Source organism: Kitasatospora sp. NPDC056076 (assembly GCF_042266305.1).
Lineage (GTDB): Bacteria > Actinomycetota > Actinomycetes > Streptomycetales > Streptomycetaceae > Kitasatospora.
This window is the reverse complement of the sequence record NZ_JBHJWG010000016.1, coordinates 94895-150056: the sequence shown is the minus strand read 5'-3', so window position 1 is coordinate 150056 and position 55162 is coordinate 94895. Positions and strand designations below refer to the sequence as shown.

57 protein-coding genes (2 of these 57 cut by a window edge) are annotated in these 55162 nt (G+C 73.0%); 38 read left to right on the top strand and 19 right to left on the bottom strand.

Annotated elements, in window-relative coordinates:
* Positions 1–398: the 3' portion of a metal-sensitive transcriptional regulator gene (locus tag ACFC1T_RS16235; protein ID WP_375888820.1), read on the top strand. Its footprint begins 4 nt before the window's first position; 398 of the gene's 402 nt are visible here — the last part of the coding sequence; its start codon lies beyond the left edge, outside the window; its stop codon occupies positions 396–398.
* Between the two features lie 14 nt (positions 399–412).
* Here ACFC1T_RS16235 and ACFC1T_RS16230 read toward each other — a convergent pair whose 3' ends face one another.
* Both ACFC1T_RS16230 and ACFC1T_RS16225 read right to left on the bottom strand, forming a co-directional pair.
* Positions 413–601 (bottom strand): hypothetical protein, encoded by a 189-nt coding sequence (locus ACFC1T_RS16230; protein ID WP_375888817.1) that lies wholly within the window; start codon positions 599–601, stop codon positions 413–415.
* Between the two features lie 183 nt (positions 602–784).
* Positions 785–1684 (bottom strand): hypothetical protein, encoded by a 900-nt coding sequence (locus ACFC1T_RS16225; protein ID WP_375888814.1) that lies wholly within the window; start codon positions 1682–1684, stop codon positions 785–787.
* Positions 1685–1861: 177 nt separating this feature from the next.
* On the opposite strand from ACFC1T_RS16225, the gene ACFC1T_RS16220 reads away from it, so the two are divergent.
* The gene (locus ACFC1T_RS16220; protein ID WP_375888811.1) at positions 1862–2053 is read left to right on the top strand and encodes a hypothetical protein; all 192 of its coding nucleotides are present in this window, start codon (positions 1862–1864) and stop codon (positions 2051–2053) included.
* 51 nt (positions 2054–2104) lie between these two features.
* Here ACFC1T_RS16220 and ACFC1T_RS16215 read toward each other — a convergent pair whose 3' ends face one another.
* A complete protein-coding gene (locus tag ACFC1T_RS16215) occupies positions 2105–2827 on the bottom strand; it encodes a phosphatase PAP2 family protein (protein WP_375888808.1) in 723 nt (240 codons plus the stop codon).
* Between the two features lie 179 nt (positions 2828–3006).
* Positions 3007–4164 carry an NlpC/P60 family protein gene (locus tag ACFC1T_RS16210; protein ID WP_375888869.1) on the bottom strand — a complete coding sequence of 386 codons (1158 nt, stop codon included), beginning with the start codon at positions 4162–4164 and terminating at the stop codon, positions 3007–3009.
* Between the two features lie 248 nt (positions 4165–4412).
* Between ACFC1T_RS16210 and ACFC1T_RS16205 the strand changes: the two genes are divergently transcribed.
* The 6 genes from ACFC1T_RS16205 (at position 4413) to ACFC1T_RS16180 (ending at position 12130) form a co-directional block, all read left to right on the top strand.
* Entirely contained in the window at positions 4413–4763 is a 351-nt protein-coding gene (locus ACFC1T_RS16205) for a hypothetical protein (RefSeq protein ID WP_375888806.1), read from the top strand.
* Between the two features lie 167 nt (positions 4764–4930).
* Complete coding sequence (locus ACFC1T_RS16200; RefSeq protein WP_375888803.1) at positions 4931–5746, top strand: hypothetical protein; 816 nt, start codon at positions 4931–4933, stop codon at positions 5744–5746.
* Positions 5736–7037: a hypothetical protein gene (locus ACFC1T_RS16195; protein WP_375888801.1), complete on the top strand. Its 1302-nt coding sequence runs from the start codon at positions 5736–5738 to the stop codon at positions 7035–7037. The genes ACFC1T_RS16200 and ACFC1T_RS16195 overlap by 11 nt, the downstream gene beginning before the upstream one ends.
* 7 nt (positions 7038–7044) lie before the next feature.
* Positions 7045–8619 (top strand): SCO6880 family protein, encoded by a 1575-nt coding sequence (locus ACFC1T_RS16190; RefSeq protein WP_375888799.1) that lies wholly within the window; start codon positions 7045–7047, stop codon positions 8617–8619.
* A 117-nt stretch (positions 8620–8736) separates the two neighbouring features.
* A complete protein-coding gene (locus ACFC1T_RS16185; RefSeq protein WP_375888796.1) occupies positions 8737–10086 on the top strand; it encodes an ATP-binding protein in 1350 nt (449 codons plus the stop codon).
* 244 nt (positions 10087–10330) lie between these two features.
* Positions 10331–12130 (top strand): bifunctional metallophosphatase/5'-nucleotidase, encoded by a 1800-nt coding sequence (locus ACFC1T_RS16180; RefSeq protein WP_375888793.1) that lies wholly within the window; start codon positions 10331–10333, stop codon positions 12128–12130.
* A gap of 89 nt (positions 12131–12219) precedes the next feature.
* Here the strand turns inward: ACFC1T_RS16180 and ACFC1T_RS16175 are convergent, their stop codons facing one another.
* The 5 genes from ACFC1T_RS16175 to ACFC1T_RS16155 form a co-directional block, all read right to left on the bottom strand.
* A complete protein-coding gene (locus ACFC1T_RS16175) occupies positions 12220–13641 on the bottom strand; it encodes an ATP-binding protein (protein ID WP_375888791.1) in 1422 nt (473 codons plus the stop codon).
* Between the two features lie 59 nt (positions 13642–13700).
* Positions 13701–14471: a response regulator transcription factor gene (locus ACFC1T_RS16170; RefSeq protein WP_375888789.1), complete on the bottom strand. Its 771-nt coding sequence runs from the start codon at positions 14469–14471 to the stop codon at positions 13701–13703.
* A 112-nt stretch (positions 14472–14583) separates the two neighbouring features.
* The gene (locus tag ACFC1T_RS16165; RefSeq protein ID WP_375888787.1) at positions 14584–15789 is read right to left on the bottom strand and encodes a S1C family serine protease; all 1206 of its coding nucleotides are present in this window, start codon (positions 15787–15789) and stop codon (positions 14584–14586) included.
* A 129-nt stretch (positions 15790–15918) separates the two neighbouring features.
* Positions 15919–16977, bottom strand: coding sequence for a LacI family DNA-binding transcriptional regulator (locus ACFC1T_RS16160; RefSeq protein WP_360241551.1), 1059 nt, complete (start codon positions 16975–16977; stop codon positions 15919–15921).
* Between the two features lie 137 nt (positions 16978–17114).
* The gene (locus ACFC1T_RS16155; RefSeq protein WP_375888784.1) at positions 17115–17846 is read right to left on the bottom strand and encodes a winged-helix domain-containing protein; all 732 of its coding nucleotides are present in this window, start codon (positions 17844–17846) and stop codon (positions 17115–17117) included.
* Positions 17847–18501: 655 nt separating this feature from the next.
* Here ACFC1T_RS16155 and ACFC1T_RS16150 point away from each other — a divergent pair.
* The 7 genes from ACFC1T_RS16150 (at position 18502) to ACFC1T_RS16120 (ending at position 23292) form a co-directional block, all read left to right on the top strand.
* Entirely contained in the window at positions 18502–18795 is a 294-nt protein-coding gene (locus ACFC1T_RS16150; protein ID WP_375888782.1) for a MoaD/ThiS family protein, read from the top strand.
* Between the two features lie 5 nt (positions 18796–18800).
* Positions 18801–20327, top strand: coding sequence for a hypothetical protein (locus ACFC1T_RS16145; protein WP_375888780.1), 1527 nt, complete (start codon positions 18801–18803; stop codon positions 20325–20327).
* A gap of 132 nt (positions 20328–20459) precedes the next feature.
* Positions 20460–21182, top strand: coding sequence for a DUF2993 domain-containing protein (locus tag ACFC1T_RS16140; RefSeq protein WP_375888778.1), 723 nt, complete (start codon positions 20460–20462; stop codon positions 21180–21182).
* Between the two features lie 257 nt (positions 21183–21439).
* On the top strand, positions 21440–21520 hold the full coding sequence (locus ACFC1T_RS16135) for an Ms5788A family Cys-rich leader peptide (protein WP_350517234.1): 81 nt from the start codon (positions 21440–21442) through the stop codon (positions 21518–21520).
* Positions 21521–21773: 253 nt separating this feature from the next.
* Entirely contained in the window at positions 21774–22610 is an 837-nt protein-coding gene (locus ACFC1T_RS16130; RefSeq protein WP_375888776.1) for a sulfurtransferase, read from the top strand.
* Between the two features lie 38 nt (positions 22611–22648).
* On the top strand, positions 22649–22939 hold the full coding sequence (locus ACFC1T_RS16125) for a DUF1416 domain-containing protein (protein WP_030288989.1): 291 nt from the start codon (positions 22649–22651) through the stop codon (positions 22937–22939).
* 65 nt (positions 22940–23004) lie between these two features.
* Positions 23005–23292 carry a DUF3099 domain-containing protein gene (locus tag ACFC1T_RS16120; RefSeq protein WP_375888773.1) on the top strand — a complete coding sequence of 96 codons (288 nt, stop codon included), beginning with the start codon at positions 23005–23007 and terminating at the stop codon, positions 23290–23292.
* Between the two features lie 4 nt (positions 23293–23296).
* Here ACFC1T_RS16120 and ACFC1T_RS16115 read toward each other — a convergent pair whose 3' ends face one another.
* On the bottom strand, positions 23297–23659 hold the full coding sequence (locus ACFC1T_RS16115; protein ID WP_375888771.1) for a DsrE family protein: 363 nt from the start codon (positions 23657–23659) through the stop codon (positions 23297–23299).
* A gap of 370 nt (positions 23660–24029) precedes the next feature.
* Here ACFC1T_RS16115 and ACFC1T_RS16110 point away from each other — a divergent pair, with 370 nt between their 5' ends.
* From ACFC1T_RS16110 to ACFC1T_RS16100, 3 genes are all read left to right on the top strand, one after another.
* Positions 24030–24632 (top strand): FABP family protein, encoded by a 603-nt coding sequence (locus ACFC1T_RS16110; RefSeq protein ID WP_375888866.1) that lies wholly within the window; start codon positions 24030–24032, stop codon positions 24630–24632.
* 79 nt (positions 24633–24711) lie between these two features.
* Positions 24712–25194, top strand: a complete 483-nt coding sequence (locus ACFC1T_RS16105; RefSeq protein WP_375888768.1) for a Fur family transcriptional regulator — start codon at positions 24712–24714, stop codon at positions 25192–25194.
* A gap of 19 nt (positions 25195–25213) precedes the next feature.
* On the top strand, positions 25214–26176 hold the full coding sequence (locus tag ACFC1T_RS16100; RefSeq protein ID WP_375888864.1) for a YgfZ/GcvT domain-containing protein: 963 nt from the start codon (positions 25214–25216) through the stop codon (positions 26174–26176).
* A gap of 80 nt (positions 26177–26256) precedes the next feature.
* On the opposite strand, the gene dtd is transcribed toward ACFC1T_RS16100, so the two are convergent.
* Entirely contained in the window at positions 26257–26697 is a 441-nt protein-coding gene (gene dtd, locus ACFC1T_RS16095; RefSeq protein ID WP_375888765.1) for a D-aminoacyl-tRNA deacylase, read from the bottom strand.
* Between the two features lie 482 nt (positions 26698–27179).
* Here dtd and ACFC1T_RS16090 point away from each other — a divergent pair, with 482 nt between their 5' ends.
* The 3 genes from ACFC1T_RS16090 to ACFC1T_RS16080 all read left to right on the top strand — a co-directional run bounded on the left by ACFC1T_RS16090 (position 27180) and on the right by ACFC1T_RS16080 (position 29159).
* Positions 27180–27797, top strand: coding sequence for an ABC transporter substrate-binding protein (locus ACFC1T_RS16090; RefSeq protein WP_375888762.1), 618 nt, complete (start codon positions 27180–27182; stop codon positions 27795–27797).
* Between the two features lie 74 nt (positions 27798–27871).
* Entirely contained in the window at positions 27872–28831 is a 960-nt protein-coding gene (locus ACFC1T_RS16085) for an asparaginase (protein WP_375888760.1), read from the top strand.
* A gap of 118 nt (positions 28832–28949) precedes the next feature.
* Positions 28950–29159: a dodecin gene (locus ACFC1T_RS16080; RefSeq protein ID WP_375888757.1), complete on the top strand. Its 210-nt coding sequence runs from the start codon at positions 28950–28952 to the stop codon at positions 29157–29159.
* Positions 29160–29271: 112 nt separating this feature from the next.
* Here ACFC1T_RS16080 and ACFC1T_RS16075 read toward each other — a convergent pair whose 3' ends face one another.
* Complete coding sequence (locus ACFC1T_RS16075) at positions 29272–29763, bottom strand: inorganic diphosphatase (RefSeq protein WP_375888755.1); 492 nt, start codon at positions 29761–29763, stop codon at positions 29272–29274.
* 256 nt (positions 29764–30019) lie between these two features.
* Here ACFC1T_RS16075 and dacB point away from each other — a divergent pair, with 256 nt between their 5' ends.
* From dacB to folE, 6 genes are all read left to right on the top strand, one after another.
* Positions 30020–31303, top strand: a complete 1284-nt coding sequence (dacB, locus tag ACFC1T_RS16070) for a D-alanyl-D-alanine carboxypeptidase/D-alanyl-D-alanine-endopeptidase (RefSeq protein WP_375888753.1) — start codon at positions 30020–30022, stop codon at positions 31301–31303.
* 195 nt (positions 31304–31498) lie between these two features.
* On the top strand, positions 31499–32683 hold the full coding sequence (locus tag ACFC1T_RS16065) for a zinc-dependent metalloprotease (protein WP_375888750.1): 1185 nt from the start codon (positions 31499–31501) through the stop codon (positions 32681–32683).
* Positions 32684–32984: 301 nt separating this feature from the next.
* A complete protein-coding gene (tilS, locus tag ACFC1T_RS16060; RefSeq protein ID WP_375888749.1) occupies positions 32985–34112 on the top strand; it encodes a tRNA lysidine(34) synthetase TilS in 1128 nt (375 codons plus the stop codon).
* 70 nt (positions 34113–34182) lie between these two features.
* Positions 34183–34737, top strand: a complete 555-nt coding sequence (gene hpt / locus ACFC1T_RS16055; protein WP_363441651.1) for a hypoxanthine phosphoribosyltransferase — start codon at positions 34183–34185, stop codon at positions 34735–34737.
* 227 nt (positions 34738–34964) lie between these two features.
* Entirely contained in the window at positions 34965–37019 is a 2055-nt protein-coding gene (gene ftsH / locus ACFC1T_RS16050) for an ATP-dependent zinc metalloprotease FtsH (protein WP_375888747.1), read from the top strand.
* 106 nt (positions 37020–37125) lie between these two features.
* Entirely contained in the window at positions 37126–37731 is a 606-nt protein-coding gene (gene folE, locus ACFC1T_RS16045; RefSeq protein ID WP_350509225.1) for a GTP cyclohydrolase I FolE, read from the top strand.
* 35 nt (positions 37732–37766) lie between these two features.
* Here the strand turns inward: folE and ACFC1T_RS16040 are convergent, their stop codons facing one another.
* Complete coding sequence (locus ACFC1T_RS16040) at positions 37767–38555, bottom strand: ferritin-like domain-containing protein (RefSeq protein WP_375888744.1); 789 nt, start codon at positions 38553–38555, stop codon at positions 37767–37769.
* A 116-nt stretch (positions 38556–38671) separates the two neighbouring features.
* A complete protein-coding gene (locus ACFC1T_RS16035; protein WP_375888743.1) occupies positions 38672–39826 on the bottom strand; it encodes an alpha/beta hydrolase in 1155 nt (384 codons plus the stop codon).
* Between the two features lie 379 nt (positions 39827–40205).
* On the opposite strand from ACFC1T_RS16035, the gene ACFC1T_RS16030 reads away from it, so the two are divergent.
* The 7 genes from ACFC1T_RS16030 to ACFC1T_RS16000 all read left to right on the top strand — a co-directional run bounded on the left by ACFC1T_RS16030 (position 40206) and on the right by ACFC1T_RS16000 (position 46818).
* Entirely contained in the window at positions 40206–42047 is a 1842-nt protein-coding gene (locus tag ACFC1T_RS16030; RefSeq protein WP_375888741.1) for a phosphatidylglycerol lysyltransferase domain-containing protein, read from the top strand.
* Positions 42048–42115: 68 nt separating this feature from the next.
* On the top strand, positions 42116–43003 hold the full coding sequence (gene folP / locus ACFC1T_RS16025) for a dihydropteroate synthase (protein ID WP_375888738.1): 888 nt from the start codon (positions 42116–42118) through the stop codon (positions 43001–43003).
* A 28-nt stretch (positions 43004–43031) separates the two neighbouring features.
* Positions 43032–43511, top strand: a complete 480-nt coding sequence (locus ACFC1T_RS16020) for a nuclear transport factor 2 family protein (protein ID WP_188309659.1) — start codon at positions 43032–43034, stop codon at positions 43509–43511.
* A gap of 247 nt (positions 43512–43758) precedes the next feature.
* Positions 43759–44118, top strand: a complete 360-nt coding sequence (gene folB, locus ACFC1T_RS16015; RefSeq protein ID WP_030288941.1) for a dihydroneopterin aldolase — start codon at positions 43759–43761, stop codon at positions 44116–44118.
* A gap of 43 nt (positions 44119–44161) precedes the next feature.
* Complete coding sequence (folK, locus tag ACFC1T_RS16010; protein ID WP_375888736.1) at positions 44162–44761, top strand: 2-amino-4-hydroxy-6-hydroxymethyldihydropteridine diphosphokinase; 600 nt, start codon at positions 44162–44164, stop codon at positions 44759–44761.
* Positions 44762–44951: 190 nt separating this feature from the next.
* Positions 44952–45440: a DUF3180 domain-containing protein gene (locus ACFC1T_RS16005; RefSeq protein WP_375888734.1), complete on the top strand. Its 489-nt coding sequence runs from the start codon at positions 44952–44954 to the stop codon at positions 45438–45440.
* 154 nt (positions 45441–45594) lie between these two features.
* The gene (locus ACFC1T_RS16000) at positions 45595–46818 is read left to right on the top strand and encodes a hypothetical protein (RefSeq protein ID WP_375888732.1); all 1224 of its coding nucleotides are present in this window, start codon (positions 45595–45597) and stop codon (positions 46816–46818) included.
* A gap of 100 nt (positions 46819–46918) precedes the next feature.
* On the opposite strand, the gene ACFC1T_RS15995 is transcribed toward ACFC1T_RS16000, so the two are convergent.
* Together ACFC1T_RS15995 and ACFC1T_RS15990 are read right to left on the bottom strand one after the other, a co-directional pair.
* Positions 46919–47494 carry a TerD family protein gene (locus tag ACFC1T_RS15995; RefSeq protein WP_375888729.1) on the bottom strand — a complete coding sequence of 192 codons (576 nt, stop codon included), beginning with the start codon at positions 47492–47494 and terminating at the stop codon, positions 46919–46921.
* A gap of 145 nt (positions 47495–47639) precedes the next feature.
* Positions 47640–48137: a hypothetical protein gene (locus tag ACFC1T_RS15990; protein ID WP_375888726.1), complete on the bottom strand. Its 498-nt coding sequence runs from the start codon at positions 48135–48137 to the stop codon at positions 47640–47642.
* Between the two features lie 68 nt (positions 48138–48205).
* Between ACFC1T_RS15990 and arfB the strand changes: the two genes are divergently transcribed.
* Entirely contained in the window at positions 48206–48637 is a 432-nt protein-coding gene (gene arfB / locus ACFC1T_RS15985; RefSeq protein WP_375888725.1) for an alternative ribosome rescue aminoacyl-tRNA hydrolase ArfB, read from the top strand.
* 39 nt (positions 48638–48676) lie between these two features.
* Here arfB and ACFC1T_RS15980 read toward each other — a convergent pair whose 3' ends face one another.
* The gene (locus tag ACFC1T_RS15980; protein ID WP_375888722.1) at positions 48677–49204 is read right to left on the bottom strand and encodes a flavin reductase family protein; all 528 of its coding nucleotides are present in this window, start codon (positions 49202–49204) and stop codon (positions 48677–48679) included.
* A gap of 368 nt (positions 49205–49572) precedes the next feature.
* Between ACFC1T_RS15980 and ACFC1T_RS15975 the strand changes: the two genes are divergently transcribed.
* Positions 49573–51369, top strand: a complete 1797-nt coding sequence (locus ACFC1T_RS15975) for a diguanylate cyclase domain-containing protein (protein WP_375888720.1) — start codon at positions 49573–49575, stop codon at positions 51367–51369.
* A gap of 198 nt (positions 51370–51567) precedes the next feature.
* Positions 51568–52554 carry a carbohydrate-binding protein gene (locus tag ACFC1T_RS15970; RefSeq protein WP_375888717.1) on the top strand — a complete coding sequence of 329 codons (987 nt, stop codon included), beginning with the start codon at positions 51568–51570 and terminating at the stop codon, positions 52552–52554.
* Between the two features lie 63 nt (positions 52555–52617).
* Here ACFC1T_RS15970 and nagA read toward each other — a convergent pair whose 3' ends face one another.
* Both nagA and ACFC1T_RS15960 read right to left on the bottom strand, forming a co-directional pair.
* Entirely contained in the window at positions 52618–53814 is a 1197-nt protein-coding gene (nagA, locus tag ACFC1T_RS15965; RefSeq protein WP_375888714.1) for an N-acetylglucosamine-6-phosphate deacetylase, read from the bottom strand.
* The gene (locus ACFC1T_RS15960; protein WP_375888712.1) at positions 53811–54743 is read right to left on the bottom strand and encodes an ROK family protein; all 933 of its coding nucleotides are present in this window, start codon (positions 54741–54743) and stop codon (positions 53811–53813) included. Before ACFC1T_RS15960 ends, nagA begins: the two co-directional genes overlap by 4 nt.
* Positions 54744–55091: 348 nt before the next feature.
* Here ACFC1T_RS15960 and ACFC1T_RS15955 point away from each other — a divergent pair, with 348 nt between their 5' ends.
* A protein-coding gene (locus tag ACFC1T_RS15955) for an extracellular solute-binding protein (protein ID WP_375888710.1) crosses the window boundary here: on the top strand, positions 55092–55162 show its 5' portion. Its footprint extends 1168 nt past the window's final position; only the first 71 of its 1239 coding nucleotides appear in the window; the start codon lies at positions 55092–55094; the stop codon falls past the right edge of the window.

Here is a 55162-nt window from a genome sequence, read left to right as displayed (position 1 = left end):
CCACGACGCAAGCGCGCACCGAGCCGGACCACGCGCCCGGGACCGGCCCCGGGGCCGACACCCCCGCCGCCGAGGGCCACGGCGCCGCGGACCACGGCGGGCACAGCCCGCACGGCCCGCACGGCTACAGCGCGCAGAAGGACGCCCACCTCAAGCGGCTGCGCCGGATCGAGGGCCAGATCCGCGGCCTCCAGCGGATGGTGGACGAGGACGTCTACTGCATCGACGTGCTCACCCAGGTCTCGGCCGGCACCAAGGCCCTGCAGTCCTTCGCGCTCTCCCTGCTGGAGGAGCACCTGCGGCACTGCGTCGCCGCGGCCGCCGAACAGGGCGGCGCCGAGCTGGACGCCAAGGTGGCGGAGGCCTCGGCCGCGATCGGCCGACTGCTGCGCAGCTGACCCCGGGGGGGCCGTCAGCCCTCGCCCTCCCGCTCGGTCCGGGCCGGGTCCACCCGGTCCAGCAGCACCTCGTCGATCCGCTCGGTCGGCAGCCGGTCACCGGCGCTGGCCGTCGCGGCGATCATCAGCTCGCCGGCCAGCTCGATCTCGTCGAGGGCCGCGTCGTCGTGGCCGCCGCTGCGGCCGCCCGTGGACGACACCACCTGCACCACCCCTTCAGTGCCTCGCCAGCCCGGGCGGCAGCCACCCGACGTCCAGCCTAGGCACTCCGGGGCCCGTCCACATGGCACGGACGGGCCATCTCGGCGCCGCCGAAACGGGTGACCGTCGCTCCCCGGACGGCCACCCGCGCCGGCGGCGCCCCGTTCCGCCCCGGCGCCGGGGCGCTACTTCGGGCTCTCCGTCGGCTTCATCTGGTAGATGTCCGAGGCCGGCGGCTCGGCCGCCTCGACCGGCTTGCCGAAGTCCGACAGGGCGGTGGTCGAGGTGACCTTCACCTGGTCCTTGGCCTCCTTCGAGCCGGCCACCCCGGCGAAGGTGAACACCTCCACCACCTTGTGCAGCCGCCCCTGGTCGTCCAGCCAGGCGTCGTACGGGACCTCCTTGACGGTGAAGGTCTGCCCGCCCATCCGCAGGCCGTCCCCGCCCCGGCCGCCGGTGGCGTCGGCCGCCTTGGCCAGGTCCAGGGTGCCGCGGTAGTGGTGCAGCGGGGTGCCGTCCACCGTCTCGGTGCCGACCAGGTCGGCCTTCTGCACCCCGCGCAGCGCCCCCGCCGCCGTGGCCGGATCGGTGGCGCCGCTGCTGACCAGGTTGCCGTCCGGCAGTTGGCGCACGTCCAGCTTCACCCACTTGCCCTCGGGCACCTTGGCACCGCTGTTCTGCAGGTAGACGGTGCCCGGCAGGACCACCTCGACGATCTTCCCGGTGGTCGCCGCCCCCGGCGGCACCTGGACCTCCAGCCGGCCGATCCGCTTCACGTAGTCGTAGCCGCCGGTGCCGGAGAAGGACGCCTTCTTGTCCGCGGACTCCGTGACCAGCTCGGTGGCCGCGTGCGCGGAGCCGGTGCGCCCGGTGATGTCCGCCGCGCCGCGCACCGCCGCCACCGGGTCGGCGGCCAGCTGGTCGGGCGCGTTCGACTGCTGGTCGGAGGAGCCGCCACCGGAGTGGGCCGAGCACCCGGCCGCCCCCGCGGCCAGCGCGGCGGCGAGCACGGCGGCGCCGGCCGCCGCGCGCAGGCGCGGCCCCGGACGGCGCGCCGGCCGCCCGGTTCGCTGCTGGTCGGTCATCTTCATCCTCGCGACAACCCCCTCGGGACCGACTGCCCCGCCGACTGCGGCACCGGCTGGGGCGCCGGGAGGGCAGAGCTCTTTCCGGGCAAACGAGTTGGCTCGCGAAGGGTTACGGGTCCGGCGGGAACCGGCGGGTGTCGCGTGAGGGTCGCCCGGCGCGTTACGGTGAATCCCGTGCACAGTGAGCTGCCGGTCGCCCCCGGCACCACCCCGATGCCCGAGCACCGCGTCGCGCTCAGCGAACGCGGTTCCTTCGCCTTCGCGACCTGCAGCTGCGGCTGGTACTCCGCCGCCCGCCGCTCCCGGGACCTGGCCCGCCGCGAGGGGGCCGACCACCTCGCCGAGTACGGGGCCGACGCACCCTAGGGGCGTCCGGACCCGTTCGGACCGTTCGGTGCGGCGGGGTACCCCGGGCCCTCAGGCCGCGAGGTCGGACTCCGGCGGCTGCTCCTCCCGGCGCACCGCCCCCCGCCCGCGGCGCCGGCCGCGCCGCTCGGTGCCCCGGCCGGCGGCGGCCCCGCGCTCCGGGGCCCGGACCAGCGGGGCCACCGCCGTCCGGGTCAGCGCGTGGCAGAACGGGACCAGCACCGCCATCGCGATCGGCGCCAGCAGCAGCACCACGGCGACGGCCAGCGCGAAGCCGCCGATCACGTCCGTCGGGTAGTGGACGCCCATGAACATCCGGCAGAAGCCCTGGAGCAGGGCCAGGCCCCCGGCGATCCAGCCCAGCTTCCGGTTCACCAGGAACAGCGCCACCGCCACGGCCATCGTCATGGTCGAGTGGTCGCTGACGAAGGAGTGGGTGCCGGCCTTGCCGTCCACCAGCACCAGCAGCCCCGGGTGGTCGACGAAGGGCCGCGGCCGGTCCACGATCGCGGCGATCGGCAGGTTGGCCAGCTCGGCGACGGCCACCGAGAGCGGCACCCAGAGCAGCCCGGCGATCGCCACCGGCGCGTCCGGGCGGCGTCTGGCCTGCAGCCAGCCCACCAGCCCGAGCAGCGCGAGGCCGATCAGGATGCCGTACTCGCCGATCCACGACACCGCGTGGTCCAGCCACTGCGGGGAGCGCTTGGCCAGGCCGTTGACGGCGTAGAGCAGACCGAGGTCGGGGTTGGTCGTGTCGGCAAGCGGCGTCGACACGCCGCACCTCCTTCTGGTCCGCTGCACCTGTTCGATCCCGCCGGGGCCCGCCCGGCGGGCGAAGCTGACGAGGGACCACCGGACCCAACGTCATCGCCGGGACCCAGCGTTCCACGGAAACGCGCGGTTATGGAAACTTGACTCAGCGTCCACAGGCCGCACACAGATCGGTGGACGACTCAGCCGGTCCCACCGGTTGCGGCGGCCCCGTTGACCCGCCCCGCGGCCGTCGGGGCGGCCGGTGCGGCGGCCGCGGGCCGGCTGCCGGGGGCGGTCGGGGTCGGGGTCGGGGCCGTCGTGCCCGGGCGGCTCGGGGCGTTGACCGCGCCGCTGGTGTTGTTGCGCGTCGGCAGCGCCTGGGCGCCGTCCGTGGTGACCCGGGTCGCCCCGATGTACTCCTTGGTGTCGATCTTGTCGTAGCGGATCACCGCCCCGGTGTGCGGCGCGTTGATCATGTAGCCACCGCCGACGTAGATCCCCACGTGGTGGATGCTCCGCGGGTCGCTCAGGTCGGTCGCGAAGAACACCAGGTCGCCCGGCCGGAGCTGATCCCGTGACGGGTGCGGTCCGGCGTACCACTGGTCGTTGGCCACCCGGGGCAGGGCGATGCCCACGGTGGCGAACGCGGCCACGGTGAGCCCGGAGCAGTCGAACCGCCCGTTCTGCCAGGCCGCCCCGTCCCCGCCCCACAGGTACGGCGTGCCGAGCTTGGTCTGCGCGAAGTAGATCGCGGCGGCCGACTGCGCGGACACCTCCACCGGCGCGGTCGGCGCGGCGAAGCTCCGGGCCATCGCCTGGATGTTCCGCACGTACCCCTGGGTCTCCCTGTACGGCGGGACGCCCCGGTTCGACGTCACCGCGTACGGGCCGGCGTTGTAGGCGGCCAGCATGTTGGCCTGCGGATCGCCCGGCACGCCGGCCACGTCCTTGGCGAGCGCGCAGTCGTAGACCGCCGCGGTGGCGATCGCGTCGTACGGGTTCCAGACGTCCTTCTTGCCGTCCCCGTCACCGTCCGTGGCGTACATCGGCCAGGTGCCCGGCATGAACTGCGCCATTCCCTGTGCCCCGACGCCGGATTGGGCCTTGGGGTCGAAACCGCTTTCCTGGTACAGCTGCGCCGCGAGCATCGGCGGGGAGATCTCCGGGCAGAGCGAGCCCCACTTCTGGATCGCGTCCTGGTAGGCCGCCGGAACGGTGCCGGGGGAGAGGGCGGAACGATTCGCCGCCAGTTGCGGTGTCCCACCCGCCGCATACGTCCCCATCGTCACCAGACCGAGGAACCCGAACGCGACAACTCCCGCCGCAGCGGCGGCCGTACCGGCCTTCCGGAGTACCATCAGCACCATCCCGACGAATCGTCAGTCGAAGTGTCCCGGAAGGCGTTGCTCACCGCAATCATCAGAGATACAAAGAGTGAGCGCTATCCTTCGTACGGTGGACATCCTCGCGTACGTGTCCGATGCCTCACGACCAATCCGCGAGAAGTAGCCAAGTCGACATCAGATCTGGCCAAGAATAGGCACCGACCCTTCGCGCGGGCGGGGTCCGGGCCCTTGAATTTGCCTGATCGGGCGGTGAGATGGAAATGAACCTGAGCAGCGTGCACACCTATGCGGTCGGCCACCTGGCCGAGGACCCTCCCAAGAAGCCGAATATCGACACCATCATCGGCGGGATCGCCCCGGACTGGGGCCCCTTCGCCAGCCTCGGGTCGGAGGCCCGGGTGATGGTCGAGGTCATCATGGCCGTCGCCATCCTCGTCTGCCTCGGCCTCGCGGTGTGGGGTGCGGCCAAACAGCGGATCGGCGCGACCGCGATGCGGGACAGCTTCGGAGCCGAACAGGGCAAGGGGCTGATCATCGCCGGGCTGACCGGCGTGTTCATCATTGGATCACTCGGCACTCTGTTCACCATTGTCTACGGCATGGCTATCTGACGATCGGACAGCAGTGACCCGGCCCGCCTGACGACAGGTTCCCGCCCGGACCTCCCCAGAGGGCCGACCCGCCAGGAGTCCACCCCCCGTTCCCACCCCCCGTCCGCGCCCGCCCCCGGACGGAGGGCCCCCGGAGCCGCCCGGCTCCCCGCACCAGGAGGGCCGCCGTGCCGTTGTCCGACGACCAGCCGCACACCCGTACGCGGCTGCCGGTCGACGAACAGCCCTCCGCACTGCCGACCAGCCGTCAGTCCAGGCCGCTACGCACCCTGCTGACCGTCCTCGTCGTCGTCACCCTGCTCGTCATCGCCATCTCCGTCGCCAACCGCGGCAAACCGGACCCCGGCAGCGGCGGCAGCTCCGCCGACCGGGCGGCCCCCAGCGCCGGCTCCGGCGCAGGCCCCGCGCCCAGCGGCGACCAGCCCGTCGGCACCACCGTCAACGGCATCGCCTCCGGCTACCCGCACAGCGACCAGGGCGCCCAGTCCGCCGCCGCCAACTACGCGGTGGCGATCGGCTCCGCGGACATGTTCCGCGCCGACAGCCGCCACACCATCGTCGCCACCATCGCCGACCCGGGCTCCGCCGCGGCCCTGCAGAGCCGGCTGGACCAGGGCTTCGGCGGCGACACCGTCGCCCGCTACGGCCTCGACGCCCAGGGCCACGCGCCCAAGGGCCTCACCTTCGTCAGCCGCACCGTCCCCGTCGGCACCAAGTCGACGGCCTACGCCGACCAGGACGCCAAGGTCGAGGTGTGGTGCACCGGCCTCACCGGCCTCGCCGGCCAGAGCTCCGTCCAACCGGTGACCGCCAACTGGTTCACCCTCACGCTCTCGCTCCACTGGACGAGGAGCGACTGGAAGCTGACCGACTTCACCAGCAGGCAGGGCCCCGCGCCAATGCCCGGAGACCAGCAGGCCGCCACCGCCGAGGAGATCACCGGCGCCGTCCAGCAGTTCGGGGGGTTCCGCTATGCCCGTTGACCAGAGCACACGCCGAACGACCGCACGTCGTACGACCGCGCGCAGAGCGGGGACGCTGGCCGGCGTCCTCGCCGCCGTGCAGTTGACGGCGATGCTGGCCGCCCAGAGGGTGTTCGCCGAGCCGTCGCCGTCGCCGACGCCAACCGGGACGCAGAATCCCAACTGCCCCGATCTGCCGATCTCCGGGAGCGGCATCCTCTGCGTGGACAAACCCGGCGCCCTTCCCGGGAGCAGCACCGTCAACAACGTGACCGATCCGCTCGGGTCGCTCGCCAAGGGGTGTGCGCAGGCGGCGGCGTGGGTGGTGCGGAACCTGTCGGGGGCGATCGACGGGACGACGTCGGTGGACTTCACCAACCAGTCGTTCCTGCAGCAGTACGCCGTGGTGTTCGCCGTGTCGACGGTGATCACGCTGGTGCTGTGGCTGCTGGCGGTGACCAAGCGGGCGGTGCGCGGGGCGTCGTTGACGACGGCGATCTCGGAGGCGGTCGGCTTCCTGTGGCTGACGGTGGTGGCCTCGGCGTTCACGCCGTTGATCCTGTTCACCGTGGTGAGCGTGACGGACGGGCTGACGAAGGCGATCGCGGTCGGGACGAAGTCGGACACCGGGACGTACCTGGGCGGGTTCGCCGACACCCTGGAGAAGGGGAACGTCGGCGGCGGCCCGCTGATCCTGGTGCTGGTGTCGCTGGTCGCGGTGCTGGCGGCGGCGGTGCTCTGGATCGAGCTGGTGATCCGGGCGGCGATGCTGTACGTGGGGGCGCTGCTGGGGACGGCGGTGTACGCGGGGCTGGTGGACCGGCAGTTGTGGAAGCACGTGCGCCGGTGGGCCGGGATGATGCTGGCGGTGGACCTGGCGAAGCCGATCATCGTGATCATCCTGGGTCTGGCGGGGGCGGTGGCGACCGGTGCCGGGGCCAACGACGACTTCGCCCGGGTGCTGTCCGGGTTGGCGATCCTGTTCCTGTCGATCTTCGCGAGCGCCGCGGTGTACCGCTTCGTCCCGACCTTCGGCGACGAGATGCTGAACATGCGCGGGGCCCGGGCCAGTGCGGTGCAGGCCGGTTCGGCGATGATCAACGGGACCGCGAACCTGATGAAGCAGGGCATCTCCACCCACGGCGACCGCGGTCCGCAGGGGGCCGGGGGCGGCGGGGGTGCGGGCGGCGGCTCGGTCGCGCCCGGCATCGCCGCGCACGCCGGCCGGACGCCGTCCCCGCCGCCGCAGGCCGGGCCGCCGCCGCAGGCCTCGGTTCCGAACCGCGACAGCAATCCAGCGAAGGGAGGGTGACGGGTAAGTGAGCAGCGAACCGCTCGGCCAGTACGGGGCCCAGTACGCCCAGCCGTACGTGCACCAGCGCCGCACCTACCTGATCGGCAAGGCCCGCCCGAACGCGGTGATCGGCCGCAACCGGGAGTCCGGGGAGATCATCCTGATCATCTTCGGGGCGTTCCTCGGGATGCTCTGGGGCCTGCTGATGCCGGTCCTGGCACTGCGGATCGCCGGTCTGATCGGCCTGCCGCTGCTGGCCATCGCGGCGGTCTACGTGCCGTACCGCAAGCGGACGTTCTACCGGTGGGTGGAGATCAACCGCACCTACCGCCGGACGGTCCGCAGCGGGCGCGGGCTGTGGCGTTCGGACGCGATGGACGCGGGCACCCGGATGGACGGCCGGGAGGTGGAGGTCGGTCCGCCGCCCGGGGTGGGGCGGCTGCGCTGGCTGACCGCGCCGTTCGGGCCGGACGAGGTCGGGGTGCTGATGCACCTGGAGCGGCGGACGGTGACGGCCGCGATCGAGATCGAGGGCCCGGGCGTCGGGCTGCGCGACTCGGAGGACCAGGAGGCGCTGGTCGACCGGTTCGGCACGCTGTTGAAGCACGTCGCCAACGGGGACGGCTTCGTGACCCGGCTGCAGATCCTGGCCCGCACCCTGCCGGCCGACCCGGACGCCCACGCCAAGGACGTCGAGCGCCGCGGCGACCACGACGCGCCGCGCTGGCTGCAGGACTCGTACGACCAGCTGCAGTCGATGGTGTCGACCTCCTCGGAGCAGCACCGGGCGTACCTGGTGGCGTGCATGCACTACACCCGGGACCTGGCCGCCGAGGCGCACGCGATGGGCCGCACCGCGACCGGCGGGCGGGCCCGGGACGACGACGGGCTGGCGGCCGTGATGGCCCGCGAGCTGACCGACATCTGCGCCCGGCTGGCCGAGGCGGACATCCGGGTGCGCCAGCCGCTGGGCCAGGCCCGGCTGTCCTCGCTGCTGCACTCGATGTACGACCCGGACCACCCGATCGACCACATCCAGGCGATGTCCCGGCGCAACGCCTGGCCGGCCGAGCTGGACGCGACCCACCCCCAGTACCTGACGGCGAAGACCCGGGAGTCGGTGACCCGGGAGCCGTGGTGCCACGCCACCGCCTGGGTCAAGGAGTGGCCGCTCACCCCGGTGGGCGTCAACTTCCTGGCGCCGCTGCTGGTGCACACCCCGGACGTGATCCGGACGGTGGCGGTGACGATGGACCTGGAGCCCACCGACGTCGCGATCGAGCGGATGCTGACCGAGAAGACCAACGACGAGGCGGAGGCCAGTCGCGCGGCCAAGATGAACCGCACGGTCGACCCGCGCGACCTGGCCCACACCGGCCGGGTGGACCAGCGCGGTGACGACCTGGCCTCCGGCGCGGCCGGGGTGAACCTGGTCGGCTACATCACGGTCTCCTCGCGCAACCCCGACGCGCTGGCCCGCGACAAGCGGACCATCCGGGCCTCGGCGGGCAAGAGCTACCTCAAGCTGGAGTGGTGCGACCGCGAGCACCACCGGGCCTTCGTCAACACCCTGCCGTTCGCCACCGGCATCCGCCGCTGACCCCCGCGCCGGTCCTCCGGGACCGGGCCCGTCCATCCACCGCGCCCGTCCATCCACCGCGCCACCCCGTCCACCCACCGCGCCCGTCCACCCCTCGCCGGCACCAGGAGGCCACCCATGGCGATCGGCAACCTCACCGACGCGTTCACCAGCCTGATGTTCGGCAAGGTGGAGACCACCCGGCTGCCGGTGCGTACCTCCACCGGTCAGGCGCAGGCGGTCTACCTGCCCACCGCCGCACCGGGGTTGGGCGACTCGGGCGTGATCATCGGGCGTGAGGTGTACAGCGGCAAGGGGTACGTCTACGACCCCTTCCAGCTGTACGGGCAGCAGCTGCCCGCCCCGCACTGGCTGGTGCTGGGGGAGTCCGGCAACGGCAAGTCGGCGCTGGAGAAGACGTACGTGCTACGGCAGTTGAGGTTCCGCGACCGGCAGGTCGTGGTGCTGGACGCGCAGGGCGAGGACGGCGTCGGCGAGTGGAACCTGATCGCCAACGCGTTGGGCATAAAGTCGATCCGGCTGGACCCGATGGCGGCCAGGGACGGCGGGGTGAAGCTCAACCCGCTGGATCCGGCGATCACGCAGACCGGCCAGCTGTCGCTGCTGCGCACCATCATCGAGGTGGCGATGGGGCGCGGCCTGGAGGAGCGGGCGGGCTTCGCGTTGAAGGCCGCGCACGCCCATGTGGTCGCCTCGGTGACGGACCGCCAGCCGGTGCTGGACGACATCATCGACACCCTGCGCAGCCCCGAGCTGTCCTCGGTGGAGTCGCTGGGCGTGGCGGTGGACGAGGTGCAGTCCTGGGGCCTGGACGTGGCGCTGGTGCTGGACCGGCTGGTCGACGGCGACCTGCGCGGCATGTTCGACGGCCCGACCACGGACGGCATCGACCTGGACGCGCCGCTGATCGTCTTCGACCTCTCGCACATCGACCGCAACTCGATCGCGATGCCGATCCTGATGGCGATCGTCGGGGTGTGGCTGGAGCACACCTGGATCCGGCCGGACCGGAAGAAGCGCATCTTCCTGGTCGAGGAGGCCTGGCACATCATCAACAGCCCGTTCGTGGCGCAGCTGTTCCAGCGGCTGTTGAAGTTCGGCCGCCGGCTCGGACTCTCCTTCGTGGCGGTGGTGCACCACCTGTCGGACGTGGTGGACGGCGCGGCGGCCAAGGAGGCGTCGGCGATCCTGAAGATGGCCTCCACCCGGACGATCTACATGCAGAAGGCCGAGGAGGCGCGGGCCACCGGCCGGGTGCTGGGCCTGCCGCGCTGGGCGGTGGAGATCATCCCGACCCTGTCGCCGGGCATCGCGGTCTGGGACGTCAACGGCAACGTGCAGGTGGTGAAGCACATCATCACCGACACCGAGCGGCCGCTGGTGTACACCGACCGCGCGATGACCGAGGACGCGGTGGCCGAACGGGTGCGGGCCGAGCGGCACTTGGCGGCCGAGCCGGGGGTCTGAGCAGGCGCCGCCGCTGGGGCGGGCCGGGGACCAGGCCGCGGGCGTCGGGCGGGGCCGGGGGGATCGTGTGCAGGCGGTCCGTCCCGGTCCGACGGCGGTGGTTCGTCAGCAGGTAATCCTCTCGTTACGTTCGACATCCTGACAGCTACGCGCGTTGACCCTAGGCTGCACTCGCGCAACACATTGCCCACGCGCCGGCGCGCTCCGCCGCCCGCGTGCTCCTCCGAGGTGCAGGGGATCCCTCATGCTCACCGTCAGATCCCGACGGGCGGCGTTCGCCGTCGTCGCCGCCGCAGGTCTGTTCGGCACGGTGGTCGTGCCGACGGCCGCTCAGGCCGCCGACGCCAACGCCAAGCGTCACAAGACCGTCAACCTCCAGCTGCTGGCGATCAACGACTTCCACGGCAACCTGGAGCCCCCGGCGGGCTCCTCCGGCACGATCAAGGAGATCGACCCGGCCACCGGCAAGGAGGTCTCGACCCCGGCCGGCGGCATCGAGTACCTGGCCACCGAGCTGCGCAAGGCGCGGATCCCGGCCGACGACTCGATCACCGTCGCGGCCGGCGACATCGTCGGTGCCAGCCCGCTCACCTCGGCGCTGTTCCACGACGAGCCGACCATCGAGGCGATGGACAAGCTCGGACTGGACGTCACCTCGGTCGGCAACCACGAGTTCGACCAGGGCGCGACGGAGCTGCTGCGCAAGCAGGAGGGCGGCTGCCACCCGACCGACGGCTGCTACGAGCCCGGCCGGACCTTCAAGGGCGCCAACTTCAACTACCTGTCGGCCAACGTCACCGACGAGCAGTCCGGCAAGCCGCTGCTGCCGCCGTACTGGGTGACCAAGTCGCAGGGCGTCAAGATCGGCTTCATCGGCGTCACCCTGGAGGGCACGCCGAACATCGTCACCGCCGAGGGCGTCAAGGGCCTCAAGTTCGCCAACGAGGTCACCACGATCAACAAGTACGCCGCGGAGCTCAAGGCCAAGGGCGTCAACTCGATCGTCGCGCTGATCCACGAGGGCGGCTACCCGGCCAGCGGCGTCTACAACTACGACTGCGGCGCGGCCGGTCAGGGCATCTCCGGCCCGATCGTCGACATCGCGAAGAAGATCGACCCGGCGGTCGGCGCCATCGTCACCGGCCACACCCACAACGCGTACGCCTGCAGCATCCCCGACCCCAACGGCGTGCCGCGCTCGGTGACCAGTGCCGCCTCCTTCGGCCGGCTGTTCACCGAGATCGACATGAAGCTGGACAAGACCACCGGCGAGATCGTCCGCCCGTCGGTCAAGGCCGAGAACCACGTGGTGCGGCGTACGGTCGAGAAGGCCCCGGACATGACGGCGCTGATCGACCACTACTCCAAGCTGGCCGCCCCGAAGGCCAACCGGCCGATCGGCTACATCGCCTCGGACATCAACGGCCGGGGCAGCAGCGACCTGGAGAAGCCGCTCGGCGACGTGATCGCCGACGCGCAGCTGGAGGGGCTCGCCCCGGCCGACAAGGGCGGCGCCCAGGTGGCCTTCATGAACCCGGGCGGGCTGCGCTCCGACCTGGTCTACAAGGCCTCGGGCAGTGAGGGCGACGGCGTGGTGACCTACGGCGAGGCGTTCACCGTCCAGCCGTTCACCAACATGATGCAGGTCAAGACGCTGACCGGCGCCCAGCTGGTCCAGCTGCTGCAGCAGCAGGTGAGCGGTCTCAACGACGCGGCGCCGAAGATCCTCCAGGCCTCCTCGAACCTCCACTACACCCTGGACATGCGCAGGACCGGCGCGGCCCGGGTGGTCCTGGACTCGATCCGGCTGAACGGCGCACCGGTCGACCCGGCCGCCAAGTACCGGGTCGCCGCCAACGAGTTCCTGGCCGGCGGCGGCGACGGCTTCCCGGCCTTCGCGGCCGGCACCGACAAGCTCGTCGGGGCCTCCGACCTGGACGTCTTCACGGCCTACCTGACGGCCCACAGCTCGGCGGCCTCGCCGTTGAAGCCGCCGGCGCAGGACCGGGTCAAGGTCCTCGGCCCGGGCAGCGACATCGACTGACCGAGAGCCGGACACCGGCCCCGGTGACGGGGCCCTGGGACGGGCGGGGCGCTGTCGGGGCGCCCCGCCCGTCCTGCCGTTCCCGGCGGCTACTCGGGGGCGGGGCCGCCGGGAAGTCGTACGGTCGCCAGCGCGCCGGGGCCGCCGTCCTGGGCCGGGCCCAGCGTGACCTCGCCGCCCGCCTCCCGGACGCTCTGCGCGACGATCGACAACCCCAGGCCGGAGCCGGGGAGTTGACGCGAGGACGGGGAGCGCCAGAACCGGTCGAAGACGTACTGGAGCTCGTCCGGCGGAATGCCGGGACCGTGGTCGCGGACGGTCAGCACGCCCTGCTGGAGCCGGACCTCGATGGTGCCGGCGGGTGGGCTGTACTTCACCGCGTTGTCCAGCAGGTTGATCACGGCCCGCTCCAGGCCCGCCGCGTCGCCGTGCGCGTACCAGGGCTCGACGGTCGTCTCGAAGACCAGCCCCGGGCCGCGGAGCTTCGCCCGCTCGACCGCGCGCCCGGCGATCTCGTGCAGGGCGACCACGGTCAGGTTCGGGCCGGCCTTCGGGGTGTCGGGGCGGGAGAGCTGGAGCAGGTCGCCGATCAGCACGGTGAGTTCCTGCATCTGGGCCTTCATGTTGCCCAGCAGCTTGGTCTTGGTCGCCGGGGGCAGCGGGCGGCCGGTGTCGTTGCTGCGGATCAGCAGGTCGACGTTGGTGCGCAGGGAGGTGAGCGGCGTCCGCAGCTCGTGGCCCGCGTCGGCGATCAGCCGGGTCTGGCGCTCGCGGGAGTTGGCGAGGGCGGTGCTCATCGAGTTGAAGGACGTGGAGAGCCGGGCGATCTCGTCGTCCCCGTTCACGGGGATGGTGCTGCCGACCTCCTCGGTGCGGGCGATGTGCTCGACGGCGTCGGTGAGTTGGTCGACCGGCTTGAGGGAGGAGTGGGCGACCAGGCGGCCGGCGACGGCGGCGAGCAGGATGCCGCCGAGGGAGACGGCGCCGAGGAGGATGGCGAGGCCCTGGAGGGATTCCTCGATGGGCTGGGTCGGAGTCGCGACCATGGCGACGGTGGGCTGCGAGACGTGCTGCACGGAGCTGAGCCGGACGAGCGCCGGGTCGCCGTTCGTGTAGTGCCCGTCCCGGACGATGTACTGGCCGGGCTTGAGCTGGAACGCGGCGGCGTCCTCCGGCTTGATCACGATCGCCCGGTTCGAGCCGGGGGGCAGGCCCACGCCGTTCGGGGTCACGAACTGGGTGTCGCGGGGTGCCGCACCGCTGAACTCCGGTGTGCCGGGGCGGGGTTGGTTGGCGGCGAGCGCGGCTTCCGGGTTCGCGTACAGGTTGAGGTTCTTCCCGACCATGGCGGGGGGTGCGCTGACCAGGTCGGTCTTGACCTGGCTGTACAGCTGCTTGTCCACGATGAACCAGCAGGCCAGCGCGGACAGCGCGATGGCCACGGCCACCGCGGCCGCGCTCATGAACGTGAGGCGGCCGCGCAGCGAGCGGGAGCGGTACCACTGGACCACGCGCTGGCGTCTGCCGGGCACCACCCGGGGCGGGGCCAGCGGCGGGGGCGGAACAGCGTTCACGCGCTGGTGCCGGCGGCCGGGCGGAGGGCGTAGCCGACGCCGCGGACGGTCTGGATGAGGCGCGGCATGCCGCCCTGCTCGGTCTTGCGGCGCAGGTACATGACGTACACGTCCAGGGAGTTGGAGGAGGGCTCGAAGTCGAAGCCCCAGACCGCCTTGAGGATCTGTTCGCGGGTGAGGACCTGCCGGGGGTGGGAGAGGAACATCTCCAGCAGCATGAACTCGGTGCGGGTGAGTTCGACGGGCTTGCCGCCGCGGGTGACCTCGCGGGTGGCGGTGTTCATCCGCAGGTCGGCGAAGGCGAGGACCTCGCTGTCGTCCTCGGCGGCGGCGCGGGCGGCGGCCTCGGTGGCGAGGGCGTTGCGGCGCAGCAGGGCGCGGACGCGGGCGAGGAGTTCGTCGAGTTCGAAGGGCTTGGCGAGGTAGTCGTCGGCGCCGACGTCGAGCCCGGTGACGCGGTCGCCGACGGCGTCGCGGGCGGTGAGCATCAGGACGGGGACGGTGTCGCCGCGGGAGCGCATCCGGCGGACGGCGGTGAGGCCGTCCATCCGGGGCATCATGATGTCCAGCAGGACGAGATCGGGCTTGTCGCGCTCGACGGACTCCAGGGCCTCGTAGCCGTCGGTGGCGGTGGCGACCTCGTAGCCCTCGAAGGCGAGGCTGCTCTCCAGGGCGTCCCGGAGGGCGGGTTCGTCGTCGACCACGAGGAGCCGGGCGGAGGGGTGGCCGGCCTCGGCGGGGGTGCGGTCGTCGGCGGACGGGGTCATGGGCTGCTGCCCTTTCTCGTCGGGTGGAGGGCCCGCTGTCGGGTCTGCTGGGTCTGCTGCTGGTGGCAATTGTCCGCCTCGCGGACGTTCACCGGTTCCTACGGATTGTGGCTCACAGGCTCTGGCTGGATTCGAGCTTCGGCAGGACCTGCTTGATGTCGTTCATCGGGATGGCGAAGCCGAGGCCGACGCTGCCGGCGCCGCTGCTGCCCGAGGAGCCGGAGCCGCTGGGCGCGTACATCGCCGAGTTGATGGCGATGACCTGGCCGTTGGCGTTGATCAGCGGGCCGCCGGAGTTGCCGGGGTTGAGGGCGGCGTCGGTCTGGAAGGCCTTGTAGGTGGTGCTGCTGCCGCTGTTCTGCTGCTGCTGGGCGCCGCCGCCGCGCAGGCCGGGCACGCCGGGCAGGAACGGGAGGCCGAAGCCGCCGTTGCCGCTGGTGGAGCCCTCGTCGAGCTGGACGGTGACGTCGCGGTTCTCGGCGCTGATGATGCCGGAGGTGACGGTGCCGGTGAGGCCGTCGGGGTTGCCGATGGCGACGACCGGGTCGCCGATGGCGACGGTGGAGGAGTCGCCGAGGACGGCGGGGGTGAGGTTCTTGGCGCCGCTCGCGGTGATCACGGCGACGTCGAGGTTCTTGTCGGTGCCGGTCACGGTGGCGGGGGCGGTGGAGCCGTCCTTGAAGGTGACGGTGATCCGGCCGCCGGCCGACGCGCCGTCGATCACGTGGAAGTTGGTGAGGATCTGGCCGTCGGCGTTGAGGACGACGCCGGTGCCGGTGGCGGTGCCGTTGCTCTCCTTGACGGTGATCTGGACGACGCTGGGCGAGACGGCGGCGGCGATGGCGGGCACGTTGGCGGTGCCGTCGGTGCGGGCGGAGACGGGGCTGGCGATCGTTCCGACCCGGTTGTCGGAGGACTGCCGGTCGGCGGCGATGACCCCGCCGGTGACCCCGCCGATGACGGCGGCGATCGCGGCGACGGCGGTCACCAGGGCGAGCCGCCCGCGCAGCAGTCCGCGCCGGGCCCGGCCGCCGTGGCGGCCGGGGCCCTCGGAGTCGGAGGGGTGGCCGAGCAGCGTCGGGGGCTCGGGCGGCATCGGCGGCGGCGGGGGCGTCGCGCCGAAGGCGGCACCGGAGTGGTCCTGGTGGTGGCCGTACCCGGCGTACGGGTCGGTGCCGTCCTGGTGGTGGCCGTACCCGGTGCGCGGGTCGGTGCGCGGGTCGGCGCCGTCGGTGTCGGAGCCCAGCACGGTGCCCTCGATGACGCGGGGCTCGTACGGACCGTACTGCTCGCTGGGGTTGTGCCGCTGTTCGCTCATGCCGACCAAGTTCCGCCCGGTGGATGAGGACGGGATGAGAAGCGGCTCAGAACGCGGCGAGAAGCCCGTTGACTTCTCATAAAGCCTGGTCAGGCAGCTCTTGGAGCGGAACCGGCGGTTCCGCTCCGGCTAGTCCAGCGGGGCCCGGTCGGGCGCGGCCCCGTCGCAGCCGCAGGAACGGCGGATGACCAGGCGGGACGGGAACTTGCGGACCCGCTCGGTGTCCGAACCGGGCACCATCAGCGAGTCGTCCAGCACCAGGTCCACGGCGGCCCGGGCCATCGCGTCGCGGTCGGAGGCGACGGTGGTCAGCGGCGGGTCGGCGAGCGCGGCCTCGGGCACGTCGTCGAAGCCGGCCACCGCGAGGTCCTCGGGGACGCGCAGGCCGACCTCGCGGGCGGCCCGCAGCACGCCGATCGCCTGGTCGTCGGTGGAGCAGAAGACGGCCCGCGGCCGGTCGGGCGAGCGCAGCAGCCGCAGCGCGACGTCGTACGCGCCGTAGCGGTGGAAGGGAGCGTCGATCAGGTGCGGCTCGGTGGGGATGCCGTGGGCGTCCATGGCACGCTGCCAGCCCTCGACGTGGTCGATGACCGGGTCGCCGGGGGCGGGGGACTCCACCGGGCCGCCGAAGCAGGCCACGTACGGGTGCCCGTGCACCTCCAGCAGGTGGCGCACGACGGCCTCGGCGCCGCCCACGTCGTCGGTGACCACCGCGACGTCGTCGATCGCCTCGGGGCGGCGGTGCAGCAGCACCACCTTCGCGCCCTCCATCGCGGCGAACTCCTCGGCGGCGCGCTGGGAGGGGCCCTGGCTGACCAGGATCAGCCCGGAGACCCGCATGCCGAGGAAGGCGCGGACGTAGTGGACCTCGCGGTCGTCGACGTAGTCGGAGTTGCCGATCAGGACGAGCTTGCCGCGCTCGGAGGCGGCCCGTTCGACGGCGTGGGCCATCTCGGCGAAGAAGGGCTGGCGGGCGTCCGGGACGACCATGCCGATCAGGTTGGTCCGGCGGGAGGCCATCGCCTGGGCGACGCTGTTCGGCCGGTAGCCGAGCTGTTCGATCGCCGCGAGGACCTTCTCCCGGGTCGCGGGCGCGACCGGGCGCGGCCCGTTGTTGATCACGTAGCTGACGACCGCGGTCGAGGTCCCAGCCAGTCGGGCTACATCGTCGCGCGTCACCTTGGCCACGGGGGGAGTCTACGCGTGTGGTCCCCGGGGCGGCAGTGGGAGCTGGGGCCGTTCCGGGGCGGGACCGGGAGCAATCCGGACGAGCCGGACGGGCCGACGGCCCGCCCGGCCCGCCCGGTTCCTCGGGACGGTCCCCGTCAGGCCTCCAGCGGGGCCGAGGGGCGCTGGGCGAGGTCCGGACGCTCGCTCTTGTCGGCCTTCTCCGGGACGACGAAGCGGTAGCCGACGTTGCGCACGGTGCCGATCAGCTGTTCGTTCTCCACGCCGAGCTTGGCGCGCAGCCGCCGGACGTGCACGTCCACCGTGCGGGTGCCGCCGAAGTAGTCGTAGCCCCACACCTCCTGGAGCAGCTGGGCCCGGGTGAAGACCCGGCCGGGGTGCTGGGCGAGGTACTTGAGCAGCTCGAACTCCTTGAAGGTGAGGTCGAGCGCCCGGCCCTTGAGCTTGGCGGAGTAGGTGGCCTCGTCGACCGAGAGGTCGCCGTTGCGGATCTCCATCGGGCTGTCGTCGGCGGCGACCTGGAGGCGGCCCAGTGCGAGCCGCAGCCGGGCCTCGACCTCGGCCGGGCCGGCGGTGTCCAGCAGGACGTCGTCGATGCCCCACTCGGCGGTCACGGCGGCCAGGCCGCCCTCGGTGACCACCAGGATCAGCGGGGAGCCGATGCCGGTGGAGCGCAGCAGCTGGCACAGGCTGCGGATCTGCGGCAGGTCGCGCCGGCCGTCGACCAGGATGACGTCCGCGCTGGGGGTGTCGACCAGGGCGGATCCCTCGGCGGGGGCCACCCGGACGTTGTGCAGCAGCAGGCCGAGGGCCGGTAGCACTTCGGCGGACGGCTGCAGTGCGTTGGTGAGGAGGAGGAGTGAACTCATACCCGGGGGTCCCCTTTCCGGGTCGTCGCGGTCGCGCCCAGGCTGCCGCCGCAGCCGGTGGGTGCAGGTGCTGAGGGGAGGGGGAAGGACGCCCCGGGGGTCTCGTGGGAGCACTCGGCGCACCGGGGGTCCCGCAACCCGCGGCGCACCGTTTCTGCCCTGTTCATCCCGCGAACCCTCCGGTCTGGTCCGGTCCCGGGTGGCGGCCCGGTGCCGGGTGGCGACACCCCGGCAGGCCCGGCACGTCCTTGTGCCGCGAGAGCGGGGCGGTTCCCGCGACGCGCCGGGGGTGGGCCGACGAATCGCACGAACGTCCGTACTGGCGTCCTGAAAGCACAAAAGGACCCGGGGGCGACTCTGCCCGGATCCCTCTTGGAGGTCGAGGATAGCCGACCGCTCCGCGTGCCGGGAGTGCGCGAATCCGACGGTTCGCCCAATCCGGGCGTGCGCCGGGTGAGCCTGGCCACAGCTTCGAGCGCCGCTGCGGGCCGGTCGGGCCAGGGCGATTGCCGCTCGCACCGGCGGACACGCCATCATGGGACGCACATCGGCGGCGCTGCCCGGGTCCATCGTTCGGGTGGTCGGGGCACGCTCCGGTGGCGAGCCGGACCGGGTCACCGGGGCCGGGCGAGGACGAACGGAATGGGGTGGCCCGATGGGCGCGACCACCGAGCCCGCGAGCGGCGCCCGGGCGCGCGGGACGATCCGCTACTGGGCGGCGGCGAAGTCCGAGGCCGGGCTGGCCGAGGAGCCGTACGAGGCGGCGACCCTGGCGGAGGCGCTGGCCGCGGCCCGGCAGCGGCACGCCGACCGGCCGAAGCTCGTCCAGCTGCTCGGGCACTGCTCGTACCTGGTCGACGGCGCGCAGGTCGGCGGCCGGGACCACGCGACGGTGGCCCTGACCGAGGGCGGGACGGTCGAGATCCTCCCGCCGTTCGCGGGAGGCTGAGCGGCGTGACGGACATGAACGACCCGAACCACGGCGGCGGCCACGGCAACTGGCCGCAGCAGCCGCAGCAGCCCTATCCGCATCCGCAGCAGTACCAGCAGCAGCACGCGCCGCGGCACCCGCAGCAGCCGCAGCACCCGTACGGCTATCCGGTGGACGACGCCGACGCCACCACCGTGCTGCCGCCGGTGCCCGCGCTGGACGACGCGGCCGCCACCACCCTGCTGCCGCCGGTGCCCCCGATGGACGACGCGGCGACCACGCTGCTCCCGCCCGTCCCGCCGATGGACGACGCGGCGGCCACCACGCTGCTGCCGCCGGTGACGGTCTCCGGCGCGATGCCGGTCGCCCCGCCGCCGCAGTACGGCCGGCCGCCGGTGCAGCAGCCCCCGGCCGCGCAGCCGTACCCGCCGCAGGGCCCGGCGCAGCCGTACCCGCCGCAGCCTCCGGCGGCGCAGCCGTACCCGCAGTCGTACCCGCCGCAGGCCCCGCCGCCGCCCTCCCGGGCGCGGCACGCGGCCCCGGCCGGGGCGCCCGCCCCGGCGCCGCGGACCGCCCCGCAGCAGGGTTTCCCGCAGCACGGTGCCCCGCAGGGCGCGCCGGTCGGGCATCCCGCGGCCGCGGTGCCGCCCGGCGGCATGCCGCCCGCGCCGCCCGTCGGGGCGCCCGGCGCCGGGCCGGGCTTCGACCCGCCGACCATGACGCTCAAGCGCCCGGACCTGCCCGCTGCCCCGGCGTACGGCGCCGTCCCGGCGCAGCCGGTGCCGGGCCTCCCGTTCCCGGGGGCCATGTCCCCGGCGGCGGCCGCGGCCCCGGGCGGTCGGGCCGGTTCGCCGATCATCGACCCGGGCCTCCAGCCCGCCTTGATCACCGCCGCCGTGGCCGCGCTGCTGGCCGGCGGTGCCGCGCTGGGGCAGGTGGCGCTGGCCCTGGTGGTGGCGGCGCTGCAGCTGCTCACGGCGGCCGGCTGGTTCCGGCTGAACGGCATGTGGCCGGCCCGGCAGGGCATCCTGCTGGCCGCGCTGTCCGGGCTCACCGCCGACGTAGCGGTGCTGCTGGCGGACGCCGACAGTGGTGCGGCGGCCGTGGTGGGCGCCCTGGGCGGGTTCTTCCTGCTGGTGCTGGTGCTCCAGACGTTCCGTCCGTCGGACCCGAAGGAGCGGTTCTACGCGCTGACCGTGCTGGGTTCGGCCACCGTGGTGACGGCGCTGTGCACCACGCTGCTGCTGGCCGACTGGGTGCCGGCGGGGGTGGGCGCGGTCGCGCTGGCCACCGTGCTGGCGGCGGCTCCGCTGCCCGGGCCGAAGCAGCTGGGCCCGGTGCTGGGTGTGGTCGCCGCGGTGCTGCTGGGCCTGCTGGTGGGTGCGCCGCCGGCGCTGGGCGCGCTCGCCGGCCTGGGGGCGCTGGTCGGCCGCCGGGTCGCGGCGTACGACTTCCCGTCCCGCTTCGTGCACATGACGGCGGGCGTGGCGCTGCCGCTGGCGGTGGCCGCGCCGCTGATCTGGATGGCCACCGGGCTGCTGGCCGGCTGAGTCGGGTACGTCACGACCGCGTCCCGCCCCGGAACCACCGTCCGGGGCGGGACGTCGTACGGTCGTGCGGGAGGGTCGCGCCCGGCGCGGCTCCGGGACGGACGACGGCGACCGGCGACGACGGGGGACACGATGCGCGGATGGCTGAAGGCGACGATCGGCCTGGTGGTGCTCTCCGGGCTGCTGGTGGGCGCGGACCGGATCGCGGTCGGCGTGGCCGAGGACGAGGCCGCCGACCAGCTGGTGAAGAACGGCCGGATGAGCCAGCGGCCGGACGTCACGATCGAGGGCTTCCCGTTCCTCACCCAGGTGGTCTCGAAGAAGCTGGACGACGTCCGGATCTCCTCGGACGGGCTGACCGTCCGGAACAACGGGCAGCAGGTGGCGCTGCACTCCTTCAAGGCGAAGCTGTCCGGGGTCGAGGTGAGCGACAGCCTGAACAGCGCCACCGTGGACAGCGGCGCCGGCAGCGGCGTGATCAGCTACCAGGACCTCGCCCAGCTGCTGCCCCCGGCCTCCCAGCTGATGGGCGGCGCCTCGCTGCCGGTCGGCGGCAACGCCCGGTTGAGCTTGTCGTACGGCGGCCCGGGCAAGGTCAAGGCCTCGCTGGGTCCGGTCTCGGTGGGTGAGGCCACCGTGCACAACACGGGCAACACCATCACCGTGGACGGTCTCAAGCTGAGCTCGCTGGCCGAGATGGTCGCCGGGCTGGGCAACCGGAAGATCGAGCCGGCGAGCTTCACCCTGGACTCGATGCCGGCCGGCCTCCAGCTGGCCGCGAAGGACGGCGTGGCGCCGCTGCCGGAGGGCCTCCAGCTGTCCTTCGAGGGCAAGGACGTCAAGCTGCTGGGCTGATCCGCCGCCCGTCCGCTGCCCGCCCGCCGGCCGCCGCCGGCCGTTCCGAAGGGGCACCCCCCGTTCCGCTCCGCGAGACGCGCTGTCCAGCGCGGACCGTGGGGCGGTGTCGTTTCCGCCCGTTGTGGGCCGTCGGCGGGGGCCCGCCCGGCGCCCGGCGGGCCGCGCCCAGGGCGAATCCCAGTATCCGGTCGTTCTGGTCTCGGCATTCGATACGCTGATGACAGCGGGCCTCCGGTGTCCTTAGCATCGTCGGCATGAAGCGACAGACGGATCTCACGAAGCGGCGGGCGGTCGACCTGTGCCGCGTGGCCGCCTGTCTGTGTCGAATGCGCTGAGTCGGCATCCTGGCAGGGCAGTTCGTGCCCGCCGCCGACCTTCCGGTGACCTCGTCCGGCCCTCGGGGCCGATGGTCCCCGCCGTGCTCCGCAGTCCTCCGCCCGGTCGTCCCGGTTCTCCTCCTCCGTCCCATCATTCGGACAGGATTTCGGGCCGCCTCCGTTCGGGCACCCCGGCAGTACCCCGGCAGCACCCCCGCTGAGCAGCTGAGCAGCACCTTCCGCAAACCGCCCTCGGATGGAGAACACCACCATGAGCCGCAGCGACGTCCTGGTCGACGCCGACTGGGTCCAGGCCCGCCTGGACGACCCGAAGGTCGTCATCGTCGAGGTCGACGAGGACACCTCCGCGTACGACAAGAACCACATCCGCAACGCCGTCCGGATCGACTGGAAGCAGGACCTCCAGGACCCGGTCCGCCGCGACTTCATCGACCAGGCCGGCTTCGAGGCGCTGCTCAGCGCCAAGGGCATCGCCAACGACGACACCGTCGTCCTGTACGGCGGCAACAACAACTGGTTCGCCTCGTACGCCTACTGGTACTTCAAGCTGTACGGCCACGGCGACGTCCGCCTGCTGGACGGCGGCCGCAAGAAGTGGGAGCTGGACTCCCGCGACCTGGTCGCCGAGGTCCCGGCCCGCCCGGCCACCGCGTACCAGGCGCAGGCCGTGGACTCCTCGATCCGCGCCTTCCGCGACGACGTGATCGCCGCCATCGGCACCCTCAACCTGGTCGACGTCCGCTCGCCCGACGAGTTCTCCGGCAAGCTGCTCGCCCCGGCCCACCTCCCGCAGGAGCAGTCGCAGCGCCCCGGCCACGTGCCGAGCGCCCGCAACATCCCGTGGGCGAAGAACGCCAACGACGACGGCACCTTCAAGAGCGACGACGAGCTCAAGGCCCTCTACGAGGCCGAGGGCATCGACCTGGCGAAGGACACCATCGCCTACTGCCGGATCGGCGAGCGCTCCGCGCTCACCTGGTTCGTGCTGCACGAGCTGCTCGGCCAGGAGAACGTGAAGAACTACGACGGCTCGTGGACCGAGTACGGCAGCCTGGTCGGCGTGCCGATCGAGCTCGGCAGCAACTGAGCCCCCCGGCTCGACCCGTAAGTCAGAAGGAGACAGACATGTGCGGTGCGAAGGCCGGCGGGCCGGACCTGGCAGGAGTTGACGTGGCGAACGAGACGATCATCCAGGGTTCGGTGACCCGCGACGGTGAGCCGGTCAACGGCTACGTCCGGCTGCTGGACGAGAACAACGAGTTCACGGCCGAGGTGCCCACCTCGGCGACCGGCCAGTTCCGGTTCTTCGCCCGCCCGGGCAAGTGGACCCTGCGGGCGCTGGTCCCGGGCCAGACCGTGGACCGTCAGGTGGTGGCCTCCCAGGGCACCGCCGTCGAGGTCGCGATCGCGGTCTGACCGGCACGGACGATCACGCCGAGGGCCCCTGCCGCGCGGGGGCCCTCGGTCGTACCGTGGAAGGCGTGCAGACGAGGCGCCGGCGGCGCTACTACTACGCCATGATGGGCGTGTGCCTGGGCCTGTTCGTCCTGGCCTGGGGCGTGGTGCGGTTCTTCTCGGTGGGAGCCGCGGTGGGACTGTGCGTGGTCGCGATGGTCATCCCGCCGGCCGCCGCGGTGTTCGCCAACAAGCGGGACCCGGACGACGACTGGTGGAACGACCCGCGCTGGGAGGACCCGAAGTGGGACGAGCCCGGCCACGACCGGGACCGCCCCGACCGGGACCGCCCCGACCACGAGGAACGCCCGTAGGGCGTCAGTAGACGAGCGCCTGGACGTTGTCCGCCATGATCTCGCTGACGAAGACCTGCGCCCCCGCGATCCGGACGCCCTCGACGGTGTCCTTCTGGGTGATCCCGCGCCGGGCCGCGCACTGGGTGCACAGCGTCACCGAGCCGGAGGCCAGGATCGACTCCAGCAGGTCCGGCAGCGGTGCGGCGTGCGGCAGCTCGAACTCCGCGGCCCTCCCCGGCACCGCGAACCAGGAGGACTCCCCGGTCAGCCACAGCGAGACGTCGATCCCGCTGGCGACGGCCACGGCCGCCACCGTGAAGGCCTGTGAGCACCGCTCGGGCGCGTCCGCACCGGCGGTCACCTTGATGACGAGCTTCTTCGACATGGCGCCACCTTAGAGGTCCCGCCGCCCCCGTCCGCCGTCATCGTGGAATCCCGTGGGCAAACCTTGAACGGCGCCCCGGGGGAGGCGGCGCGGCGGCTACGCTGCGGCGCGGAAGCCGACGTGGTGGGGCTCACCGCGACCGACCGTAGCCCTCCGGATAGAGTGGGCGCGAGCAAAATCCACCACACTGTCGCCGCCTGGGAGCCCCCCGTGTCCGGTCTGGAAATCTTCTTCGACGGTCTGCTGGCCCTGATGGCCGTGCTGATCACCTGGTTCGCCATCTTCTCGGTGATGAAGCTGTACCAGGGCCAGCGCTGACCCTGCCGTACGGTTGAGGCAGACCGCACCGACCACGACAGCGACCAGGAACATGATCGAGATCCCCTCTGACCTCCACAGGGACGTCGTCCCGCTCGCCTTCCTCCTCGGTACCTGGGAGGGCGCGGGCGTCTATGCCCCTCTGCCCAATGAGGCGGGCCCCGGCACGGAGAAGTGCAACTTCGGCCAGGAGATCGTGATCCGCCACGACGGCCGCCCCTTCCTGGAGTTCCGCTCCCGCACCTGGGTGCTGGACGAGGAGGGCGAGAAGGTCCGTCCGCTGGAGAACGAGCACGCCTTCTGGCGCATCACCAGCAACCACGACGGCACCAGCGGCGTGCGCGGGATCGAGATCTCCTCGGTCCGCGACGACGGCACGGTCGAGATCTGGTACGGCGAGCTGGCCGACGGCAAGCCGCAGGTCGACGTCTCGACCGACGCGGTGGCCCGGATCGAGGGCTCCCCGGAGTACTCCGGCGGCAAGCGGCTGTACGGCTTCGTCAACGGCGAGCTGCTCTGGGTCGGCGAGAAGGCCGCCCCGAACGTGCCGCTGCGCCCGTACATGTCCGCGCAGCTCAAGAAGGTGCTCAGCCCGGCCCAGCTGATCAAGGACATCAACGACCTGCCGGACGACGGCATCGCCTTCTTCAAGTAGGCCCGTCCCGGGACGTTCTGCGCACGAGGTAGGGACCGGCCGCCGGCCGGTCCCTACACTTGTCCCAGGACCCCCGACCTTGGCAGGGACAGAAACCGTGGCGGACACCGGCACCACCGACTGGCAGCTCTCGGGCGACTGGAAGACCGACCTGCGCGAGCGCGGCTACCGCCTCACGCCGCAGCGGCAGCTGGTGCTGGAGGCCGTGGACGCCCTCGACCACGCCACCCCCGACGACATCCTCTGCCACGTCCGCAAGACCGCCAGCGGCATCAACATCTCCACCGTCTACCGGACCCTGGAGCTGCTGGAGGAGCTGGGCCTGGTCTCGCACGCCCACCTCGGCCACGGCGCCCCGACCTACCACCTGGCCGGCCGCCACCACCACCTCCACCTGGTCTGCCGGGACTGCGAGAAGGTCACCGAGACCGACACCGAGATCGCCCAGCCGCTGGTCGACCGGCTGCGCGAGCAGCACGGCTTCGACACCGACCTCAAGCATTTCGCCATCTTCGGCCGCTGCGCCGACTGCGCCGCCGGGCGGGCCGACGAGCGGTCGTAAGCTGGCCGGTATGACCGGTGTGAAGAGCCCGCTGCTTGCCCTGCCCGGAGCCGTCCCCGCCGAGGGGGCCGACGAAGGCGTCGCCGCCCACTACGGCGACATCTTCCGCGAGCAACGGAACCTGTCCAGGGGCACCGGCTTCGTCGACCTCTCGCACCGCGGTGTGCTCACCGTCACCGGCGCGGACCGCCTCGCCTGGCTGCACCTGCTGCTGACCCAGCACGTCAGCGGGCTGGAGCCGCAGCACGCCACCGAGGCGCTGGTGCTCTCCCCGAACGGGCACGTCGAGCACGCCCTCTACCTGGTCGACGACGGCACCACCACCTGGGCGCACGTCGAGCCCGGCACCCAGGAGGCGCTGATCGGCTACCTGGAGAGCATGAAGTTCTTCTACCGGGTGGAGGTCGTCGACGCGACCGCCGACTACGCCGTGGTCCACCTGCCGGCCGGCTCCACCGGCTCCGTCGAGGGCGCCGCCGCCGTCCGCGAACTCCCGTACGGCCGCGACCTGTTCGTGCCGCGCGCCGAGCTGGCGGAGCGCACCGCCGGGTACGGCCCGGCGGCCGGCGTCTGGGCCTACGAGGCGCTGCGGATCGAGGGCCACCGGCCCCGGCTCGGCTTCGAGACCGACCACCGGACCATCCCGCACGAGGTGGACTGGCTGCGCACCGCCGTCCACCTGCAGAAGGGCTGCTACCGCGGCCAGGAGACCGTCGCCCGGGTGCACAACCTGGGCCGCCCGCCGCGCCGGCTGGTCTTCCTGCACCTGGACGGCACCGAGGAGACGCTGCCCCCGCACGGCACCGAGGTGCGGCTGGCCTCCGACCCGGACGGCCGGGCGCTGGGCCTCGTGACCTCCTCGGCCCGGCACCACGAGCTGGGGCCGATCGCGCTGGCGGTCGTCAAGCGGAACGTGCCGGTGGACGCGGTGCTGCTGGCCGGCACGGTGCCGGGCACCCAGGACGTGATCGTCCCGCAGTAGGCCGGGCAGGGTCCGGGGCGGGGCGGGGCCGGGGCCTCACGGCACCGGCCCGGGGCCCGGCCCTCGGGCGCTCCGGGGCCTCAGACCTCGACGAGGACGGTGAACGGGCCGTCGTTCACCAGCGCCACCTGCATGTCGGCGCCGAACCGGCCCGTCTCCACCTTGGCGCCCAGCGCGCGCAGTTGGGCCACCACCTCGTCCACCAGCGGCTCGGCGACCGGCCCGGGGGCGGCGGCGGTCCAGGTGGGCCGGCGGCCCTTGCGGGCGTCGCCGTAGAGGGTGAACTGGCTGATCACCAGCAGCGGGCCGCCGATGTCCGAGCAACTCTGCTCCACGCCCTCGCCGTCGACCGGCAGGATCCGCAGCGTCCAGAGTTTGCGGGCCAGTTGGGCCGCCTTGGCCGGGGTGTCCTCGTGGGTCACGCCGACCAGGACGCAGAGCCCGGGCCCCTCGATCGCGCCGACGGTCTCTCCGGCCACGGTCACCCGGGCCTCGGTCACTCGCTGCACCACTGCTCGCATGCCGCCATTGTGCCGGAGCACCGGGGCGCCCCGTGGGGTCCCGGGGGAATCCGGGGGCGTGCACCTGGGGCGCGCACAAGGGTGGCGCACGCCGTGCAGCGCGCGCCTGCGCAGGTTCGGGCGCTGCTCCTGCTGCGGAAAGGCCCGGTCATATCAGCCACCCCCGTTCGCCAGGGGGCCGTTCGGGTGCACGGGCGGTGCGCGCGCGCCGGGTGGGGTGGCACGCTGGGGGACCGCACGAAGGCCCGGCGCGCCTGGAGGTCCGCCGCACCGGGCCGGGTTCGGCCGGGCGGTCGAGCCGGTAGGTCAGGCGTTCTGTCGGGGTCGCCCCGGCGGGTGGTCCCGGCCGGGGAGTGGAACCCTTCGGGGCCCCCGGGCGTGCCAACGGACGGGACGCACGAGCCCGTCGGGGGACGGGCCGGGCCGGCGGCAGGGACGGGGTGCCGCGAGCGGGCGGGATCGGACGACGGCAGGTGGGCTGGATGATGGACGCGAGCAGCGCGGCGTGGAGCCGTTCCGGACCGGTGGCGCAGGCCGCCGGGGACCGGTCCTGGACGGCCGTCCGGGACGGCGAGCCGGACCTGGAGGCGCTGGGCCTGGACCAGCTGCGGATCCTGCGCCGGGAGACCCTGGCGCAGGAGGCCGACCTGTCCTACCTGCGGCGGCTGCTGCACGGGCGGATGGACATCCTGCGCGCCGAGCTCGACCGGCGCCCCGGCGGCGGCCCCGCCCACCCGTCCCCGGCGGCCGGCGAGGAGCCCGGCGGCGACCTGCTGGACCGGCTGCCGGCCATCCTGACCGACGCGCCCTCCACGGTGCGGCGCTCGGCCCGGCACGTCACCCTCGGCCCGCCGCGCACCCAGGAGTCCCAGCTGGAGGCGGACGCGCTGATGGGCGACGTCCAGCTCGCCGACCTGGCGGCCCACCCGGCGGAGGAGCTGCTGGCCGCCCTGGAGCGGCTGCGCGCCCACGAGCGCGAGGTGTCCGGCCGCCGCCAGCGGCTGCTGCGGACGGCGGACGGTTGCAACGCCGAGATCACCCGCAGGTACCGTGATGGGGAAGCACGGGTCGACGACCTGCTCTCGGAGAGGCCGCTCTAGACCGGGTGAGTCGTCGCGGGGTGGGTGGGGTCCGGCTTCCTCCCGGCCCACCCTCGCCCCCGGAAGGCTCCGCGATGTCCCAGTCCGCCACCCCGCCCGTGCTCGCCGAGGTCATACGCTCGGGCTTCACCGAGGGCCGGCACCACGGCTCCCTGGTCCTGCTGGCCGCCGACGGTTCGGTGGAGTTCGCGCTCGGCGACCCCGACGCGCCGGTCTTCCCCCGCTCGACGGCCAAGCCGTTCCAGGCGATGGCGACCCTGCGGGCCGGGCTGGCGATCGAGGGCGAGCTGCTGGCCCTGGCGGCCTCCAGCCACTCCGCGGAATCGTTTCACCTCGACGGCGTACGGGCCATCCTGAGCTCCGCCGGCCTCGACGAGTCGGCCCTGCGCACCCCGGCCGACCTGCCCCTGGACGAGACCGAGGCGGAGCTGCTGCTCGCCGCCGGCGGACGGCGCGCCCCGATCCTGATGGACTGCTCCGGCAAGCACGCCGGCTGGCTGGCCGCCTGCGTCGCCAACGGCTGGGACACCGAGACGTACCTCGACCCGGCGCACCCGATCCAGGAGCTGGCCCGCGAGGCCCTCGCCGAGGGCACCGGCGAGACCCCGGCGCACACCGGGGTGGACGGCTGCGGCGCCCCGCTGCTCGCCGTCACGCTGACCGGCCTGGCCCGCGGCTACCGCCGCCTGGTGCTGGCCGGGGAGGGCACCGCGCAGCGGCGGGTGGCCGACGCGATGCGCGCCCACCCCGAGTACGTGGCCGGCACCCGCCGGGCCGACACCCTGCTGATGCGGTCCGTTCCGGGCGCGCTCTCCAAGATGGGCGCCGAGGCCGTCCAGGTGGTCGCGCTGGCGGACGGCCGGGCCCTCGCCTTCAAGATCGACGACGGCTCCGAGCGGGCCCGCGGCCCGGTGCTGGCGGCGGCGCTGCGCCGGCTCGGGGTGACCGGCGCGGACGACGCGGTCGAGCGGATCGGCGCGGCCCCGCTGTTCGGCGGCGGCGCCCCGGTCGGCGAGGTCCGCGCGGCCTTCTAGGTCACCCGTCGGCGGCTCCGGCTTCCGGTCGGCCTTCGGTCGGCCGTCGTCGGGGTGCGGGCGGGGCGGGGGCGGTGCACGGTGGACGGGGGCCGTCGCACAGCTGAGGGAGTCCGCCATGACCGACCACGTGTACCGGGTGACCGAGATCGTCGGGTCCTCGACCGAGAGCGTCGCCTCGGCCATCCGCAACGGGGTGGAGCGGGCCTCCCGGACGCTGCGCAACCTCGACTGGTTCGAAGTCACGGAGATCCGCGGCCACATCGAGGAGGGCCAGGTGAAGCACTACCAGGTCGGGTTGAAGGTCGGCTTCCGGCTGGAGGACTGAGCCTCCCCGAACGTCTCCTCGAACGCCTCCCGGAACGGCAGGGGCCGGGGCCCGCGGATCGGTCCGCGGGCCCCGGCCCCCTGGCTGTCCCGACCTAGATCGGAACGACGGATCAGTGGCCGCCCTGCTCCGCGAGACGCTTGACCGAAGCGGTGACCTCGGCCTCGGCCTCGACACGGCCGACCCAGTTGGCGCCCTCGACCGACTTGCCCGGCTCCAGGTCCTTGTAGACCTCGAAGAAGTGCTGGATCTCCAGGCGGTCGAACTCCGACACGTGGTGGATGTCGCGCAGGTGCTCCCAGCGCGGGTCCGTCGCCGGGACGCAGAGCAGCTTGTCGTCGCCGCCCGCCTCGTCCGTCATCTTGAACATGCCGATGGCGCGGCACTTGATCAGGCAACCGGGGAAGGTCGGCTCGTCCAGGATGACCAGGGCGTCCAGCGGGTCACCGTCGTCCGCCAGGGTGCCCTCGACGTAGCCGTAGTCGGCCGGGTAGCGGGTCGACGTGAAGAGCATCCGGTCGAGCCGCAGACGGCCGGTCTCGTGGTCGACCTCGTACTTGTTACGAGAGCCCTTCGGGATTTCGATAAGGACGTCGAATTCCAACGGTTCCTCCAAGGTAGGGACTGACAGAATCCAAGTGTCTCCTACGGGAGTGAGTGCTGGGGAAAGGGGCCGGTCGGTGGGAGCTGGGGCGGGGGCGGCGCGGCGCCGCGGGGGGACGGCCGCGGGGCTGTGCGGAGCGGCCCTTCTGGTCGCCGGGGCGGTGCTGGGCGGGGGCGGTGCGTACGCGCAGCCGTCCCCCTCGCCGGGCGGTGGCGATGGTGCCGGCGGTGTCAGCGGTACGCCGGTCGCGCGCCCGGTGCCCGCCGCGGGCGCCGTCCTGGCCGTCGCCGGGGACGGCCCGGAGGCCGCCGTCCCCACCGCGCAGGGCCTCCAGCAGGCGCTGGCCCCCGCACTCGCCGACAGGAGCCTGGGCACCGTGACCCTCGCCGTCGCGGACGCCGCCGGCGGGCAACTCCTGTACGGCTCCGACGAGAACACCCCGGTCACCCCGGCCTCCACCACCAAGCTGGCCACCTCGGTCGCGGCCCTGTCGCTGATCCCCGCCGACACCCGGCTCACCACCCGGGTGGTCCGCGGCACGGACCCGGGCAGCATCACCCTGGTCGGCGGCGGGGACCCGACGCTCACCGCGCTGCCCGCCGACCAGGTGCAGGTCGGCGGCCGGCCCGTCGACGCCGACACCGCGCCCGCCTCGCTGGAGGAGCTCGCCCGACAGACCGCCACCGCCCTCAAGGCGGCCGGGACCACGACGGTCCGGCTGGGCTACGACCTGTCGCTGTACCCCGACAGCACCCAGCAGCGGAAGCCCGACAACGAGAACCTCGCCCTGGTCGTCCCGCTGATGGTGGACGAGGCCAAGGTCGACCCGAAGAGCAAGGACGAGGCCCCGCTCCGGGTCGCCGACCCGGCGGGCGCGGCCGCCACGGCCTTCGCCACGATGCTCGCCGCCCAGGGCGTCACCGTCGAGGGCAGGGCCAGGCCGGCCACCTCCCCGGCCGCCGCCGACGCCCCCGTCCTCGGCAAGGTCGACTCGCCGACCGTCGCCCGGCTGGTCGAGCGCCTGCTCACCACCTCGGACAACCAGCTCGCCGAGGCGATCGCCCGTCAGGTCGCCCTCGCCGGGCACCAGCCGGCCGGCTACGAGGGCGCGGCGACCGCCGTCGTCAAGGAACTCGGCAGGCTCGGCGTGCCGATGACCGGCGTGGTCCTCAACGACGGCAGCGGCCTGAACACGGACAACCGGATCCCGCCCGCCGTCCTGGTCCGGATCCTCGCGTTGGCCTCCTCCGACCAGCACCCCGCGCTGCGCCCGGTCCTCACCGGCCTCCCGGTGGCCGGTTTCACCGGCACCCTGGCCAAGCGCTACGGCTCGGGCTCCGGCGCCGCCGACGCGGCCGGGCTGATCCGCGCCAAGACCGGCAGCCTCAGCGGGGTCAACACCCTCGCGGGCACCGTGGTGGACGCCGACGGCCGCCTGCTGGCCTTCGCCGTGATGACCCGCACCACCGCGCCGGCGGACACCGCCCGCGCCGCCATGGACCGGATCGCCGCCCGCCTCGCCTCCTGCGGCTGCCACTGACCGACCCCGGTTCCGTTCCCCCCCGTCCGCCGCCCGGCGGAGGCCGGCCGGAGGGGCGGCCGGAGGGGCGGCCGGGGCGGCGCCCGCCGGGCCGTCGGGGGCCCGTGGAGGGCGGGTTCGAGCGGGCCCGGAGGCGGGCAGGGTGTTCGTGGCGGGTGGCTGCCGTTGACGGTGGGGAGCACGTACGGTGAGGGCATGACGAGCGCGAGCGGCGGGGCTGACATGGTCGACTGGAATCTCGCGGTCGCTACTGCGACCAGGTTGGTGCGGCCGGGGCCGGAGGTGAGCCGGGCCGAGGCGGCGGCGGTCGTCGCCGAGCTGCGCCGGCACGCGCTGGAGGCCGAGGAGCACGTGCGGGTGTTCACCGGGATGCGGTCGAGCAGTCTGGCCGCGGCCGCCGCGACGCCGGTGCTGGTGGTGGACCGCCCGGGCTGGGTCCGGGCGAACGTGGCGGGCTTCCGCACGGTGGTCCAGCCGCTGGTGGAGAAGCTCCAGGCGCGGCGGGCCACCGGCGCGGCGGCGGGCGTCTTCGGGGCGGTGGGGGAGAAGGCCACCGGGATCGAGGTCGGCGCGCTGCTGGCGTTCCTGTCCACCAAGGTGCTGGGCCAGTACGAGACCTTCGCCCCGGCCGAGCCCTCGCTGGAGGCGCCGGACAGCCCGGCGGCGCTGTTCGACAAGCCGCGGCTGGGCCCGGAGGGCCCGGGGCCGGGCCGGCTGCTGCTGGTGGCGCCGAACATCGTGCACGTCGAGCGCGAGCTGGACGTCGACCCGTCCGACTTCCGGCTCTGGGTCTGCCTGCACGAGGAGACCCACCGCACCCAGTTCACCGCGGTGCCGTGGCTGCGCGACCACATCCAGTCCGAGGTGCAGTCCTTCCTGGCCGAGACGGACGTGGACCCGGGCGCGCTGCTGGAGCGGCTGCGCGACGCGGCGGGCTCGCTCGGCGCCGGCCTGCCGGGCACCGGCGCCCGGGAGGGCCGGGACAGCGCCTCCGGCGGGAACCTGCTGGAGATCGTCCAGTCGCCCGCGCAGCGCGAGATCCTCGGCCGGCTGACGGCGGTGATGTCGCTGCTGGAGGGTCACGCGGACGTGGTGATGGACGGCGTCGGCCCGGCCGTGGTGCCGACGGTGGCGGAGATCCGGGAGAAGTTCCAGCAGCGCCGTGACCGCGGGGCGAACCGGCTGGACCTGATGCTGCGCCGGCTGCTGGGCATGGACGCCAAGCTGCGGCAGTACCAGGACGGCGCGGTGTTCGTCCGGGCGGTGGTGGAGCAGGTCGGCATGGAGGGCTTCAACCGGGTGTGGACGTCCCCGAACACCCTGCCGACCAAGGACGAGATCCACGACCCGGCCGCCTGGGTCGCCCGGGTCGGCCGCTGAGGCCCTCGGGGAGGCCCTCGGGAGGCCCCGATCGGGCATTCCCGGAGTACCGGGGGACCGCCGTCGGTCGGCGGCGGTCAAACCCGCTCGTACGAGTGGTCCAATCGGGCAGATGATGGGTGAAGATACGTTTCTCCATTCACCCGTACGTGGGACGGTGGTCGTACCGGTGGCGCGGGTGGCGTAGCGGCCCGCCACTTTCTGCCACCATCTGTGAGCGCCCGGTAACGCGGCGCTATCCAGGTGCGCGGTTCCGGCCGCCCGCCGCAGCCCTGTCCCCTCCGTCGAGGAGTCGTCCGCCGTGGGCCCTCACCCCGCCGTCGCCGCGATACGCCTGGCCGTTCGCCGTACGCTCACCGACCTCGCCGCCGAGGCCGGTACCACCTTCACCGCGCCCGTGCGCGAACCCCGCGGGCGCCCCGCCGGGGCGCCGCTGGTCGGTGCCGCCGTCGGCACCACCCTGATCGGCAACGCCGCCCGCCACCCCTCCGGGCTGCCGCGCACCCCGGCCGCCCCCGGCTCGCCGCTGGTCCTGGTCGCCGTCAGCGGCGGCGCGGACTCGATGGCGCTGGCCATCGCTACCGCCTTCGAGGCCCCCAAGATCGGTCTGCGGGTCGGCGCCGTCACCGTCGACCACGGCCTCCAGGACGGCTCCGCCGACCGCGCCGCCCAGGTCGCCGAGCGCCTGCGCTCGCTGGGCCTGGACCCGGTCGAGGCCGTCCCGGTGCGGGTCGGCCGGGCCGGCGGCCCCGAGGCCGCCGCCCGGGACGCCCGCTACGCCGCCCTGGACGAGGCCGCCGAGCGCCACGGCGCGATCGCGGTGCTGCTCGGCCACACCCGGGACGACCAGGCCGAGACCGTGCTGCTGGGCCTGGCCCGCGGCTCCGGCTCCCGCTCGCTGGCCGGGATGCCGGCCCAGAAGGGCCGCTACCGCCGCCCGCTGCTGGAGCTGGACCGGGCGGCCACCCTGCAGGCCTGCTCCGCCCAGGCGATCCCGGTCTGGGACGACCCGCACAACTGTGATCCCGCCTACACCCGCTCCCGGGTCCGCCACGAGGTGCTGCCGGTGCTGGAGAAGCACCTCGGCGGCGGCGTGGTCGAGGCGCTGGCCCGCACCGCCCGGCTGTTCCGGGACGACGCCGACGCCCTCGACCAGTGGGCCTCGCTGGCCGAGCGCGACCTCCGTACGGGCGAAGGCACCCTGGACGCCGTGAAACTGGCCGAACTGCCACCCGCCGTCCGGCGCCGGGTGCTGCGGCGGGCGGCGCTGCGGGCGGGCTGTCCGGCCGGGGACCTCTTCGCCCGGCACCTGGAGACGGTGGACCTGCTGGTCACCGGATGGCGCGGCCAGGGGCCGCTGCACCTACCCGGGGGCGTCGAGGCCACCCGTAGGTGTGGCACGCTGGTCTTTCGGCGGCAGGGCGACTGAGGGCGAGGCACGTCCCGGGGGAGCCGGCCGCCGGCCACACAGACCCCGAACGTTTGAGGACGTATCCCCGGTGGACCAGAACGACATGGGCGCTGACCTCGCGAAGGTGCTCATCAGCAAGGACGAGATCGACGCCAAGCTCCAGGAGCTGGCCGAGCGAATCGACCGGGACTACGCAGGCAAGGACCTGCTGATCGTCGGCGTCCTCAAGGGGGCCGTCATGGTGATGGCCGATCTGGCCCGGACCCTGCACTCGCAGGTCACGATGGACTGGATGGCCGTCTCCTCGTACGGCATGGGGACCAAGTCCTCCGGTGTGGTGCGCATCCTGAAGGACCTGGACACCGACATCGCCGGTCGGGACGTCCTGATCGTCGAGGACATCATCGACTCCGGTCTGACGCTGTCCTGGCTGCTGGGCAACCTGGGCTCGCGCGGCCCGGCCTCGCTGGAGGTCTGCACCCTGCTGCGCAAGCCGGACGCGGCCAAGGTCGAGATCGACGTGAAGTACGTCGGCTTCGACATTCCCAACGAGTTCGTGGTCGGCTACGGCCTGGACTACGCGGAGAAGCTGCGTAACCTCCCCTTCATCGGGACCCTCGCCCCGCACGTCTACGGCGGTTGAGGGCTCCGTTCGGGCTATGGGCGGGAACAGAGGGTTGTTCCCGCCCGTTGGACCGGGGGACAAAGAAGCTGAGCCGTGTCGCCGTGCTCCCGCCATGGGTGGGTGCGACTGCGGTACGGTCCAATAAACCGCTCTTCACATGAGCATCGATTCGGATTGCGCCGCGGCCCAAAGCCTCCCGGCGCCGCTGAGTGGCAGGAGGGACGGGGCGGCAACGCTCCGCATGGATGGACGTCAAGCGATACTTCCGTGCGCCGATCATGTGGATCGTGCTGGCTGTCCTCGCCGTCATCGTACTGATGCAGGTCGTTTCGGACTCGAACGGCTACAAGACGGTGGACACCGGGCAGGTCGTCGCAGCGATCGATGCGCACAACGTCAAGTCGGCGCAGATCACCACCGGTGACTCGAACACGATCAAGATCCAGTTGAAGGACGGCGCCACGCTGTCCAACGCCGGTACGGGCAAGGTCCCGTCCGGCAACAAGTTCCAGGCCTCGTACATCGGTGACCAGGGTGTGGCGATCGCCGACAAGCTGCAGGCCCAGATCAACGACAAGGACCCGAACACCCTCGCCGAGGGCTACACGGTCAGTCCCGAGAAGCAGAGCACCTTCGTCAGCCTGCTGCTGTCGATGCTGCCGATCGTGATCATCGTCCTGGTCTTCCTGTTCCTGATGAACCAGATGCAGGGCGGCGGCTCGCGCGTCATGCAGTTCGGCAAGTCCAAGGCCAAGCTGCTCACCAAGGACACCCCGAAGACCACCTTCTCGGACGTCGCGGGTGCCGACGAGGCGGTCGAGGAGCTCCACGAGATCAAGGAGTTCCTCCAGGAGCCGGCCAAGTTCCAGGCCGTCGGCGCCAAGATCCCCAAGGGTGTGCTGCTCTACGGCCCGCCCGGGACCGGCAAGACCCTGCTGGCGCGTGCCGTCGCGGGCGAGGCCGGGGTGCCGTTCTACTCGATCTCCGGCTCCGACTTCGTCGAGATGTTCGTGGGTGTCGGCGCCAGCCGCGTCCGCGACCTCTTCGAGCAGGCCAAGGCGAACGCCCCGGCGATCATCTTCGTCGACGAGATCGACGCCGTCGGCCGGCACCGCGGTGCGGGTCTCGGCGGCGGCCACGACGAGCGCGAGCAGACCCTCAACCAGCTGCTGGTCGAGATGGACGGCTTCGACGTCAAGGGCGGCGTGATCCTGATCGCGGCGACCAACCGCCCCGACATCCTGGACCCGGCGCTGCTGCGCCCGGGCCGCTTCGACCGGCAGATCGCGGTCGAGCGTCCCGACCTCCAGGGCCGTCTGGACATCCTCAAGGTGCACCAGAAGGGCAAGCCGATCGCGCCCGACGTCGACATGTCGGCCGTCGCCAAGCGCACCCCCGGCTTCACCGGCGCCGACCTCTCGAACGTGCTCAACGAGGCCGCGCTGCTGACCGCCCGCTCGGACAAGAAGCTGATCGACAACGGCATCCTGGACGAGGCGATCGACCGCGTCGTGGCCGGTCCGCAGAAGCGCACGCGGATCATGTCCGACAAGGAGAAGAAGATCACCGCGTACCACGAGGGCGGTCACGCCCTGGTCGCGGCGGCCTGCCAGTACAGCGACCCGGTGCACAAGATCACGATCCTGTCCCGCGGTCGGGCCCTCGGCTACACCATGGTGCTGCCGGAGGAGGACAAGTACTCCACCACCCGCAACGAGATGCTCGACCAGCTGGCCTACATGCTGGGCGGGCGCGCGGCGGAGGAGCTGGTCTTCCACGACCCGACCACCGGTGCCTCGAACGACATCGAGAAGGCCACCGCCACGGCGCGGGCCATGGTCACCCAGTACGGCATGACCGAGCGCCTGGGCGCGATCAAGTTCGGCAACGACGCTTCGGAGCCCTTCCTCGGCCGTGAGATGGGCCACCAGCGCGACTACTCGGAAGAGGTCGCCGGGCTGGTCGACGAAGAGGTCAAGAAGCTCATCGAGAGCGCGCACAACGAGGCCTGGGAGATCCTGGTCGAGAACCGCGACGTGCTCGACAACCTGGTTCTGGAGCTCCTGGAGAAGGAGACCCTGAACAAGGAGCAGATCGCCGAGATCTTCGCCCCGATCGTCAAGCGCCCGGCCCGGCCGGCCTGGACGGGCTCCGCCCGTCGCACGCCGTCCACCCGGCCGCCGGTGCAGTCGCCGAAGGAGCTGGCGCTCACCAACGGCGCCGCCGCCTCCGACACCGCTCCGGTCGACATCGTGAAGCTCCCGCCGCTGCCGGCGGCCGAGCCGCCGACCGAGGGCTGAGCCGCACTCCGGTAGGAATGGATGCCGCGTCACCAGGGTTTGTACCCTGGAGGCGCGGCATCCGTGCTGTTCAGCCAGAGTCTTCCCACGAGTAAGCGAGGCCCGCATGATCGACCCGGTGACGCTCGACGGTCCGCCCGCCGTCGGTGCCTTCGACCAGAAGCGGGCCGAGAACGCCATCCGTGAGCTGTTGCTCGCGGTCGGGGAGGATCCCGACCGCGAGGGCCTGCTGGAGACGCCGGCCCGGGTCGCGCGGGCCTACAAGGAGATATTCGCGGGCCTGTGGCAGGAGCCCGAGGACGTCCTGACCACCACCTTCGACCTCGGCCACGACGAGATGGTGCTGGTCAAGGACATCGAGCTGACCTCGGTCTGCGAGCACCACCTGGTGCCGTTCCGCGGCGTCGCGCACGTCGGGTACATCCCGTCCCCCAGCGGCAAGATCACCGGGCTGTCCAAGCTGGCCCGGCTGGTCGACGTCTACGCCCGCCGGCCGCAGGTGCAGGAGCGGCTGACCAGCCAGGTGGCCGACGCGCTGATGCGCATCCTGGAGCCGCGCGGGGCGATCGTCGTGGTCGAGTGCGAGCACATGTGCATGTCGATGCGCGGCATCCGCAAGCCCGGCGCCAAGACCATCACCTCCTGCGTGCGCGGCCAGCTGCGCGACCCGGCCACCCGGGCCGAGGCGATGAGCCTCATCATCGGCAGGTAGGGGCATCGGTCGCCCAGGAGGCGACCGGCTCCGGCTCAGGGCACCTCGGGCTCCGCGTGCGGCGGGGCCGGGGTGCCCAGTGCGTTGCGGCGCTCCGGCATCCGCAGCGTGACCATCCGGCGCCAGCCGAAGGCCCGGTCGTACAGGTAGAGGGCGTGCACCCCGAGGGTGACCACGGCCAGCTGCCAGCGGGGCCAGCGCAGGATCCGCGCCATCCGGGCGGTGACGGCGAGGCCGACGTCCCGGTGGGTGCGGATCTCGCCGCGGGCGCAGGTCTCCAGGGTGTGCCGGACGTACGGTCCGTGGCCGTCGGCGACCAGCCGCAGCAGCTCCTCGTGGCAGTAGGCGAGGTGGTTGTCCTCGTCGGCGGAGATCATCCGCATCGCCCGGCCGAGGTCGGGGTTGTCCCCGTACACCTTGACCAGCTGGCGCATCTGCTCGGCGGCGCGCTGCTCGGTGACCCGGCTGTGCGCGAGGTAGGTGATGATCTCGCGGTCGGTCAGCGGGGTGTCGCCGAGCAGCCGCTCGTGGGACAGGCCGACGCCCTGGCGCTCCAGCAGCATGCAGTAGTCGGCCTCGTCCGGGACGGGCACCTTGGGCAGTCCGCGCTTGTTCAGCAGCTGGGTGAAGATCCGGCCGTGCTTGCGCTCGTCCGCGCCGTGCCGGGCGACCTTCGGGGCGAGCAGCGGGTCCGGGGTGAGGGCGGTGATCCGCTCGTTCTCCCAGCCGCCCTGGTCCTCGCCGCCGGCCGCGATGCTGCAGAACAGCTGGTAGGCCTGGTCGTTCCGGTAGATCTCGTTGAAGAGCGATCTGGTGCTCAGCACGGCGCCTCCTGCGCGGATCCGGGGCGGCGCCCGCCGGTGGTCGGGCGGGCGGCCGCGATACGTCCCCCCGAACCGCCGGCCGGCCGGGCCGACCGGCGGGTAATCACCCGCACGCCTCAGCCGAGGTGGGAGCCCAGCCACTCCAGCGAGGCCGGCAGCTCCCGCGTCCAGCTGTCGAAGTTGTGGCCGCCGTCGTCCAGGTACAGCGACTCCACCTTGAACTGCGGATTGGCCGCCGCGACCTGGGTGGCCTGGTCGACGAACTGGACGGTCTGCGGGTAGTCCGACTCCTTGCGGGTGGAGACCACCAGCAGGTTGAGCGGCGGGGCCGGGAGGTTCTGCAGTCGCCAGCCGAGGTCGTGCTGCTGGGTCAGGGCCTTGTCGCCGTTGAAGAGGTCGCCGCCGGTGTACTGGTCCTGGCGCACCGCGAAGTCGCCGTGCAGGCCCGCGGCGCTGCCGTAGACGTTCGGGAAGCGCATCGACAGCCGCATCGCGCAGCTGCCGCCGGTGGAGTAGCCGAACAGGCCCCAGGAGGCGGCCGAGCGGCCGAGCCGGTACGCGCTCTGCAGGGCCTCGGGCACGTCCTTGACGAACCAGGTCTCGCTGCGCGGCCCGCCGGGGACGTCCACGCACTCGGTGTCCCGGGCCGGGACCACCGACGGGCGGGCCAGCACCAGGACGGTCGGCGGCATCTTGCCGGAGCGCTGCAGCTCCACCGCGGTCTGCACCAGCGGCAGCTCCTTGAGCAGGTTCAGGGTGGTGCCCGGGAAGCCGGCCAGGGCCACCACGGCGGGGAAGCGGACCAGGGCGAACTTCGGGTCGAAGTACTCGGGCGGCAGGTAGACGAACATCTGGTCGGAGAAACCGGTCTCCTTGCCGTTGACCCGGACCGACTCGATCTTCCCGACCTCCTCCGGCGGGCCCTTGGGGAGGTTGGGGGCGCTCTCCATGCCGCCCTCGTTGGTCGGCCGGACCAGCTGGTCGGAGACCGGGGTGCCGCCCTTGTGGTTCTCGTTGCCGGCCAGCGCGAGCTTGGCGCCGCCGGGGCTGAGCAGGTCGTCCCAGGAGGTGTAGAAGCCGAAGGAGTTGTTCACCGACAGCGCCAGCACCGCGAGGATCGAAACCTGAACGACGGTCAGCAGCCCGATCCTGCCGAGCACCGGGAGCGGGCGCTGCCGGGCCAGCCGGGGCCAGATCCACAGAGTGGTGAGCAGGGCCGCGGCCCCGAGTGCGAGCAGCGCGTTCACCAGCACGTTGCTGGTCAGTTCCATGCCGTCGGCCTTCCGGTGGGACACTGTCGATGCAGGCTTCATCGTCTGGCGGGCCGTCAGGCCGGGCCACCGCAGCTAGGCTGTCCGGACGTCCCGGCTGGGTCGGGAGGGTGGGGGGAGGTCCGGGGCAACCGGCGCCCTAGAATGCGGCGTCCACCGTACGTACGACGTACCGGAGGGCCGTGCCCCGCCACGCGGCGGCGGACCCACGGCTCCCACCCCCGGCTCAACCCGCAGCGCGCCCACGGCACCGGATTACCGTCCGTTTCCGGATCCTTGGTATGCGCATTGCCCGATGAAGGAATACGCATGAAGGTCCATCACACGTGCTCCCCCGGAGTGAACGGACACCGCCCCGCAGCCTCTACGCTGAGCTTCCATGAGCGTTCCCGTGTCCGTTGAGCCGAGCCCCGAGCAGCCGCCGCGCCGTCGGCGCGGCCTGCAGACGCTGCGCAACCAGGCGGCCGCCGTCCCGAGGGCCTGGCTCCCCGGTGCCGTCGGCTACGCCTGTCTGCTGATCGGGCTGGTGGACATCGCCAGCGCGGTGTTCCCCAAGCTCCGGCACACCAAGATGCACACCTTCGCCGGGCAGCTGCCGGGCGGCACCACCAGCCTGGCCGCGGTCGGCACGCTGATGGTCGGCATCCTGCTGGTGCCGCTGGCGCACGCGCTGCGCCGGCGCAAGCGGCGGGCCTGGCGGGCGGTCTGCGTGCTGCTGCCGCTCAGCGCCTCGCTGCACATCGTGCGCTGGCACCAGATCGGCCCGGCGGTCGTCTCGCTGGTGGTCCTCGCCGTGATGCTGGTGCACCAGCGCGAGTTCTACGCCAAGGCCGACCCGCGCACCCGCTGGGGCGCGGTGGTCAACCTGGTCGTCATGGGCGTCCTCAGCGTGCTGCTCGGCCTGCTGATCGTGAGCACCCGCACCAAGTACGAGCTCGGGCACCCCGCCCTGCTGGAGCGGCTGCAGCACGTCGGGTACGGGCTGTTCGGCTTCGAGGGCCCGGTCCGCTACAACAACGCGCGGATGTCCGACCTGGTCGCCTACCTGCTCGGCGGCCTCGGCCTGCTGACCGCCTTCACCACCGCCTACCTGGCGCTGCGCCCGGGCAAGCCCAAGCCGGAGCTCACCGCCGAGGACGAGGAGAAGGTCCGCGAGCTGCTCAAGCGGCACGGCGAGCGCGACTCGCTCGGCTACTTCGCGCTGCGCCGCGACAAGAGCGTGCTGTTCTCGCCCACCGGCAAGGCCGCGATCTCCTACCGGGTGGTCTCCGGCGTGATGCTCGCCTCCGGGGACCCGGTCGGCGACGTGGAGGCCTGGCCGGGCGCGATCAAGGTGTTCATGGCCGAGGCCCGCGAGCACGCCTGGGTGCCGGCCGTGATGGGCTGCAGCGAGGTCGGCGGCGAGGTCTGGACCCGCGAGGCGGGCCTGGACGCGCTGGAGCTGGGCGACGAGGCGATCGTCGACACCGCGACCTTCTCGCTCGCCGGCCGGGCCATGCGCAACGTCCGCCAGATGGTCAAGCGGATCGAGCGCAACGGCTACTCCTGCAAGGTGCGCCGGGTCTCCGACCTCACCGTCGAGGAGAAGTACCGGATCGCCGACGCCGCCGCCCGCTGGCGCGGCACCGACACAGAGCGCGGCTTCTCGATGGCCCTGGGGCGCTTCGGCGACCCGCTGGACGACGACTGCGTGGTGGTCACCGCCCACAAGGCCCCCGAGGAGGGCGAGAGCGGCGACGACCTCAAGGCCGTGCTGCACTTCGTGCCCTGGGGGCCGGACGGCATCTCGCTGGAGCTGATGCGCCGCGACCGCGCCGCCGACCCGGGCCTGAACGAGCTGCTGATCGTCGCCGCCCTCCAGGAGGTGGGCGCCCTGGGCATCCGCCGGGTGTCGCTCAACTTCGCGATGTTCCGCTCCGCGCTCGCCCGCGGCGAGCGGATCGGCGCGGGCCCGGTGCTGCGCGCCTGGCGCGGACTGCTGGTGTTCCTGTCGCGCTGGTTCCAGATCGAGTCGCTGTACAAGTTCAACGCCAAGTTCCAGCCCGAGTGGGAGCCGCGCTTCCTGGTCTTCCCGAGCACCCGGGACCTGCCGCGGATCGGCTTCGCCGCGATGCAGGCGGAGGCCTTCATCACCCTCGGGATGCCGCGCTTCGGCCGCAAGCGCCAGCGCGAGGGCCTGATGCCCGTCCCGTCGACCCGCGAGGTCGGCGAGGCGGCCTGAGGCCGGCCCGCACCCTTCGGGGCCCCCGCCGGGAACCACCGGCGGGGGCCCCGTTCGATAATGGGGGCATGAGCAATGGGCCCACCAGCGATATGCCGTCCTTCTCGTTGCCGGCCGGACTGCCGCGGCTCGACCGCTGCGCCGTGATGGGCGTGGTCAACGTCACGCCCGACTCCTTCTCGGACGGCGGGCTCTGGTTCGACGCCGCCAAGGCGATCGCGCACGGGCTGGCCCTGCGGGCCCGCGGCGCGGACCTGGTGGACGTCGGCGGCGAGTCCACCCGGCCGGGCACCCAGCGGGTGCCCGAGGACGAGGAGCTGCGCCGGGTGCTGCCGGTGGTGCGCGAGCTGGCCGCCGCCGGGGTGGTGGTGTCGGTCGACACCATGCGGGCCTCGGTCGCCGAGCGGGCCGTGGAGGCCGGTGCCGCGATCGTCAACGACGTCTCCGGCGGGCTCGCCGACCCGGCGATGGCCCGGGTGGTCGCCGAGACCGGCGCGCCCTTCGTGGTCATGCACTGGCGCGGGCAGTCCGCCGACATGGAGCGGCTGGCCGTCTACCGGGACGTCGTGCGGGACGTGGTCGGGGAACTGACCGGGCGGATGGACGCGCTGCTGGCCGCCGGGGTCAAGGAGGACCAGCTGGTCCTCGACCCGGGGCTGGGCTTCGCCAAGACCGCCGAGCACAACTGGGCGCTGCTCGGCCGGCTGGACGCGCTGACCGCGCTCGGCCGTCCCGTCCTCGTCGCGGCTTCGCGCAAGCGGTTCCTGGGTACGCTGCTCGCCGACCCGGAAACCGGGGAACTGCGCCCGGCCCGCGAGCGGGACGACGCGACCGCCGCGGTGTCGGTGCTGTCGGCCCGGGCCGGCGCCTGGGCGGTCCGGGTGCACGACGTGTCCGGTACGGCGGACGCCGTCCGCGTGGTCGCGGCCTGGCAGCGCGCGGCGCGGCTGGGGTGAGGGAGGGTCTGTGACAGGTGACGGCAGGGTGAGCGGCGGGACGGCCGGGAAGGCCCGGGAGGTGGACCTGGAGGCGGTGCTCGCGGCGAACCGGGCGTTCTACGAGGCGCTGGAGCGGGGGGACGTCGAGGCGGTCGAGGAGGCCTGGCTGGGGCCCGAGCACGCCGACGACAAGGGCGGCGTGGTCTGCGTCCACCCCGGCTGGCCGGTGCTGCGCGGGCGGGCACAGGTGACCCGCTCGTACATGCTGATCATGATGAACACGGAGTACATCCAGTTCTTCCTGACCGATGTCGAGGCCGAGGTGCACGGGGATGTGGCCCTTGTCACGTGCACCGAGAACATCCTCTCCGGGGGTGAGGCCGAGGAGGAGGGGGAACTCGGGCCGCTGGTCGGCGGAAAGGTCGTGTCGAGCAATCTGTTCCGTCGCACCCCGGCCGGGTGGAAGCTCTGGTCGCACCACGGTTCACCCGTTCTGACCAGCGGTGACGAGGACGACGAGGACTGATTCCGGGGGTCGCGGGAATTCGGTGCCGGGCGGTCGCCGGGGAATTTCCGGGTGGTCACCGAACGTTCACGTCAATCGCCATTTCGGTGCGCGTGGCGACGGTTCGTGCCGGGTAGGACGGTCAGGCGTTGTCCGCGCTCGCGGGTAGATTCGAAACGGAGTGGCGGGCGTGATGCCCGTCTTCGCCCTGCCCGTCCATGCCTTCCCCAGGGCGGGGCCCGTCCGACTGGGAGCAGTGATTCGTTTGCTGGACCGCGTCACCCTGCGGGGGCTGCGAGCCCGGGGCCACCACGGCGTCTTCGAGCGCGAGCGCGTCGAGGGCCAGACCTTCGTGGTCGATCTCGTGCTGTACCTGGACACCCGCCCCGCCGCGTCCGGAGACGACCTCACCCGCACGGCGCACTACGGCATCGTGGCCGAGGAGGTCACCGCGATCATCGCCGGCGAGCCGGTCGACCTGATCGAGACCCTGGCGCAGCGGATCGCCGACCAGTGCCTCAAGCACGACGCGGTCGAGGAGGTCGAGGTCACCGTGCACAAGCCGGACGCCCCGATCACCGTGCCGTTCGACGACGTGACCGTGACCATCCACCGGGGCCGCGCATGACCCCCACCGCGCGCCTGGTTTCCGATGCAGAGGGATTTCTTCGATGAACAGCAGTGACCCGATCGCCGAGCCGAACGCGTTCGACCTGGAGAGCCGGGTGGACTCCGCCGACACCACGCTGCACAGCCAGCGGTGTGCGGTGATCGCGCTCGGCAGCAACCTGGGCAACCGGCTGGACACCCTCCAGGGTGCCGTCGACGCGCTCGCGGACACCCCCGGGCTGAGGATCAAGGCCGTTTCGGCGATCTACGAGACCGAGGCCGTCGGCGGCCCGGAGGAACAGCCCAACTACTACAACGCGGTCGTGGTGCTGCGCACCTCGCTGCCCCCGCGGGACCTGCTGGAGCGCGGCAACGCGATCGAGGACGCCTTCGGACGGGTCCGGGAGGTCCGCTGGGGCCCGCGCACCCTGGACGTCGACATCCTGGCCTACGAGGGCGTGGTCAGCGAGGACCCGCAGCTGCTGCTGCCGCACCCGCGCTCGCACGAGCGTGCCTTCGTGCTCGCCCCCTGGCTGGACGCCCAGCCCGAGGCCGAGGTGCCGGGGCACGGGCTGGTCGGCGCGCTGCTGGAGGCGCTCGGCGGCCCGGACGCGCAGGGCGTGAAGCGCCGCGACGACATCCGGCTGACGCTGCCGGAGTAGCACCGCGCAGGACCCGGCCCCCGCGGCCGGGTCGGCCGGGGCCGCCGGATCGGCCGGGAACTCGGCGACCGGGCCCGGCCGTACGAGTAGATGTCCGCCCGTCCCGTCCCGGTACGGTGGCCTGACGCCGCCGCACCGGGCCACCGGGCGGGCGGTCGGCTCTGGCAACCCCGGGAAGGACCACCTCCGAGTGAAGCTGCTTCGCCTCCGTCTGCTGATCGGCATCACCGCCGCGACGACGGCGCTGTCCTGGGCCGGGTCCAAGCTGTGGGCGTCCCTGGACACGCTGCCGGCCGTACCGGCGGCGGCCCCGGTGGTGCTGGCGGCGGTGGCGGTGGTCCTGCTGGCGACCGCGCTCTCGCTGCGGGCCCGGTTGAAGGCGGTGCGCGAGCGGCAGCCCGGCGCGAAGGGGGTCGACCCGCTGCTGGCGGCCCGGGCGGTGGTGCTCGGCCAGGCCAGCGCGCTGGTCTCCGCGGTGGTCACCGGCATCTACGCCGGGGCCGGGATCTACCTGCTCGGCGAACTGGACGTGTCGGCGCGCAAGGACCAGGCGGTGACCGCCGGGCTCGCCGTGCTGGCGGGCGCCGCGGTGATCGCGGCGGCGCTCTGGCTGCAGCACGTGTGCAAGCTGCCGGAGGACCACGACGACCCGGGCGGTCCGGCGGCCTCGCACCGCTGACGGATCGGCCGGATCCGGTCGGACGGCGCTGAGCAGGCCCTTTTTCGTGATCTTGAGTGAAAAGCCGGGCACATGCGGTAAAAAATGCCCACTGTCAAGGGTGGAAGGGGACCCTGGGCTGACACGGCCCCAATTCGCACGCTAGTTTCTTGGCATGTCTCGCGGACGCCACCGTCATTCCTCCGTCCTCGGCCGGGTCTTTCCCCCCACCGCCGCCGGCGTGCTGCTGGTCGCCGCACTGGCCGCTCTGGTCTTCAGTCAGGACACCGTCCTGGTGCGCTCGGTGGGTGTCGCCGCACTGATCGCCACCCTCGGCTTCGCGGTGCTGCTGCGTCAGCGCGACAAGGCGGCCCGGGCGGCCGCCGAGATGTCCGCGGCGCAGCGGCTGCGGGCCGAGGAGCGCTTCGAGGAGCAGCTCGCCGAGGCCGAGTACGCGGCCGAGGTCGCCGAGGAGCGGGCCACCCGCTTCGGCCGGCGGCTGACGGCGGAGAAGTCGCGGCTGGCCAAGGCCGAGACCGAGATCGCCCGGCTGCTCCGGGAGCGGGCCGTGGCGGTCGCCGAGCAGGCGCTCAAGGACGCCGAGGCGGCCCAGCGGGCGCTCGCCGCGAGCCGCCCCAAGTACCCGGCCAGTCCGGCCGCGTTCGTGCGCGCCGCGTCCGTGCTGCGGCTGCTGGAGCGGCGCGCCGCCGAGCAGGAGGCCGAGCGGGAGCGCACGGCGGGCGCGGAGGTCGCGCTGCGGGCGCGGACGGCTCCGGCTGCTCCGGCCGCCTCGTCCGTCCAGGCAGCGCCGTCCGCTCGGACCGCTCAGGCCCGTCCGGCCGTGGAGGCCGCTCCGGTTCCGGGTGCGGTGTCCGTGCCCGCCCCGGTGGCGCCCTCGGTGCCGACCCCGGCGCAGGCGCCGGCCGGGCGGACCCCGGTGCAGCCCACGCCGCTGCGCCCGGCGCTGACCGCGACGGTGGGTCAGCTGGGCGGGACGCCGGGCGCCCCGGCCGTCGGGCCGGCCCCGGCGGAGCGGCAGCGGCCGCGTCCGGTCCAGTCCGGGCAGGTGCGCGGGCAGGGGTTCAGCTTCTTCGGCCGCGGCCAGGGCGCGGCGGTCCGGGCGGCCGTTCCGGCGCCGGCGGTGGGCAGCGTCGCCGAGCTGGGGGAGCGGGCGGACCTGGCGGACGTGGTGGGCGACGAGGCGGTCGCCGCGAAGGCGAAGGCCGAGGCGCAGGAGGCCCGGGAGGCTGTTACGGAGGTGCCGGTCGAGCACCCGGAGCACCTGGAGCAGCCGGTGCGCGCCGGGGGCGCCGAGCCGGGCGGGGTGACCGTGGTGGACCTGACGCCCGAGGACGAGACCGAACTGATCGAGCTCCCGGAGCTGCGCGCCTCGCGCTGAGCGGCCCGCCGCCGAAGGACAGCGACGTCGAAGGACACCGACGCCGAGGGGCGGGAAGTCGACCGACTTCCCGCCCCTCGGCGTTGCCGCCCCTGCTGCGTCAGATCTGGACGCCGAAGTCCTGGGCGATGCCGGCCAGGCCGGAGGCGTAGCCCTGGCCGACCGCGCGGAACTTCCACTCGCCGCCGTTGCGGTAGAGCTCGCCGAAGATCATCGCGGTCTCGGTGGCGGCGTCCTCGGAGAGGTCGTACCGGGCGATCTCGGCGCCGCCGGCCGCGTTCACCACGCGGATGTAGGCGTTCCGGACCTGGCCGAAGTTCTGGCCGCGGGCGGTGCCGTCGTAGATGGTGACCGGGAAAGTGATCTTGACGGCCTCGGCGGGCAGGCCGGCCAGGTTGACGTTGATCGACTCGTCGTCGCCCGCGCCCTCGCCGGTCCGGTTGTCACCGGTGTGCACGACGGTGTTGTCCGGCGTGCTGGTGTTGTTGAAGAACACGAAGTGCGCGTTGGACAGCACCTTGCCGTCCGCGTTCAGGACGATCGCGCTGGCGTCGAGGTCGAATTCGGCGCCGGTGGTGGTGCGGGTGTCCCAGCCCAGGCCGATGCTGACCGCGGACAGGCCGGGGGCCTCCTTGGTCAGCGAGACGTTGCCACCCTTGGAGAGGCTCACTGGCATGGCGATTGCAGTCCCTTCGTTCGCTTTTCCCGGGACAACGCGGTACTCGGTCGCCTTGGTTCCGGGGAACCCGTGAATTCTTCGTGGGCGTCAAAGCCGGGCAAAGGACGGGCAAAGCCTTGGCAGGGTCGGTCGGGTCCGGATGTCAGACCCGGGGGAAGCGGCCCTGCAGCGTCCAGATGTTCGGGTTGTCGGCCAGGTCGGGGTGCATGTCGAACAGGTCGGCGAGGGTGTCCTGGAGGAAGTCCCGGGCCTCGCGCCGCAGCTCGCTGTGCCGGACCACGGCCGGGGGCTCGTCGCGCAGCCAGGTCGCGGTGACCTCGACCCAGTTGAACCGGCGGGCGAAGCGCAGCAGCTCGGTGTTCTGGGTGAAGTCGAGGTCGGCGGTCTGCACCCGGGCGGCCCGGGAGCCGTCCGGGTCGCGGTCGAGCTGCTCGACGATGTCGCACAGCGCCCAGGCGAAGTCCAGCACCGGGACCCAGGCCCAGCGGGTGGAGAGTTCGGCGCCCTCGGCGTCCAGGTAGACGTCGCCGCAGAACAGGTCGTACCGCAGGGCGCGCACGGGGGCGGTGCGGTAGTCGGTCTGCGGGGGGTCGGGGAAGCGGTTGGAGAGGGAGTAGCCGAGCTCGATCACGTAGGCCATTGTCGGGGAGTGGGCGGGTAACCGATAACCGGGTGACCTCGGCGGGGGTCGCGCGGGATGATGGGCGCATGTCCGAGCCCATCCGCGTACGGGGGTCGGTGGTCGTCCCCGACGCCGAGCTCGTCTGGCGCTTCTCGCGTTCCTCCGGCCCCGGTGGCCAGCACGTCAACACCTCCGACTCCAAGGCGGAGCTGCGGTTCGACCTGGTCGCCTCGAAGGCGCTGCCCGAGGTGTGGCGCACCCGCGCCCTGGAGCGGCTGGCGCACCGCCTGGTGGACGGCCGGGTGCTGGTGATCCAGGCCTCGGAGTTCCGCTCGCAGTGGCGCAACCGGGAGGCGGCCGCGGTGCGGCTGGGGGTGGTGCTGAGCGAGGCGTGCGCGCCGCCGCCGAAGGCCCGCCGGGCGACCAGGCCGAGCCGGGGGATGGTGGAGCGGCGGCTGGAGAACAAGCGGCACCGTTCCGACCTCAAGCAGGGCCGGCGGTCGCCGCGCGGCGAGTAGGGCGGACCGCCGGGTGGTAGTGCCGCCTGGCGAACCGTTTCAGCCCAGCGTGCGGTAGCCGCCGCGGAAGTAGAGCAGCGGGCGGCCGCCGGGGGTGGGGACCACGGCTTCCAGCACGCGGCCGATCAGCAGGGTGTGGTCGCCCGCGGGTATCCGCTGTTCGGTGCGGCACTCGACGGTGGCCAGCGCGCCCTCGATCAGCGGGGCCCCGGTGCGGGCGCCGCGGTGGTGCGGGGTGTCCGCGAACAGCAGCCGGTCGCTGAGCCGGCCCTTCATGGCGAAGCGGGAGCCGAGCGCCTTCTGTCCCTCGGTGAGCACCGAGACCGCCCAGGTGTCGTTCCGGGAGAGCACCTCGTCCATCCGGGAGTCCTCGCGGACCGAGACCAGCACCAGCGGCGGGTCCAGGGACACCGAGAGGAAGGACGTGGCGGTCATGCCGACGTCCTCGCCGTCCTCCTCGTCGTGGACGGTCACCAGGCTCACGCCGGCGGCGAGCTGGGAGAGGGCTGCCCGGAACTCGTCGGGCGTGGCGTGGGGGGCAGCTTCGGGCTGCGGGGACGGATACACGTACCGCACGGTAGTCGTCGCTCCCGGGTGACGGCATCGGGCCGTGGTCGTAGGACCACGGCCGGGGGGTCGTGCCCGCCGCGGGCCGCCGTCACTCCCAGGGGTGAAGCGCGGGTACCGGCGGGTGCAGTCCGCTTGAGTCCGCGGCCCCCGTGGTCGACCACCAGGAATGTTCCGATGGCGGTTTATGTCCCGCTATGGGGCGGATGAACTGATTAAGGGCGCATTAGTCTTGTGTGATTTAAGTCACAAGTGGCGGCCTATTGCTGACCGAGCGTGCCGAACGCTGTGCTCCCTGTGATTCAGTTCTTCTGGCAATCGGACGATAACCAATCAAGAACTATCCGAAGCAGCCGGGGAGCCCCCGCATGGAAGCCGAGTCGGAGCCGTACGTCCGTCTCGCGACCCTCCGCACCTTGCACCGGGTCGTGGCGGACCTCAACGCTGCCCGCAGCCTGGCGGGCACGCTGCAGGCCGTCGTCGAGGGCGCGGTGCACGGACTCGGCTTCGACGCCGCCGCGGTCAGCCTGGTCCGGCCGGACGGCGACCTGGTGGTGGCGGCCGTCTGGGAGCTGGAGGAGAGCCCGATGGGCGGGCCCTCGGTGCTGCTCGGCCAGGTCGGCTCGCGGGAGTCCTGGGACCGGCTGCTCGGGGTCAGCGACCACTGGGGCACCCTGCGCTTCCTGCCGTACGACCGCGGCTGGGCCGTCGCCAGCGACATCCCGCGCTGGATCGGCGACGGACCGCTGCCCGTCTACGCCAACGACTGGCACCCCGCCGACGGACTGCTCGCCCCGATGTACAGCGCGGGCGGGGACCTGCTCGGCGTGCTCTCGGTGGACCGCCCGCGCAGCGGCAAGCGGCCCGGGGCGTGGACCCGCGAGGCCCTGGAGATGTTCTCGCTGCAGGCCTCCATCGCGATCGGCAACGCCCGGCTGCGGGCCGAGATGCAGCGCGCGCTGGCCCGGCTGGAGAAGGAGCAGCAGGCCCTGCGGGCCAGCGAGGAGAGCTTCCGGCAGGCCTTCGAGTACGCGCCCAGCGGGATGGCCATCACCGAACTCCACGGCGCCGGGCGCGGCCAGCTGACCAGGGTCAACGACGCGCTCTGTCGACTGCTCGGCCGCCCCCGCGCGGTGCTGCGCCAGCAGAGCTTCGCCGACCTCGTGCACCCCGAGGACCGGGCCCTGTTGGAACGCACCAGCGCCGAGAGCGGCCGGGCGGAGCTGAGGCTGTCCCGGCGGGACGGCGGCTACCAGTGGGTCTGCCTGCGCAACTCGATCGTGGCGGACGCGGCCGAGGGCCCGAGCTTCCTGCTCACCCACGTCGAGGACATCGAGGACCGCAAGCGCCACGAACTCCAGCTCGCCCACCGGGCCAGCCACGACGCGCTCACCGGCCTGCCCAACGGCGCCGAGCTCAAGGCCCGGCTGGCCCGCCGGCTCTGCGCCGAGCCGCAGCCGGTCGGCGCCGCCGCCCCCGCGCTGACCGCCGAGGTCGGCTACCCGCAGCCGTACGCCTACCCGGCCGACACCTACAGCGCGCACGCGGCGTACGAGGGCCTGGAGGGCGTGGACCCGTACCCGGGGCCGGTGCACGGCTACGGCGCGCTGGAGGGCGGGCCGGCGCCCGGGCTCGGCGCGGGGTACGGGGAGCACGTGCACGCCGTGGTGCCGGCCGAGTACGGGCCGAGCGGCGAGGCCTGGTCGGTGCCGTTCCGCTCCGGCCCGGCGGCCCCGGCCGACAAGGGGCTCGCGGTGCTCTTCTGCGATCTGGACGGCTTCAAGTCGATCAACGACCGGTTCGGCCACAACGCGGGCGACTCGGTGCTGGTCGAGGTCGCCCGGCGGCTGAGCGGGGCGGTCCGGGACGGCGACACGGTGGCCCGGCTGGGCGGCGACGAGTTCGTGGTGCTGGCCGACGGCATCGGCCGCGAGGAGGCCAAGGACCTGGCCCACCGGCTGCGCAACGCGATCATCCCGCCGATGCGGATCGACGGCCGGGCGATGCGGGTCGGGGTGAGCCTCGGGGTGGGCTGGGCCGGCTGCGGGATGAGCATCGAAGAGGTGCTGCACACCGCGGACGAGCGGATGTACGACGAGAAGCGGGCCCGGGGCGGGGCCGTGCGGGGCGCGCGCGGCGAGCGCTCGCACCGGCGCGCGGGCTGACGACGGGGCTCGCGGCGCCTGCTCAGCGGCCGGCGGGAGGGGGTGGGCGCCGGGCGCCCGGGAACGCGCAGGTTACCCACGGGTTGTCAAGGGTTCTTTTCCTGCTGTCAGGTACGGCAGGTAGGGTGCCCGGTACGACAGCGTCCATGATCTGCGCCGCCCGCGCGCGGCGCACACCGGATGGGGGAACAGACCACCGTGACGACCGCCGGCGACAACGGATTGCCCGAGGGCCAGGGGGGCGGTGCCCCACAGGACGACGACCCGTTCGGCTACCTCTACCGGCCGGCCGACGGCTCCACCGGGCAGCCGGCCGAGCCGCAGCAGGGGGTTCCCCGGACGTCGTACAGCCGCCCGATGGAGGTCGGCCGGGCGCAGTACGGTGCGCCGCGCGCCCAGCAGCCGCCGTACGGCCAGCCCGGTCCCGCGCAGCCGCCCTACGGCCAGCAGGGGATGCCCCCGCAGGGCCAGTACGGCCAGCCCGGTGTGCCGCCGCAGGCCGAGTACGGCGCGCCCGCCCAGCAGACCCGCTACGCCGAGCACTCCCGGCCGCAGCCGGGGGACGAGCGGCCGAGCAGCGGCCGGAGCAAGGGCGCCGTGATCGGTGCGGTCGCCGTGGTCGCGGCGATCGCGATCGGTGCCGGGATCGCGCTCTCCACCGGTGACCCGGACGCGGACAAGACCGCCAAGGGCGGCACCACCAGCGCCGCCCCGCCGGCGCCCAGCGGTGCCGCGACGCCGAGCGGGACCGGCTCGGCCTCGCCCTCGGCGAGCGCCACGGTCTCGGCCGGCCCGGCGACCGTGGACGCCGGCCAGTTGCAGGGGCAGAACGCGCCGTCCGGCAACAGCGTCAAGGGCGCCAAGTCCGCCGACGGCAGCTACCTGACGCTCCAGCAGGGCGGCACCGTCACCTGGAACGGCCAGATCGCCGCGGCCGGCACGTACAAGCTCACCGTGCACTACAACAACGCCGGCGGGGACGTGAAGGGCGCGGCCGCGGTCAACGGCAAGGACTGGCCGAACGGGCTGACGTACCGGAACTACTCGCCCGGCAAGGACCCGGCGTCGTCCTGGTACACCACCTGGATACTGCCGCAGTTCCAGGCCGGGGCGAACTCGGTCAGCTTCACGGTGCCCTCCGGGCCGATCCTGATCGACCAGATCACCGTCGAACCGAGCAGCTGAGGCCCGGTCGAGAACGCGGACGGCCGCCCACCCCCGCCGGGGGAGGGCGGCCGTCGCCGTTGTTCAGGCCGACCTGACGGTGGGGAAGCGGTCGCCGCCGACGGCCCAGCGGCCGCGGCGCATCACGGCGACCAGGTCGTAGGTGTCGGAGTCGAGGACGACGAGGTCGGCGAGCTTGCCGGTCTCCAGGGAGCCGACCGAGTCGGCGAGGCCGAGCAGGCGGGCCGGGGTGGCGCTGAGCGACTCGACGGTCTGGGCGAGGGACAGGCCGTTGACGGTCACCGAGCGCTTGAAGGCCACGTCCAGGGTGAGCGTGGAGCCGGCGATCGCGCCGCCCTCGACCAGCCGGGCGACGCCGTTCTCGACGCGGACCTGGAGGGGGCCGAGGGGGTAGAGGCCGTCGCCCATGCCGGCGGCGCCCATGGCGTCGGTGATGAGGGCGACCCGGTCGGGGCCGGCGGTGCCGTAGGCGAGGTCGAGGACGGAGGGGTGGAGGTGGACGCCGTCGTTGATGAGTTCGACGGTGACGCGTTCGTCCTCCAGGAGGGCGACGATGGGGCCGGGGGCGCGGTGGGCGATGCCGGGCATGGCGTTGAAGAGGTGGGTGGCGACGGTGGCGCCGGCGTCGATGGCTTCGAGGGTGGTGGCGTAGTCGGAGTCGGTGTGGCCGACGGCGGCGATGACGCCGAGGTCGGCGAGCATGCGGACGGAGTCGAGGCCGCCGGGGAGTTCGGGGGCGAGGGTGACCATCCTGGCGTGGCCGCGGGCGGCGTCGACGAGTTTGCGCACCAGGGCGGGGTCGGGGTTGCGCAGCAGGTCGGGGCGGTGGGCGCCGCAGCGGTTGTGGGAGATGAAGGGGCCCTCGAAGTGGACGCCGGCGAGGGTGCCGTCCTCGGCGAGTTCGGAGAGGACGGCGGCCTGGCGGGCGACTTCGTCGATCTCGCCGGTGACGGTGGAGGCGACGGTGGTGGTGGTGCCGTGGGCGAGGTGGGTGCGGGCGGCGTGCAGGGCCTCCTCGGCGATGCCGGAGGCGTAGGAGGCGCCGCCGCCGCCGTGGACGTGCAGGTCGACGAAGCCGGGGACGACGGTGTGGCCGGTCAGGTCGAGGTCGCCCGGTTCGGCTTCACCGCCGCTCGCCGCGGGGGAGAGGGCGGCGATGCGCTCGCCCTGGACGGCCAGGCGGCCGCCGTCGACGACCCCGCCGGGCAGGACGAGCCGGGCGCCGGACAGGGCAGTGCGGTCACGGTCCGCGCTGGTCACGCGGTCACCTCCATCGAGAGCAGGTCCCAGGCGAGCAGGCCGGCGCCCAGGGACGCGGCGGTGTCTTTGAGCATGGCGGGTACGACCTTCGGGGGCATCTGGAAGGTCAGGCGCTCGGTGACCGCAGCGCGCAGCGGGGTGAAGAGCGTGTCGCCGGCCTCGGCCAGTCCGCCGCCGACGATGACCGTGGACGGGTCGAGCAGGCTCTGGGCCAGCACGATGCCGTCGGCCAGCGCGTCGACCGCGTCCTGCCAGACGGCGCGGGCGCGGTCGTCCCCGGCGTCCACCGCGGCGGCGCAGGATGCCGCGTCGGCGTCGGGGTCACCGCTGGCCTCGGCCCAGGCGCGGGAGACGGCCGAGGCGGAGGCCAGCGTCTCCAGGCAGCCGCGGGCGCCGCAGCCGCACTGCGGGCCGCCGGGGCGGACCACGACGTGGCCGATCTCGCCGCCGAAGCCGTGCGCGCCGGCCTCGATCCGGCCGCCGATGCCGATGGCGCCGGCGATGCCGGTGCCGAGGGCGACGAACAGGAAGCGGTCGACGCCCTGACCCGCGCCGATCCGCCCTTCGGCCAGCCCGCCGGAGCGCACGTCGTGGCCGAGGGCGACCGGCAGGCCCCCGAGGCGCTCGCCGAGCAGCTCGCGCAGCGGGAGGTCGCGCCAGCCGAGGTTGGCGGAGAAGACCGCGATCCCGTTCTTCTCGTCGATCGTGCCGGGCACGGCCACGCCGGCCGCCAGCGGGGCGTGCCCGAAGCGGGCGCGGCCCTCGTCGGCGAGGTCGGCGGCGAAGCCGAGGATGGCGGCGACGACGGCGTCGGTGCCGTGTTCCCGCCCGGTCGGTCGGCGTGCTTCGAACAGCACGGAGCCGTCCTGGGCGAGCAGCGCGGCCTTCATGCCGGTGCCGCCTACATCGAGTGCGATGACGTGCTTCACGGAGGACAGTTTCCCTTGGTCGGGTCGAAGAGGTCTAGTCCAGTTGTCGGATTGGTCTGGTCCATACTGGGTGAGCTTTGTCTCGGCTGCGGCGGTGTGCGCGGCTTTGTGCCCCGGAGTCCGGCTGAGGGCCTCCGTTCGCCTGTTGTTGCGCATCGTGCAATGAACCAGGGCACTTCGGTAACTACTCGACGGGCGGGGGCGAGTGGTGTGGACCAGTGTGCGAGCGGTTTGGGAGTGTGGCGCTCCCCCCTGCCGGATTCCCTCGTCCGGCTGTAGTTCCCTCTGAAGGCGGTACCCGCGTTGGACAGGCGCGCCCACGTTTCCCTCCGTGTGCTCGGTACGGCGTTGGCCGGAGCACTGGTGCTCACCACGGTCAGCGCGTGCAGCGGGCAGGGCGACGGGCCGGTCACGCTCAA

Coding starts and splice junctions, on each gene's coding strand:
- ACFC1T_RS16225 (WP_375888814.1), bottom strand. CDS start 1,684: ATGACCGACCAGCAGCGAACCGGGCGGCCGGCGCGCCGTCCGGGGCCG.
- ACFC1T_RS16210 (WP_375888869.1), bottom strand. CDS start 4,164: ATGGTACTCCGGAAGGCCGGTACGGCCGCCGCTGCGGCGGGAGTTGTC.
- ACFC1T_RS16205 (WP_375888806.1), top strand. CDS start 4,413: ATGAACCTGAGCAGCGTGCACACCTATGCGGTCGGCCACCTGGCCGAG.
- ACFC1T_RS16195 (WP_375888801.1), top strand. CDS start 5,736: ATGCCCGTTGACCAGAGCACACGCCGAACGACCGCACGTCGTACGACC.
- ACFC1T_RS16185 (WP_375888796.1), top strand. CDS start 8,737: ATGGCGATCGGCAACCTCACCGACGCGTTCACCAGCCTGATGTTCGGC.
- ACFC1T_RS16180 (WP_375888793.1), top strand. CDS start 10,331: ATGCTCACCGTCAGATCCCGACGGGCGGCGTTCGCCGTCGTCGCCGCC.
- ACFC1T_RS16170 (WP_375888789.1), bottom strand. CDS start 14,471: ATGACCCCGTCCGCCGACGACCGCACCCCCGCCGAGGCCGGCCACCCC.
- ACFC1T_RS16165 (WP_375888787.1), bottom strand. CDS start 15,789: ATGAGCGAACAGCGGCACAACCCCAGCGAGCAGTACGGTCCGTACGAG.
- ACFC1T_RS16155 (WP_375888784.1), bottom strand. CDS start 17,846: ATGAGTTCACTCCTCCTCCTCACCAACGCACTGCAGCCGTCCGCCGAA.
- ACFC1T_RS16150 (WP_375888782.1), top strand. CDS start 18,502: ATGGGCGCGACCACCGAGCCCGCGAGCGGCGCCCGGGCGCGCGGGACG.
- ACFC1T_RS16140 (WP_375888778.1), top strand. CDS start 20,460: ATGCGCGGATGGCTGAAGGCGACGATCGGCCTGGTGGTGCTCTCCGGG.
- ACFC1T_RS16135 (WP_350517234.1), top strand. CDS start 21,440: ATGAAGCGACAGACGGATCTCACGAAGCGGCGGGCGGTCGACCTGTGC.
- ACFC1T_RS16130 (WP_375888776.1), top strand. CDS start 21,774: ATGAGCCGCAGCGACGTCCTGGTCGACGCCGACTGGGTCCAGGCCCGC.
- ACFC1T_RS16125 (WP_030288989.1), top strand. CDS start 22,649: ATGTGCGGTGCGAAGGCCGGCGGGCCGGACCTGGCAGGAGTTGACGTG.
- ACFC1T_RS16115 (WP_375888771.1), bottom strand. CDS start 23,659: ATGTCGAAGAAGCTCGTCATCAAGGTGACCGCCGGTGCGGACGCGCCC.
- ACFC1T_RS16110 (WP_375888866.1), top strand. CDS start 24,030: ATGATCGAGATCCCCTCTGACCTCCACAGGGACGTCGTCCCGCTCGCC.
- dtd (WP_375888765.1), bottom strand. CDS start 26,697: ATGCGAGCAGTGGTGCAGCGAGTGACCGAGGCCCGGGTGACCGTGGCC.
- ACFC1T_RS16090 (WP_375888762.1), top strand. CDS start 27,180: ATGATGGACGCGAGCAGCGCGGCGTGGAGCCGTTCCGGACCGGTGGCG.
- ACFC1T_RS16085 (WP_375888760.1), top strand. CDS start 27,872: ATGTCCCAGTCCGCCACCCCGCCCGTGCTCGCCGAGGTCATACGCTCG.
- ACFC1T_RS16080 (WP_375888757.1), top strand. CDS start 28,950: ATGACCGACCACGTGTACCGGGTGACCGAGATCGTCGGGTCCTCGACC.
- ACFC1T_RS16065 (WP_375888750.1), top strand. CDS start 31,499: ATGACGAGCGCGAGCGGCGGGGCTGACATGGTCGACTGGAATCTCGCG.
- ftsH (WP_375888747.1), top strand. CDS start 34,965: ATGGACGTCAAGCGATACTTCCGTGCGCCGATCATGTGGATCGTGCTG.
- folE (WP_350509225.1), top strand. CDS start 37,126: ATGATCGACCCGGTGACGCTCGACGGTCCGCCCGCCGTCGGTGCCTTC.
- ACFC1T_RS16035 (WP_375888743.1), bottom strand. CDS start 39,826: ATGGAACTGACCAGCAACGTGCTGGTGAACGCGCTGCTCGCACTCGGG.
- ACFC1T_RS16030 (WP_375888741.1), top strand. CDS start 40,206: ATGAGCGTTCCCGTGTCCGTTGAGCCGAGCCCCGAGCAGCCGCCGCGC.
- folP (WP_375888738.1), top strand. CDS start 42,116: ATGAGCAATGGGCCCACCAGCGATATGCCGTCCTTCTCGTTGCCGGCC.
- folK (WP_375888736.1), top strand. CDS start 44,162: ATGAACAGCAGTGACCCGATCGCCGAGCCGAACGCGTTCGACCTGGAG.
- ACFC1T_RS16000 (WP_375888732.1), top strand. CDS start 45,595: ATGTCTCGCGGACGCCACCGTCATTCCTCCGTCCTCGGCCGGGTCTTT.
- ACFC1T_RS15995 (WP_375888729.1), bottom strand. CDS start 47,494: ATGCCAGTGAGCCTCTCCAAGGGTGGCAACGTCTCGCTGACCAAGGAG.
- ACFC1T_RS15990 (WP_375888726.1), bottom strand. CDS start 48,137: ATGGCCTACGTGATCGAGCTCGGCTACTCCCTCTCCAACCGCTTCCCC.
- arfB (WP_375888725.1), top strand. CDS start 48,206: ATGTCCGAGCCCATCCGCGTACGGGGGTCGGTGGTCGTCCCCGACGCC.
- ACFC1T_RS15975 (WP_375888720.1), top strand. CDS start 49,573: ATGGAAGCCGAGTCGGAGCCGTACGTCCGTCTCGCGACCCTCCGCACC.